Source organism: Adonisia turfae CCMR0081, assembly GCF_011009555.1.
Taxonomy (GTDB): domain Bacteria; phylum Cyanobacteriota; class Cyanobacteriia; order Phormidesmidales; family Phormidesmidaceae; genus Leptothoe; species Leptothoe turfae.
In genome coordinates, this window is sequence record NZ_QXHD01000001.1 from 78,451 (window position 1) to 124,238 (window position 45,788).

Here is a 45,788-nt window from a genome sequence, read left to right on the forward strand (position 1 = left end):
CGCTGCGTCGGGCCAATTTAAGAGGTGTTGATCTGAGCAGTTTTAACCTGAGTAGAGCCGACCTGAGTGGAGCTGACCTGAGTGGAGCCAACCTGAGGACAGCTCAAATGTTGGGAACTGATTTTGAGAAAGCTGTGTTAACGGGTGCTTGTCTAGAAGATTGGAATATTAACAGTGCTACCAATTTTGATGGTGCTATTTGTGACTATATTTATCTCAAACAAGGTCAAGATGAACGTCGCCCTAGAGAAGGCACCTTTAATCCAGGTGAGTTTGCAACTCTTTTCCAACAAGTTGTAGATACCGTTGATCTCATTTTCAAAGATGGCATTGACTGGCAAGCATTTTTCCAATCGTTTCAAGAGATGCGCAGTCGATATCCAGAACAAGATTTCGCGATTCAGGCAATTGAGAAAAAACAAGATAATGCTTTTGTTGTTCGTTTAGAAGTATCTCAGAAAACTTATAAAGCCTTAGTTGAGAGCCAATTCAAAGAACTCTATGAGACTAAGTTAGTGCTCATGGAACAACGCTACCGAGCTGAGCTGCAAGCGAAAGATAGCGAGATTGTTGCTTATCGTGAGCAGAGTGCGAGCTTGATAGAGATCGTTAAACTACAGGCTAGTAGACCCATCACTGTCGAGGCAACTGCCGTGGCAGAGAATAGTAATCGTAAAACTGACCTTCGTGGCGCTCAATTTGGCGGCGGCTTCGCCGAAACCGTCGAGGGCGACCAAATCGGTGGCACCATCAACAATTATGGCCCCAACGCCGAAGACATCACCCGTCTACTCACCGCTCTCCGCGACCAGGCCCAAACCTTCCCCACCGAACAAAAAGACGACGCCAACGACGTCCTCGACGACCTGGAGCGCGACCTCGCAGAAGAGCAGCACGACCAAGGCCGCATCGGTCGCCGTCTGAAAAAGCTCGTTGCCCTGGGCGCTGCCATCGGTACGATCGCCAGCGGAGCCGCCGCCGTCTCGGGCGATGTTTCTACGTTTACCGGCAACGTCATCGAGCTAACCGAGCAGCTGGGGATTCCTATCGAGCAAGTGCAGCTGCCAGCGTCTGACACCCCATAAGTTGCAGTAGCAACCGTTCTCACTATTACCTATCGGCTATTCTGTAGGCTCTAAGTTAGCAGCAACTACCCTACGTGAGTAGCCTAAATTCTGTCTGTCTACTTAAACAAAACCGCAAGCATTCTGATAGTTTCCTACCGTAGAAGATAGGGATATAAACAATATTTCAACAAAAGTGGTTTTCTGGCGTTTACGCAAACTTCACCCGAAAACCAGAAAAACCCCGTAAAATTTTTTACTCAGTATTTCCCATAATATGGGTGCTGAGTTTTGAAAAAATTTTCGATGACCGACCAGAAGTCTACCGTTGAGCAGCAGATTCGCCCGAATGTCTTGCAGGACCAATTAGGTATAAAAAAGGACGCTTACTACGCCTACCTAAAGCATTTGGGAATCACCGCTGAGAAGGATTCAAATGGTAAGGCATTTCTCACAGAAGCTCAGGCAAAATCGATTCGGTTGCTGCGTGAGCATGTGGTAGCGGGTGGAAAAATCGACGAGTTTGATATTCATGAGGCGATTCAGTCAGCGCTGGCTATTGCGGGTGAGACGGCGCTCGGTGATGTGGCTGAGCAACCGATTGAAGTTGACCCAGCTCAAAACTTGAATATGGAAGCGCTGTATTTAGAGGCATCTGAGCTGGCAGGTCAGCGTCTAACAGCGAGTCAGCAGGTGGTGATGGCGATGGCCAACCAGATGAGCTACGAGGATCTGCATCCGACGACAAAGGCGAAGGTAGACCAAGTACGGGCAGCATCTGCCCCAAAGTTCAATGCTCAGAAGATAGCCGCCGATCTTCTCAACCAATGCCGTCAACAGATGCAGGTTGCCTAGATAATCACTCCGAAGACTTCCAAAAGGTGTGCGCTGCTATCGAGTCGGGTAGCAGCGTTTTGGTGTTGGCGGAAACTGGAATGGTGGGGGAGATGCCCCGGCAGCTGGTGAAGCGGTTTAGTGATGAGTTTGCGATCTCAATCGCCATCTACAAAGGCAGCGGCAAACGGTTCTTTGTGCGCCTGGCCGAGCAGCTGGATATCCCCACTGAGGAAACCAAGTACGACAAGAACGGTGAGCCCTGTGGTGAACGCGCACTGACGATGGATCAGCTAAAGGATGAGATTGCCGAAAACGTGGGACCGCAAACGCTGCTTATCCTGCCTGAGGCGAAACGGCTCTCTACGGGTATTCGTTACTGGCTGGAAGACTTGATTAATGCTGGTGTTCGCGTCTGCTGCTTTGCGGCGGCGAACCCAGGGAAGGACATCTTTCTAGAGATGTTAGAAATAGAGCTGGAGCTACCTACGGATCAGATTATTCGCGAGACGATGCAGGCCGAGGCGGAGCGGATGGGACTACAGCTGAGTAAGTCGCGATTGGCGGCGTTGCAACCGTTGGCGGGACGTAATCCGATGTTGGCGCGGAAGGTAGTACGCAATGAGCGGTTGGGGCTGAATCGGTCGGCGAGTCCGCAGCATACGCAATATGTGGTGGTGATGCCGATTGTGATCGCCTGTTTGATGGCGTTTGGCATCGTGCGGTTTATTGGCATGGGTACGCGTAATAAAAGTCTATATATCTTTGGTGGTACGGCTCTTGTCGCTGGGATGACGATGAAGCAGTTGGGGCAGGTGCGTGGGGCGAGGAAGCGGTTGGGGCAGTGAGGACTGCCCTGGGGGTATTACTCTTCATCATCGTCAACCTGAAATAGGTCTGTGGCTTTGCTGCCCAGTAGTCCGAAGATTGCACCCACTCCCATTTGCCATGTGGTGGTGGCACTTTCAAAGATACGATCTTGATAGAGGGATAGTTTCTCTTGAGCGGCGAGGGTGAGGGAGGTGCCACCGGACAATAGGGTGAGGAATACGACGGTGAAGAAGACTTGCTGGAACGCGGATGTAATGTTTAGGTTTTTCATGGGTTAGCCTTTGGCTGTGGTGTACTGTATCCACTGTGCCAAGGGGCGTTTGGAGGTTACTCTCAAGCAGTGCCTGATATAGGCTTACATTGCCTGATTTCTCTCTAAAGCTTGCGGAGGAATCAGTTTTTCGTGGGTTACGCTAGCGTTAATCCACTCTTTACTACCATCGTGTTGATGAGTTCCTTATCCCGTGAATTTTTGACGATGATTGCCCGTGGGTATGGACTTTCTGAAGAGCAAGAGGAAGTCTTTGTTGCACTCTACGGTAGTGATGGAAATAAGGTTAAGGTTGCTGAATCGCTTCACATTTCACCGAAAGCGCTTCAAGCTCGAATGACGGGGGTGTATCGTAAATTCAGTGTTTCTGGGAAAGGTTCTGGGAAGTTTCGTCAGCTTCAGGTATGGCTACTAGAGAAGCAGCAAGCAACATCAGGAAAAGCAACTACTGCCTCTACCAACGTTGATATTGAAACGTTAGTAGAGGGCTGTCGGGAGAATGTTAAGACCTTCATCCAGCAGCGCTGTGGCACTATGCGGGTGCTGGGAATGGAACAGCCGATTGGTATTGGAGACATTTATATCAATGTCAATATTCTAGAAAAACTGACTGGACGACGACGGTTGGATATGGCCGACCTGTTGGAGAACTTTAATCCAGATGATTTTGATCGGTTTGGCTTGGGTCAAGTTGTACAGAAACGAGTGTCCGGGCTAGAGGCTGTGCAGCGGTACAACAAACTGATGGTGTTGGGAAAACCTGGAGCTGGAAAAACCACCTTTCTAAAATATTTAGCAATTCAGTGTATTGGAGGCGCATTTCAGCAGACTTGTGTTCCTATTACTATTACGCTTAAAAACTTTGCTGAAAACCGAGGTCAGCCAGATTTGCTGACATTTATCCTCGGAATGTTAACCGATGTGAGTCATGCTGATTTGTTGACCATTCTTCAAGCTGGCAGAGCTTTACTGTTGTTGGATGGCCTGGATGAGGTACGAGAAGAAGATAGTAGTCGTGTTCTACTAGATATTCAAACGGTTGCGGAGCGATATCCAGATAATCAATTTGTGATGACCTGCCGTATTGCTGCTCAAGACTATACATTCCAGCAATTTACTGAAGTCGAAATAGCTGATTTTGATGAGAAGCAAATTGCTGTGTTTGCTACTAAGTGGTTCTGTCCTCAGCACCCCATTAAAGCAGAGAGATTCATCGCCAAAATTAATGCAAATAAACGCATTCAAGAACTTGGGACAAATCCCTTGCTGTTGACACTTCTGTGTCTCATTTTTGAGGAGAAAGGGAATTTCAAAGATAATCGAGCTGAGCTCTATGAAGAGGGGATTGAACTCTTGCTAGAGAAATGGGACAGTAGTCGAGATATTGAACGAGACTCGGTATATAAAAAACTGTCTCCTAAACGCAAGGAGGATCTACTTGGCCAAATTGCCTTTACCACATTTATCAAAAGCGAATATTTCTTCAAACGAAAAACCCTGGAGAAACCAATTTCTGATTACATTCAAAATTTGCCTGATGTCCAGGCTGATCCAGAGGCTTTACTGGTTAGTAGTCGTAAAGTACTGCGCTCGATTGAAGCTCAGCACGGTCTACTAGTGGCGAGGGCACAGGGCATTTACTCGTTCTCTCACTTAACCTTCCAAGAATATTTCACTGCCAGAAACGTTATTTTTGCCGCTAGTCATAATCCTCAGTATCTTGAACAGGTATTACATGAGCTAGTAGTTCATATTACAGAGAAGAGATGGCGAGAGGTCTTTCTTCTAGCAGCAGAGATGTTGCCATCGGCTGATTACCTGTTAGAGCTCATGAAAATCCAGGTTGATACCTTATTAGTTGAAGATGAGAAGCTACAAAAGTTTCTCTCTTGGGGGAAGGAAAAGTCTATCTCTGTTGATGTTCCCTATAGGTTTTCTGCTGTTCGTGCTTTCTGTTTCGATTTATCCTTTGCCTTATCCCTTGCTCGCTCTCTCGATCACGCCCTCTCCCTCGACCGTACTTTGTCCCTTGCTCTAGATCTCGACCTATCCCTTGCACGAGTGCTTGACCCATCCCTTGCACGAGCCCTTGTCCGAGCTTTATCTCTTGACCGAGCTCTTGATCAAGATCTATCCCTTGCCCTCTCTCTAGACCTTTCTATCGATTTATCCCTCTCCCTTGCCTTATCCCTTGCCCTCTCTTTAGCGCTTGACCATACTCGCGCCCTCTCCCTTGCTCTTTCTCTAGACTTCTCCCTTGCTCTATCCTTTGACCTTGCCCTTGCTCTCGATCTCAATCGCGCTCTTGACCGCACCGTTGCTCTAACTAGTGATCCCGAATTAAAACAAGCTGTACATAACCTCAAAGCTCAATTATCTGATCCAGAGGACAATGTAGAAGTAGAAGTATTTAAACAGTGGTGGCAGTCAAACGGTAAGGCATGGATTAAAGGATTGCGAACTGTAATGATCAAATATCGCAATATTGGCCATGATTGGCAGTTTAGTGATGCACAAATAGAGAAACTAGGACAATACTACGAAGCTAATCAGCTGCTGTTGGACTGTCTTAATGGTGACTGCTACGTTACCCGTAAAGTGCGAGAAAAAATTGAAGATACACTTCTATTGCCAATATCTTCCTGACCATGGGCAACTTAGGGCAGTCAATTTTCCAATGTTTGGGTCAATGACGACTATTTATACCGCGATCGCAACTCCCCCAATCCCAACCTAACCCCCATCCCTGGGCAACTTAGAGCTGTCCAACACTGACAGCGACGATGGAGCAGCCCACGACGATTAAGCTCGAATATCCCGAATGGATGAGCGACGCGGAAAAGCAGGCAATGGACGATAAGCTCAACGCTCTGTTCGAGAATCGTGCCTTCACCAGTGAAGCTGAGATGGAGCAGGCGATTCAGGAAGCGGTGAAAACGCATCTGGGAATGGAGATGCAGTTTACGTCGTCCCCAGCGCAGCTATGGCTAGAGCGAGTACCGTTAATTCTTAGTGTGGTGATTTTGGTCTTAGGGCTCTACCGCCGCTATGGTTTGGGCCAATGATGGCGATTACCCACGCCGCGATCGCAACCGCAGGCGCATCCTTACTCCTCGGCACTGCTCAACCACTCCCGTTAGCGCTTGCCGTCCTGGGTAGCCAGCTGCCGGACATCGATACTACGACGAGCATCATCGGCCAGGTCTTTTACCCCATCAGCTCATGGATTGAAGACCGCTTTCCCCATCGCAGCGTTACCCATTCGCTGGTGGCGACGGTGTCTATTGCAGCGGTATCCCTGGGCATTGGTGCAGCGCTGGGGGATATCAAGACAGCGGCGGCGGTGCCGTTGGGCCATGTGCTGAGCTGCTTTGCTGATTGTTTTACGCGCCAGGGTGTTCAACTGTTTTGGCCTGACCCGGCTTGGGCCATCAGTGTGTCTAACCCAAAGCGACGGATACGGACGGGGGGACCGGCGGAGTATTGGGTGTTGTCGGTGGCTGTGGCGTTGTTGCTGCTGGGTATCTGGTTAGCTGGTGCTGGTGGTGTGCAGACTCAGGTCAGTCAAGGCCTGGGCCTGCGAGATGGGGCGTTGGCGACGTATAACACCCATGCGGCCAGCGCTGAGGTCTACGCGGAGATAACCGGCGTGTGGGCTGATGACCGCACCCGAGCGGATGGGCGCTATCTGATTTTGGATGCGGTGGGTAGTGAGTTTGTGGTGACCGATGGTCAGGGTGTTTACCAGACGGGTAAGCAGCTGCTGGTGGAGAAGCTGACGACGGAGACCGGCGCGGCGATGACGCGGACGACGCAGACGCTTACGTTGAATGATGAGGATGTAGTATCTCGGCTGCAGGCGCTGCGAATGGCGAATCCGTCAGCACGGATCTATTTGAGTGGTTCGATTACGGTGGATTTCCCGGAGGATGTGCAGCCTACGATGCTGCCGAGGCAGTTGCCAGCGGTGACGGTGACGGGTGAGTCGGTGGAGTTACAGTATTGTGAGTTGAAAGTTGCGATCTCGGTGTTGGATGACCAGTGGGCAACGGGGTTAGTATCAGTGCTTATTTTCAGATGAGCAAATTAATCGTTAATTTGACGATTGATTTGCTGTTTGATTGTATCTAGCTCTTTCTGTAATTTTCTGTTGAGTGCAACATTGTCAGAGTATTGCTGAATTAATAAACGATAATTTTGTTTTATTTCTAAATCAGAAATCCCCTTCCGCTTAGCTATTTGTATTAATTTAAATGCTCTCTCAGCATCTGGAGAAATGCCAGAATTACGTTGAATTAGAAATTGAAAATTAAACAAAAATATGCTCAACGTTATCCAGCCTATAATGCTAACGCTGGAAATATCTACATTGAGTAAACTACTGATAATTGGAGATAGGAGGACACTAAACTCTTTCAAGATAACTCCAAATAAGAAACCCATACTAGTTCTAAATGGGTTACTTAGAAATACAGTGTCTATGGCTTGGTATAAGAGCTTGGTTATTGAGTCTGAGAATTGATTCATGACAGTTCTCCTAGCTCTTTGTTTTGAGTCCAAATAGCTTTCTCTTGGTTATCCAGACTTATTTCACTGAAGACTCTACGCCCTGGACCTCCATCTGAATCATCAAACATATCTGCGTTTCTTTCGATGAATCTTATTAAACTCCTAGCTTCATATGATGTCGTACCATATAAACCCTTAGTTATTCGATATTCAAATATTTTATTTCTTATGAAGAGCAAGATGACAGGAATACTTAAGATAAAAAATACATGTGTCCCTTTTATCGGCAAATCAACAAATAGATTGATAATTACTTTGAAAATGAAAGACAAGCAATATATAACAAAAACATTGATGAATTTCTTGTGTTCTGTTTGAAGAAGAGCTTCTGTGACAGCTAAATGACTAACCTTTGATTTCACGCTCCGTGATTCTTTAGCCGAATTAAAATCCTCGTTTTTAATTATTTCTATTTCTCCGGAATCACCAGATAAAATAACTGTTGCAATTGTCTTTTTATATCTTTTATACTTTTCTCTCTCTTTTGTCTGGGGATTTTGAAAAAACAAGAGGATTAAAGATCCAGAGAGAATGAGGCCAATAAGCATGTCTAGTGGCATTTCTAAAAGCTCGTTAATTGTATTTAGATAGGGGAATTTTACGCATGTATTACAGTTTAATTTCTGCGTGTGAAGTCAGGTGTCTTTTACATACTTTCTTTAGTCGTCCTAGGAGGCGTTGCCATCGCCCAACAGCCTAGCTTCGTCACGCCAACTTCTCCCCCAGAACAACCCACTCAACCTAACGAAGCCCCCCGCCGCCTCACCATCAACGTCTCCGTCACCGACCCCGCTGATCTCAAAGTCACCGAAGGCGATCGCATCTCCGTGGGCCAACTGATCGCCGACCGCACCCGCGATCGCAACCGCCTAGAAGCCCAAGCTCGACAGCTAGACCTCACGCTGCAACGCCTGGAGCATTCCACCATCACCCCGCCGCTATCACCAGCTACTCCTCCACCCATTGCAACGCCCACCTACCTCGAAGAAACCGCCGCCATCGACCGCGCTAAGGCCGACGTAGACCAGGCCGAAGCGCTGATAACGGCGAAGCATCAAGAAATAGACTACCTGGGCCAGCTGCCCCACCTTGAACCGCTGGTGATGGAGCACGAAACCGCAAAGCTAGCGGAGCTGCAACGTGACCACACTGCCGCTGTGCGTGACTATCAGTTGGCCTTGGGGAAACGGTCCACCGCTGAGTATGACCATTCCGTCACCATGGCTGCCGATGTTAGTAGCCGCACCCATGCCATGCTCAGTTACCAACAGCAGTGGGCTAACTATGAACAGCGTTTGCGGGACCGAGACTTTCAACAGGCCCAAACGCAGCTCAGGGTAGATGAGGTAGAAAATGCGATCGCAAACTTGGCAGTGGTTAGGAGTCCCTACGCGGGTCGTATCCGGCGTATCAAGTGGCTGGGGCAGGATGCTAGCGGTATGCTCAACGCTGAGATTACTCTTATGGTGCGCTCCAGTGCTGATTCAGGTGATGATGCTTTCTTTCCTGAATAGCACTGGTATGCTGACTAACTTTTTATGGAGGCAGGTAGCTTTACCTTATTTTCCATTGTTGACAACCCAGGGATTGCCGTCTTCATCAACTGCTATGCGTACGGCACCACCATCTTTAACATCCCAGTTACTACCGTTCCACTGGTAAATGCCATATCCACCAGTAACTTCGTTGGTGCCAACAATCCAGACAGAACCATCTCCACCAATGTCGATATCTTTGGCCCGACCAGGGAGTAGTTGCCATGCATCGTTGACTCTGCGGTAAATATAGCCTTCATTGTTGACAATCCAGGGACTGCCGGAAGGATCAACTGCTATGCGTACAGCACCACCGTCAATGGGCGTCCAGTCAGTGCCATGCCAATACCAAATGGGATAACCACCGTTTACCTCGTTAGCACCAATAATCCAAACATGACCATTTTCACTGATGTCAATGTCTTTGGCTCGACCAGGAAGTTGTTGCCAAGTATTGTTTTCTCGACGGTAAATATAATCTTCGTTATTAATAACCCAAGGTTTACCGGAGGGACTGACAGCTATACCAACGGCTCCCCCATCGGTGACATTCCAATCATTGCCATTCCACTGATAAATTCCATAGCCACCATGAACAGAATTTGCACCTATGAGCCAGTGATGCCCGTTGCTACTGGCAATGTCATGACCTATTCCAGGACGTAATGACCAGCCATTGTTGACACGTTGGAAAATCTTACCGCCAGCTGTGTTTGTTGATCTAAAAGTACCTGAGGGATACGGGTTATCTGTGGTGAAAGTATATCCATCAAGGGTGAAGGGGACACTCGGTAATCCCATATGCAAGTGTGGCCCTGTGGATGTTGCACAACCATGCGACGGTCTATCAGAGGCCACTATACCAATCTGTTGTCCTTGACGATAGATTTTCCCTCTTTGAACCGCATTATTATCTGCAAATACATGAATTAAAGAATATATTTGGTTGCTAGAAAGGGCCTGCAATTTAATTGCCCAGTGATTGTTGCCAGCATTACACTGATCCATAATTTGGGAGTCTACAGGTGCTAAAACAGGTGTGCCTGCGGGGATATCAAAATCTATAGATTGTCCATTACCAACATAGCCATCGTAATGGTTGCTGAGTGCTCCACGTTCTACCGTCCCAGGTACAGATGCAGGCCATGGTAATTTCCAGTTTTGGTTGGCTAAAGCGTGATTTGTCTGATTGCTCCAAACGCTGAATGCTAAAGTCAGCGCTATGCTGCTTGCTGCAATGGCTAGGATTTTAAGTTTCCTTGGTAATTTCATTGATTTTTGTATTACAACGGTAGAGCTAAAGAACAGAGCTTAGACACTTGTCATATATGCCTATTGACGCTAATGTTCCCGCCGAAAATTTTGATATATCGGGAATACAGTTCCTTTTAGTGAGGGTGCTAGCGGTCTGCTCAATGCTGAAATTACTTTGCTGGTGCGCTCCAGTGCTGGCGCTGCCGTGTCTGAACAGTTCGATGGATTGCCTGGAGACGTTGACGCAACGGGCAATCAACCGTTCATCGGAGATTAAGGCGATTAATGAGCAGTTGGAGCTAACGGCCCAGCGGCAGGACTATGCCGAGGCGCGGCAGTGGACGAACTATTTGACCCTGGACCCGATCAGGCTGGTGCAAAACGTATTGGGCGGTGGCGATGTGCAACGTAGGGGACTTGAGATCGCATCCCTGGAACTGGACGAAGCGGACCTGATCCGCCAGCGGGAAAATCAGGCTCAGCAGATCGCTGATGATGTCGTGGGCCTGGTGCTCAGTTATGAGAAATTAGGCCGAGAGTATGAACTGCTGCATTCACGATTGCAAACCCATTTGCTTCAGGTTCAGGTGATGGAAGCTCAGTACCGCACCGGCCAGGGCAGTACTTCCAGGATGCTGACCATGTGGCAGCGAACCGATGACATGAAAGCTCGATGTGACGAGAAGCGAATCGGGCAAGCTCAGGATAGACGCGAGTTGGAAATTTTGACGGGTGCCGACGCTGAGACGCAGATCTATCCCGCGCTTATTGGTGTCTGCGGTCATGGCGACACATCGACTATTCCCAGGGCGACGAGAGATAGCGCATAAATAGAAACAACCTTCAACAGATTGAAGCCGAGCTGAGTCAGTTGGTAGGCTATGGGGCATCTGTGCCGCTGCCGTCTCCATGAATCGCTTTGTCCAGCTTCCAAAATTTCCCAATGGGCGGATTACGGCCACCATCTGTTCACTAACCCAGGACCATGTAGAGCAGATTGACGTCATCTGGCGAGACATTCTTCTAGAGGCAGACCAGGCCGATATCGGTTGGGACTGGGGCTATAAACTGCGCTTAGCCCTGGGGGATAGCCGTTACGAAACCTATGGCCTTGAGTTCGATGGACTGCTGCAAGGTGTGACACTGCTCGATATCCAGGGCCACCGCTCCTGGTTACCCCAGCGGTTTTCCCTGGTCTATGTAGAGTATGTCGCCTCGGCCCCATGGAATCGGCGTTTGATTGAAGATCCACCCTATTTGCGTCAGGTGGGGCGGACGCTCCTGGCGGTAGCACGGCAGCGAAGTGTCGAACTGGGCTATCAGGGCCGTGTGGGACTGCACTCACTGCCTGAAGTAGAGGGCTTTTACCATCACATGAAGATGCCAGACTATGGCCCTGACCCGGATAAAGATGGATTGGTATACTTCGAGTACCCAGCGTTGCAATCCTAATGTGACCCCTATGGATGATCAGCTTCTGACCCAGCAACTCAAAAAAACGGGCAACTTATTAGACCTGCTCACCGAAGATAACTGGTGGGAGGGCGATGACTGGGATGGCCCGGTCGAAGCGGGCTCTATGGCGCAGCCCTATTTGGATGCACTTAAGGCAGCGTCACCGGAAGCTTTAAAGCGGCAGCGTCGATATATGCGACTGTTTTCTATATTGTTGCCAGAGCTGAAGGGATGGCTGCAGACCTGGGAACTGGGTCGCAGCTATGACGCCGTCTACACGGCAGCGTGGCGACGGATCTATGAGCACCTAAAGCAACCTACTCCAGAGCAGACTGAGTGGATTGCGGCATTGATTGCAGAGGATGATCAGAATTTGCCCAAGTCGGAGCGACCATTGAGAGCCCAGGTAATTCCTATGCTGTCAGCGCTGTTAACCCAGGAAGACCGGCAAGCTTTAGCGGATAAGGCAGCCCAGGGAATGGCCCAGGGCGTATTGCAGATGGTCCAGGTGGATACTGGTTCACCAGTGGCGGTATAAATCTGTTTTTATTGTTGTTTTCTATGGGCTATAAACCTTTTGATATGGTCGCTTTAGCCGTTGTCTGGGATCTCTAGAAACGACAGCAATCAGAGAGTAGGACATGGGAGAACGGCTAAGGATTTGGCAGCGGCGGGGAGTCATGCCAATAGTGGCGGTACTGGGATTTAGTGGTCTAGGTGTTGTGGCCCATTATTTGCCAGAGGCTACCGTAAACGCCGTTGAGTTAGTTCTTGCCAATGCCGTTCTAAGAGAGAAGCATCTGAGTCAGCATTTATGGTTAGTCCCTGGCAGCATCTACGATGGCGATACGCTGCGCGTAACGGATGGTACGACAGAAATTAAGCTGCGCCTCTGCGGCGTTGACGCTCCTGAAATCGTTCAGCCTATGGGCGTTGCGGCGCGTGACCACTTACGGGCGCTGGTCGATCAAGGTGAAGGTGGACAGATCATTGTAGTGCCGATTGAGAAGGACCGCTATGGGCGAACGGTGGCGGATTTGTTTGTTCCTGTTGGTGGGGAAGAAGAGATCCATGTGAACTCTCAAATGGTAATGGATGGGATGGCCTATCACTATGAGAAGTATTCGGGCAGATGCCCACAGCCGCAGGTGTTGGCGATGGCTGAGGAGAGGGCTAAGGCGCAATCAGCGGGGGTGTGGGCGAATCCTAATGCAGAAAAGCCTTGGGAATATCGGGAACGACAGCTACTGGACAGAAATTGCTTGATAGCTAGAGTCAGTTCGTACCCTAGCGAGTGTTTAAGGATGAGGATACAACCCGAAACCCAATGTTACGAGTTCGGCCCATTGAACCAAAATAATTTCGGTTCGCGGACCGACACCTATCGGGACGGTACCTCCATGAGCCTCCCCGTATGACACGAATAGATATCCTTTCATTTGTATCGAGAAGCCAGGCACTACCATCGATAGGGGCGTTTTCATAGTTCTCGTGCCAATCATCCTGACACCATTCATAAACGTTGCCATGCATATCACTAAGACCAAAACTGTTGGTTACATCAAAGTGATCTACTGAAGTCGTTCCTGGAGGATATTGAGCTTTTGGACCATATGGATATTTTTTTGGAGCCCGATAGTTTACTAGATCGGGAGTTATCTGATCACCAAAACAAAAAGGAGTTGTTGTACCAGCTCGGCAGGCATATTCCCATTCAGATTCAGTTGGCAGTCGATAAGGATGACCTGTATAAGTAGAGAGGCGAGTACAGAATTCTAATGCGTCCTGCCAGGAAACCATTTCAACAGGGCGATTATCTCCATCAAAATCAGAGGGTTGCGGATTTAACTGCCAACCGTTATCAGGCATAGTTGCTACTAATTTCCATTGAGCCTGAGTTATGGGATATCTGGACATAAAAAAGTTAGAAATCATAACTTCGTGCTGAGGGCCTTCAAATGCAGTACGCCCTAACTCTTCATCTGGAGAGCCCATAAGGAATTTCCCAGAAGGAATTAGCACCATTTCGATCGCAACCTGGCTTTCTTCATTGAGAATTTCTCTATATTGTTGCATTGTTATCTACTATCCCATGAATTTTTTTGACAGAGAATTTTTACATCAATGACGGCTTTCGTAAGCTTTACGACAGTTGAGTATGCTTTGAACAGTTTTTTGGGGATGTAGAGGATAATTTGACAAGAAGTGATTTCTATTGTGATTTTTATTCCGCTACATTGAATCAATCCTGATGCTTTGATAGCAGTTTTGTCGACTAAGAGCAACCAAACGCAAATGGAATAAACTGTGCTATTTGTTTTACCTTTATCATCTATGGTTTTGGGTAATTACGTTGTTCAGGAGGGAGCTCACTTTTTAGCTGTTATCTTGTCGCATCCTAAACTGGGGCAGCTGATTTTTCTCCAAATAGAGTTTAGCTCTTGAGTCTTTTATCTATAGTCAGCGTCTTCATAGATCTATGGTCAAAGCTCAGTCAAAAAAATGTTAATGAATTAACATTTGGATGTTGAGAATTTGAAAAAGATTTATGGGGTTCGATTCCAAGGCCAAGAATTGTAGTCTCTAAGATCTGTTCGGAATATCTCTTGATTCTTTAAAGGTTATGGGTAAATCTCTTTTTAACTCGGCTAAGCTCTTTAAAGCTTGTCTGATTTTCTCAAGTTTGTGTTTAGTGCATGTAGAATCATCGAGAAGGTTTGGCGATTTGTCAGCTCAGCCCGTAGCTACTGCATCTGGTCTCCTTGAACCTGGCTGTAGTGGGCCTGGCCTTGATAGGAATGGTGTCTTTGGGACAATCTATAGAAACCCTTTTGCCACTGCTAGTACGAGTTGGACAAGTTCTGACATAGCTCGTACGGGTCAAGTTATAGTAGCACTGGATCTTTTGATAAGTGGAAGAACTATTCCCTGGGGCTTTGATGATCACTCTTCTGGCCCTTCCTTTGCTGAAGTTATAGGGGCTGTGGCCTTTCCTAACTTTAGAGAAGCTGGTTTCTATCAAGCGAACTCATCTCATTCTGTTTTCGGGTTCGATGACATATTTTTATTCTCAGAAGGATTTTGCTCTAATAGCGATATGTCAGCGTTTGGGTAGTAGGTATTTCTAGCTTTGTACTTTGAGTGCAAGGTGAAACTTTGAAAGAGTGATTTTTGCGCAATCGGGTATGGCTAATCTGGATATAGAAAGCTTTATCCTTAGAGATCTCTCTCGATTCACTGACTAAATGCTACACGTAACCTGACAACGATTTTGGGGTTTTTGCTCTATGCGCTTTAACAATTTTTTCTCTTTGCCGTTGAAGACGATCTTATGTATTCTTCTTCTCTCTATTCCTATTGTTCTGAGAGCATATATAGTCCAAGCTAATAGAATCGAAGAAGCGAGGGGTGTCAATGTTCCTTTGACTGCCAATCCTGAAGATACGATGGAAGAATTTTCTCGTCGTACTACTCTAATCAGGAACCGCGCTAGTATGGTTGCCTCTGGAAGAGGAATTGGAGTGAGTCCTTTTCCAGTCTTGCCTGATTCTTTAGGGGAGTACAGAGTAATCGGAACGACTTCTCCTAATCGCCGTATTCGTGTCCGAGCACAAGACAATTCAGCCTTAGCGAGATTGTCTTCACTTCCTCAGGAAATAGATACGCAGATATCTACATGGATTCCTGCTACTAGGAGAGAAAGAGCGACATCCCTTCCTCAGGGAATTCAAAGTAGACCAGAATTACTTGGGAGTATCAGATATATAAATGATGCTCAAACAATCTTTGTGCATACTGTTCAGTATGTATCTAGACTTCCGAAGGGACAAGTTGACTACTGGTTGGAAGGAAGCACTTCTAATAATCATAGGTTGAGTGATGGAACAGAGGTGATGTTGATTCCGAGTTGCCAATCTTCTCCATCTGTAATAGCTGAATATTCAGGCTGTAAGCAAAGTCTGGCCTACCCGAGTCTTAATTACGCAGTTTTCTTGAGAGAAGATTCTGCTGTAACCATCGCGAGTGATATACCTGTTTCAGATTTGTTGGATATCGCTGAAGACGTTACCTTTACAGACGATTGATCAAGCTAAATTTATTGCGTCTTTAAGGCATAGTGTATTTAAGCATTATGTCTTAAAGATAATCTTGAGTTATTCGGTAGGTGTTTTAAATTTTTGCTTTCCTAGTAAGTTCAGTTCTTAAAGGGAACATTAAATTCTGTTTGGCTTTAGTTAGTATTGTCATAGAAGCTATCAGGACCGTTGTTATATCAGCTGCACCAACTTTTTGACCTGCTTTTCTAAGGTAGTAAGCCGTCGTGCCATGGATGCTACACCATTGGGGTCTGTTTTCTCTAGATACAGTCCAATGGCTTCTTTAACCACCTCGCTGGGAGTACGTCCGGTTTCGGTTGCGATCGCACGTATTTGCTCATCCCAACTATGGGGAATGCGGGCGGCGGCGATGGGCTTGCTCATGGTCGTAAACAGTGTAAACAGCGTTAACCCATGGCGGATACGTCATGGACTTCTTTGTTATGTCCGAAAGCTGTAAACAGCGTTAACCGTGTAAACGCTTACGAACATTGAGTTAAGCCACATGTGACAGTTGGTTTTTACCTATGGCTATTCTCAATAAGAAATGACGAGTTTTGGACGTTTCAGCCAACCAGTTGCAAATTGGGTATTCTAAAGTTGCTAATTTCTATAAAAGAGCAACTTTAGACTGTGGCTAAGTGCGATCGCAACGGACAAGCCGAAATTTTTACCGATGAGCAGTTGGACCAGGTGCTCGGTGAAATGAGTTTGCGGATGCGGGCGTTATTTTCGATTTGTCGTTATACCGGCTGTCGAGTTAGTGAAGCGCGACAGCTGCGAGCGGAAGATTTGGTGAATAATGCCATTGTGTTTCGTCGTGGAAATACAAAGACAAAGAAGACTCGCGAAGCCCCGATACATTCGATGTTAAAGGCGACGTTGCAAATGGCAGCGTTACCGACAACGGGGTATCTCTTTCCAAGTGGTCATCGAGGTCGTGGTTCAGGACCGGTTTCGCGCCAGGCTTGCGATAAGGCATTACGGATTGCCTGTGACCGGTTGGGTTTGGAGGGCTACAGTACCCATAGTTTCCGGCGTTCGGCATTGACGAAGATGTCGAATGCGGGCATCCCACTGCGGCTAGTTCAGGAGATTTCAGGCCACAGCGATTTAGGGTCCTTACAACGATATTTGGCTGTACAACCCCAGCAGTTAGAGAATGCGATTTCTAAGCTGTAGGTTTATTGGGTCTTAGTCATTGTCCAAACTATCTATCATCGCCTGAGCCCTTTTCCGATTTGTCCGCTGCTAATGTGCTCTTTCAATCTGGAATCGCACTCCCACCCATCCCAAAGCAACCACTTCCGCCTGGTCTCCCGACTCATCTGCCGCAGCGTAATCCTTAGATTAATGGTTCACTTTTAGACATCAGCCATTCAGGGAGAGGCTAGTGGAAGATGCACTTGATGTTCTGACTTATATTCCAGATCACCACAAACTCGTTATTGAGAAGTTTCTGATTGATAAATGGATTCAGCTGGCGGCTGAATGTTACAGCAATTATCTCCAAGTAGGTCGCGGCATGATGACTGTATTTGTTGGCGATGACACCTTAACTCTAGGGTATGTGCCCTGGTCTAGGCTCCAAGCTAATTGGGATGACTGGCTCAGTGATGCTGATGCTTCTATACGCGGTTCAATTGCCTATTTGGTTCCTGCCTATGCCCCAGAGGATGAGATTGTCTTATTGTTTGAGTTTGAGGATAATTCACCATCAACGGTGATACGAGTTACTAAGTCGGTGTTTGCAAAGGTTAGTCACCGGCCTGGTTCGGCAGCGCTACGGCTACAGCGGTATGAAGGAATGACGCCGAAAGTGGCCTATGAAACTTTGGTTAGCGTTAAGGCTAAGGAAAATTGATAACGGTTGCGATCGCAACCCCAAACTCAACGTATCGCCTACCCCCTTGACTCCTCAACGCAGCATGGTAGAACTATTACTGCAATACTGCCTTACTGCATTAAGTAATGATTGTCACCCTCTGCCAATTCAAGGGGGGCGTGGGCAAAACCACCAGCGCTATTCACTTTGCAGCGCTGCTTCAGGCGAAAGCCCCCACGCTTCTGATCGACTCAGACCCGAATAAGTCAGCTTCCCTATGGGCCAGGAAAGGACTGCTGCCGTTTGACGTTTGCCTGGAAGCCGAGGCCCCAAAGCGGCTAATGAAAGGCAACTATACCCATACGGTTATCGATACCCCAGCTCGCCCGTCATCCGATGAGGTGGAAAGTATCGCCAACGGTACGGATCTCTTAATCCTGCCGACGACTCCCGATCCGCTCTCAATTTCTGCATTGATTCAAATGGCTGGGAGTCTACCCGAAGGTACTAACTATAAATGCCTGATCACTTTGGTCCCGCCACCACCGCAAAAAGATGGGGCTGAAGCTAAGGCAGCATTGGAGCGCCATGGATACCCAATATTTCAGCGAGCAGTTCGACGGTATAAGGCGTATATCCATGCGGCGAGTAATGGTCACACAGTGAAAGGTCCTGCTCAAAATGATTGGAAAGCTATCTGGGAGGAACTGAGTGATGAACTTGGATGATGTGTTTGCAGCAGCACAAAGTAAGCCCCCAGTTAAGAAGGGAAAATCTAAAGCACCTAAAGCTGAGTCAACGGATACTCCTGAGTCAAAACCTCAGGCTCAATCTAATTCAGAAATTCTGGCTGATATCCTAGCGCCGACTGATGCACCGGAACGCAATATCAGATTTACGGCTGATCTACCGGAGTCATTACATCGACGCCTAACCATGGCAGCGGCCACCAGTGGTAAGCGTAAGGTTGATATTGTAAGAGCCGTCCTTGATGCTGTACTTCCTCAAGTAAATGAGTAATTATTTACTGCAGTAATGCAGTAATGCAGTGCTGTTTTAAGTGTTTGATGCATTGAAAGGAGTCTGAATTATGTGGGCCTGGGCTTTCAGGCGTTTAGGAACCTCAGAGAGGCAATATTTGATTGTCTGTTTGTATGAGTATGCAATTATTCGTCATTAGATACTGGCTCCCTTGTCTCAAGATAACGGATCTCGCCAAAGACTCGCTTACTGTTGTCGATACCGTTTGTGCTGACATAAATGTACAAAGCGGCTATGAGTACTATTGGGGCTAGGAGCAGGGATATGATTTTCATGGGTGTGACGACTGAGACGGTTTTTTCTAAATAGGATGAGATCGCAAGTTTTAAACCTTCTCTACTTTCCAAGCCGATTCCGTTCCATTTTTACCCTGGCGAGTGAATCGGAACCCATAACGTTCAAACTCATTGCCACTAATGGTCGATAGCTCCAATATTTCGCACAGTTGACTAGTGCTTGGCCGCCAATCATGATCAGCAATTGCCTGAAGATCTCTAAAGACAGCTAACCGATCTGGCTGAACCACTGGTCGCTGTACACTAGCTAGCAATAACCCAATCAAGTCACGAGTCGATAGATCTGAGCTGTCCTGTCTGGCCAGACTGTCCGGCCAGACGTCTGGTTGGGTCATGGCTTTTGAGCGTGCTCCTAATGCTTGCTCAGCGGCTTCATCGGTTGTGAGCCCCTGCTGTAGTAATGCTGCAATGCTATCTAGGTGGCCCAGTAGCTCACTACTAACAAATGATCTGCGCCCACGTCTGACAGGAACCAAGGACGGATCGATTTTCTTGATAGCATCCAGCCTTACATAAATTTGAGACCGATTTACTCCATACCGCTCCATCAAGGATGCAACCGGTAGCCCATCAAGTTCACTCATCATCCAACCAATGCAACAGGGATAGTTTATCGACTAGGGCAATGAAACGAGATGTCCTTTTTGTTGTCTGGCTTTACAGTGCTTGGTATATAGATGTTGTAGAAAATGTCTTGTGAGGTGTCTGGAGTTTTGTTATAAGATATTTGTGCGTGAGCCGCACACCTATTCGCACGGTCAAGCACAGTAGGCGTGCATCTGGCTCACACTCTCAAACCCTTGTAGTCATAGGATTCAACTTATGAATAGCACAAATCCGCGCACCGTTGCGGACATCCAGTCGCACATGTCTGCACACTACACCGCACAGGAAATCGCAAAATCGCACAATGTAGCGGAGTCCACTGTGCGAACTCGTTGGTTTGACTGGATTCGTCAGGTGGCTCCGGCTGAATTACTAAAGGATGGGCGGGGATATTCTGAGCTGGCTCGGACTCTCTTCGGTGAGTTTGCTGTGGTGAAACTTTGCGATCGCAACCAATGGGTCATCGATACCAAAGCCCGCTACGCCCATGAATGGGAAAGCGCAGGCGTCATCGAAGGCGAGCTAATGCCCGAGGAAGTCGGCAACGTGTTGGCCCTGCGTGAATCCCAGACCAATGAGCTAGAGCTATCCGTTGCTCAGCAGCTGCAGAGTCTTGAGGCATTAATTGACCAGGCCAATACTGCGGAAACCAATCTATCTGAAGCCGACTTAAAAGCTGCCGTTACGCGGGGGCAGCAGCGAGCGGTGATGCTCTATCAGGCAGAGCTACAGGCAGAATTGCAGACCATTAACTCCCTGAAGCAGCGGCGCATGGGGGGCGGCCAGTGACGCGAAATATTGTGGGACTGTTGTGGATTGCGATCGCAACAACCAGCTGCCCAGAAGATCTAAACCAGATTCTACAGCCGCCAGCCGTTGAAGCCGTAGAACCCTCCGCCGTGCCGCCCGCTGGTATTCAACCTTACGGTGTAGACGGTGAGCTGAGCGAGGCAGACATAAAAGCATTGCTATATCTCCAGTTCCCTCAGTCCTATGAGGCTATCTCTGACCGATTTGGCTTCCCAGCCTATCGGGATAGTACGTCTGACTATTACGGATTGCCCAATGGTCGATGGGTGGCGATCCAGTATGCGGGTAAAACTGCAACAGGTCTTAAATTCAGTGATTCAGGCGACTAGGAGCGCGTTAATCTATGGGTAATGCCAAACTATTGGTCGTCATGAAACTGCCAGAGCTAAAGAAGCGAGTGAGACGCACCTGGGACATTCTTAATCGATGTCATGGGATAGTTTTACAACCTGAGAATTTCAATAAGGAAATGGCTACCTTTGGTGATCGCAGGTACAAAAAAACCTGGGTCAACGCTCTGTGCAAGTTCGAGGCCATGTTTGCCTACAAGAGCTGCTTGGACTCTTGGATGTTACTCACTAATACTTTCGCCTTTCGGCCAGAGCGTTGGGATTACGAATATCGTCATCAAATTTTTGAAGAATTCCTTATGTATCCTGACGCTTTGGAGCTAATTAAAAGCGGTCTGGAAGACTTGTTTGATAAGGACTTTGACATCAAAGAGAGAGAAAAAGCAGATGATTTTTTCGGACTTTTGGAAGAACGAGAAGGAGAGGCTGGAGCCCTCGGATTCTCAACTAGACTTGTTGGGCAACTCGAAGGAGCTGCTGCCGCAGCGTAAGCGCTTTGATGGCGCTATGGCGTTTAGACGGTTTACCGATACCATCAAAGCCAATGGTGGTGACGATGAAGCGTATAGACAAGCCGTTATTACTGAAACGGAAGAGCTGTTTGATTGTGAAGTGCGTGAGTTGTATCGGCTTACTGGAGGTAAACCGAATAAACGCCATACTCTTCCCCATGAGGTTCAGCAAGCTTATATGGTAAATGAAACCCTATCAGCGTATGAGCTAGAGCGTATGGAAGGGACCATCGGTGGTGAATCTCAGCAGGAGGTGAACGACCAGATTGATGCTGTGGTTAGGGAGCAGTCTAAGCAGACGCGGAAGTGGTTGCCTTGGGCGAAATGATGGGCGTTGCGATCTCACAACCGCTCTAACGAAGCACTGCAACCTCGTTGTTACCCTAGTTCTAATAAAATAGTACTAACTTGGCCCTGGCATTGCTGGGGCTTTTTCGTGGGTTGCCGATCTCAATTCAAAATAGCTCCTATTGTCGATATCGTTTGACGTTTATTATTTTGGGCATTCTTGACGCTGAAATTCATTCGAGACACTATCGTGCTTAATGTTTGCCATTTGACTGATGATTTCTGTATAGGGAGTTATCTGCAAAAGGATTACTGGTCAGATGACGACTATCCCGACGACAGATATACTGCTTTCATCTTAGAAATCAAGAATTGTCATCAAGAGTCAATTCAAGAAGCGATTAAGCTATTCAGCGATTGTCTGAGCGGTTTTGATGCGGTTGCTGTAGTACCTTCGCATCATGTCAACGGGCAGTTATCTGGCATACGTCAGATTGCGTTGGGATTAGCTCACCGCAGTCAGAAGCAAGATGCGACTGCTTGTCTGCGACGTCATCGCCCTATTCATAAGCTTTCAGAGGATGGTGAGCGCTCAATAGGAGTGCATCTTCAGTCTATTGAGCTAGATCATGCGAATCTCATCAAAGGCAAGCGAGTGCTGCTGCTAGATGATGTTAGGTCTACAGGTCATTCTTTGGCAGCTTGTCAGCAAATATTAAAAGCTGCCAAGCCAAAATCGGTACATCCTTTAGCTCTAGGACAGTCTTATGGCCCTAGTGGTTCTGATCCAGAGAAAAATTACTGCCATGTAGATATCGCTATTCAAGATGAATATCAACAGCAAATTGACGCATGTGATTCTCCAGGTACAGATGATGAAGCCGCTATAGAAGCTCATTTAGAGCGTGTTGAAAACATCGAAATTGCTGCCGATCTAGAGAGAAAAACTCTTGATCAATTACGGTTATTTGCTGGTGTGTGATAGTTCATGCTAGCGAAGCTAGCCTTCGGCCATTGAGCCTCGGCCTAGCCCTGGCAACTGCTAGGCCTTTTTGCTGGGCTGCTGCGCTCTAAAGCGCAGTGATTGTAGCATGGGCCTTTGAATTGGGTTGCATTCTCGTTACAACGTTGTATGTGCATCGTCTATAGGCCTGCGCATTGCCAACAGAATTACCACCACCACAGCCGCTCAAGGTTACCCGTCATCGCGCTGTTCAAGCCAAGCTGCCAGCCTCCGTTATCAAGGCGTTGGAACATTGCGATCTCTATCGTACTCCGTCTGTCAGTGCGCTTGACATGAGTCAGCGGTAGCAATGCAAAGCATTGGGTGAATGGATCGCGTTGTGTTGGTTTTAGCGTTATGCGTTCTGTTCCATTTGAGTTTGTGTCTGGTTTAGCCGCTGAGTTTGGCGCGGTCGAGTGCTGCTGGCGCGAGTCTGAGCGGTCCTTTACGGGCTACGTGGCCGAGTGCTGGTTTGCGCAGCTGCCGTCAGCGTTTGCTACCAAGTGGGCTGCGGTGGTTGGTTACCAGGTGCGGGTGCGTTGTGTGTCGGCTGGGCCTGCGCGGTTTGCGGTGTCGGTGCCGGTGGTGGTGCCTGAGGGGCAGGTGTTGCTACGCGGTGGTCAGCGTGGGGGGCGAGTGCGGGTGCGGTTGGTGCGTTAGTTGGGTTGGGGTTGTGGTCGTGGTTGTAAATTGAGAGCGCAACCCCAATTACCCCAGCTTCTAGCAGTGATTGTGGAAGTCAGGGTATTCTTAATCGCCTATTTTCAATTCTTGTTCTGAGTCAAGACTAGAAGACTTTGGATGAGTGGTTTTATCGGTGCCCCATCGCTTACGTAACTCTTGTACATCCTCTAGGGAGAAGCTACCAGCCTTAGGCTGCTCAGCTTCCGGATCATCTACTTGTTGGATTAGATCTTTGAGTTCACAGTTAAGGATGGCACATAATTTCAAAAATTTAATGATTTGTTCTACCCCTGATTTGCCACTTTCCCAGTTCTGAATAGTGTTTGTCGTAACTCCCACCAAGACGGCAAGTTGGGCTTGTGTCAAACCTGTTAACTCTCTCAGGTCTGCAATCCTTGAAACAGCTTTAGTAGGGTGCGACATACTGCTGACTCCATTGAATGTCCATGCACGGGTAATTAGATTACAGTTATCATGATAAGCGCACCCAAAAAAATAGGTGTGTTTATTGAGTATAGATATTGATGCTTAAGCTGGCAAGCTTTATTAGTTACGCCAGTTCCAATATTCGTCCATCTCACCCTGCTGTAAATACTTGTAATAGGTATTGGGATGAATGCCAGCAGGTACTACCAAGGTGCAACTACTAAAGGGGATAAAACTCTTCTCGGCTTGTGGTTGTGTTAACGAGACAACAGAATCTAGATAGTTTTCTTGTGAATTAGGAAGCTGATAAAGTTCCTCAAAATAATGAGCTGCAAACTGTTGGATGGTTAAGATTGGTCCATCAAAGTTTATATATTTGCTGGGGGAATTGCTGATAATAATGTCAATTCCATCTTTCTGGGCGCAAAATGATTCAATTGCTCCTTCAAAGCTCTGATAATCAGAAGCTATCGCTTGATGAATACAATCAGAAGTAACTTGAATTACTCGATCAAATATAGTGTGAGCTTGTGTGACTAGTTCAGCACCGTCTGTATTGTCATTCAGCTTGGCTCCCAAGAAACGTATGTTCCGGAGAAACACATCTGAAACACATCGTTCTACCTGAGAAAAATTTCCGGGCTGCAACAAGCTGTGAATAGAGCCAATACCGACATTGTCTGCTGGATAAAGGAAAAATTCTAAGCCCAGTTCTGAGTCAATCAACACTTTCATCATTTCTACTTTCTCTCACACCAAAGCGTTTATTAAGACTCATCCCATATCCACTGATCTTAGCACTGCAATCGAAAAACGACATCAAATATAAAACCAATGCTCAACACCTAATTTTTTTGGTATTATTATTAAACGTAAGCGTTTTGGTGATTTATGAAAATATCACTCCTTGGAGCTGTTTTGGTTTTTCTAGTTACGTTCGCTATCGTTGGAACATATTGCTGGAAAGCGCTGAGTCTAGATGACGGAAGTATCCGATTTCGATTGGCAGGCCCTGCTGGTATTGGTTTGGAAGCAGAGCTTGATAAGCGTACTTCTGATGAGGATTAAATGTGTGCAGAGTTCAATGTCAGCAGCTTGATTCAGTTAGCTCAACTCCCAACCCCACAAAAAAGCCCCCACCATATCGGCAGGAGCTCTGGAGAGTGTGTTGTAGGGAAGAGTCTGAGTGGGAAAAGGGTGCCCTGAAAATGAAGCTTTCACAGATTACGGAGTCTGCACCGGGCACCCAATCTTGGGTACCGCAACAGCTCAGTAATCTGTTAGCGGATGGACTTGGTACGAGCATCCAGTGCATCTAGGCGAGTCTCTTGGATGTTGTCAACGGCTTTAGTTTGGTTATTGAGGTGCTCAAGACGTAGCTTGTGAACGCTGTTCTTAGTGCGAGCATCCAACGCATCTAGGCGAGCTTCTTGAATGTTGTCGATAGCCTTAGTGCGAGCGTCTAGGGCGTCTAGGCGAGCAGCTTGGATATCTTCGATAGCCTTGGTTTGGTTGTTGAGGTGCTCAAGGCGTAGTTTGTGGACAGTGTTCTTAGTGCGGGCGTCTAGCGCTTCGAGGCGAGCGGACTGAATGTTGAAGCTAGCAGGCTCAGCGGCGGATGCGATGGGTGCGATCGCAGCGGAGGCAACGAGAACGGTTAAGGCGGAAAGCAGTGTGCGTTTCATGGTTAAAGCTCCTTGGGGCATCAGTGGTTGACTTCATTGATTACAAGAATGCCGGGGGTAGCTGAACGCTATGTGACGGGTAACTGAAAGTTGCTTAAAGGGTTTCTGAGATTGGCTGAGGAATGTTGGTGATGGGGGTCACAAGGTGAATTACGGGTTGCGATCTCAACTCCATTTATTTCGTTGATCCAGTGAATAGATGCAAGATAAAAAACGAATAAGTGTTCAGCTCTTAGTGAAGACCTTCACTAAGAGCTGAACACTAGTTAAGGCAAATCAGCGTACATAGGGATTCACCTGTAGTCGGTGTTTATTGGTTTAAGGCATTCCGATAGGTGCTACCCAGATTGTGGTTACCGGCCACCGTACCCGTTTGCTTTGTAAAGCCTACAGGTACGCCAACATGCTGATAAGTCATATCAGTTAAGCCACCAGTGAATTCTTCAATGGTTTCACGTGCTAGGCCGACAAACTTCTGGAGGGGGCTATTATCTTTGAGCATCTCATCATCCAAAATTAAGGTAGTTGGCAGCGGCACAGCCTGGATTAAGTCTTCGCTATTGATAATTCGGTAAGCCTCTTGAAGTTGTGCGATGGATTGGGAAAAGGCTTCATCACCAACACGGGGGCTAGCAAAGGTATAAAGAATGGGATTTATGCCTACTTTCTTGACAAGGTGAGCGGCTGCGAGGATTGCTAGTCCGGCTCCTAAGCTATGACCAGTAATAAATATGCGTGTTTTTTCGAGTTTGTCCTTGGGATATTGATTGAAATAGGTCTCAATGGTTGTGCGAATTGTTTCCCGGTCACCTTTACCCCTCTTTTTGTTATAGATGCGATAAAAACCATTCCGCACTTGGCCATATTGGTCATTTTCTAGGAATGTCAAAGGGCCAACTCGAAAGTTATTAAACCATTCTGCATTTTCACGTGTTCCACGGAAGACAAGAAATAAGCCATGTGTTCCGCCTTCTAGTTCTCGTTCTGCAATAAATCCGAAAACCTGATCGCGCATGCCCAATCTAGGGAGAGCCCATCTCTCATCAGCACCTTTGTTCATTCGTTCGGATAATTTTTCCCAAACCTTCAGAACATCAGTTTGCAAGACATCGTTAACGTCTTCGAAAAAGTCCTCACCAGATGTTTGAGAGTACCAAAAGTTAGTAACTCGCTTATATGCAAGTCTTGTATCATCAGAGGCTTGATCCCAGGAGGCATTAATCCTTCCATAGTCCTCATCTCGATTATCTCGATATTTATCTAAATTGACTAATGCTGATGACCCTAAAATGGTTTCCTCGTCAGGTGCCCCCAGTTTCTTTCCTTCTGCTCCATGCTTATCCCAAATCTCATATTCGTCGTAAGCAACCATAATGAGATTTGCTAATTCGATGGCACGTTTGCAGTCGAAGTTCGAGTCAGCAGGAGGATGCACCTTTGAAAAATCTAACATGATGTTTAACCTTATTATGTTTGTAAGAAAGCACATCTCGTTTTTGTCTGAACAAAGAAAAAATTTGTTTGAATCAATTCCAATGTGATCTTTGTTCTTCTTGCGTGTGTTCTTGCTCTCGCATAATTGCCATACGATTTCGTCTCATTAGGTGAGATCTGATTTTGTAGCTACCTCAATCTCAGTTTCATATTTGAAATTTTCTGATTTTTTTAGTGACTTGAGAACGATACCCACCAGAACTACAGTATTATTTGATCACTCTGTACTACTAGTTTGATCATCAATAGGGGCTACGTCGTCATCCTTAGCTCTAACTGTTAAAGTCCTGGAAATAATGTTAGGAACAAACTTTTCAGAAAATCCTGCTACAAAGCTCCAGACGAGTAGTTTAGCTAAATCTTTATTTGTATCAGGGTTAACAGATTTTACATAGGCAATCGCGTTTTCGTAATCCTCACCTGCAGCTCGAAATTTTGGAAACAAGTCTCCAGTAAGAATCTCAGCAGTAAAAATCAGGGTCAATAGTATTGCAAAAATGATAGCTACTAGGGATTTCCAGATGATATAAGACATCAGAGAAAAGACATCTTCTTCGGATGTTTCCTGAGCATTTCTGAATGGCTGATTAACGAGTGATCCCGCAAGTGCAGCAGCGATAACAAAGGTTGCTTGTGGATATCTCTGGCCGTCAACTTCATTCACCATGGCAGGTGAAGCCAGAAATGCAATCATACTTACAATAAGCGATGTAAGAAAGAATAGAAGTAAAAACCTTGGAGCATTTCTCCTAAGAAGCTTTGTTAATTGAATTCTCATTGATTTATCTTATCTGAACCTAAGATTAATGTAGGTTTCACTTGTCACTTGATATAGCTATCGCGCTAGTCTGTCTGAACCTACTGAAATTCTGGGTCGTTAACTTCTTTATGCATAGTGACTCTCTCCTAATTTTGTTCAACGTTCTCCTCAAATTGGTTGCCTTAATTTATTAAACGCGATCAACCAATAGCTGCTCCTTATTGGAAAAGGATTTCAGAACTTTCAAGCTATGCGACACTAAGCAAAAGTTTCTCCAGAGCTAGACCGATTAACCTAATCTAGCTTTCCATTTCTTATATGCGTTGGCTAGTTTTCTGTGATATCCGAGCCTTTCATATGCTCTTCCGTTATATCCTCTGGAAAAGTCTCTCCATGCATCAGGGTTAATGGATGGTCTCTGGAGAGCGGGTATGAGTCTATTAGAACGGATATAGTTGAGCATATGGTTCATTTGTTGGGATTCACCCTGATGAGCTTCTATCACAAGCTGTTGAACACTGTCACACCCTGCCGCTTTAAAGTTAAAGCCCATAACCTGACCTAGTCCCCAAGAAGCAGATCTCAATGCTGGAGTAGGATCCCATTTCATTGCATCTAATAGACGTTCCCATTCAGCACTACCACCTCTGTAATACCTACTCGTGTAAGACGGAGTTGCTAGATCTGGGCGATGTCTACTTACAGGCTCTGGCGTTTCCCTGTAGAAAATATGAGCTTCGAACAGAATTTTTGGTCTTGCTGGTGGAGGTTCATGAAGTAAAAAGCCGCTGTTACTTGCTTCGACTTCTAAAACAGCACGTAGGACAGCCACTTCAATTCCAAAGTCTGATGCTGCTTTTTCGATGTCTTTGTCCGAGACGGCTTCTTGCACAAAATCTTTGGGAATCGTGACTATAAACTGCCGATTAGCATACTGAATGGGTGGATATACATACTTGAATTCTGAAATAGGAATTCCTGTAGTAGGGGCTTGGGCTCGTTGATACTCTTTCTCCAGCCAAAGACTCATTTCTTCGCGGGTTGATAAATCGGCTTCCCCCGTTACTTGTCCTGAAAAAGTTCTTGTCACCCTGATCACGTTTCCATTCTGATGACGGTGGTCTCCCATCGACGCCTGTTGAAATAGCCTCAGGGCTGTTCGTGTCGTATCCCCAAACCATCCATCTGTTTCACCGGCAAGAAACCCTAGAGCTGTTAGGTGAGTTTGGAGCTCTACTACATATTTGCCAGGTACATTGGCCTGTTTCCCAAAACGACTAGCCCCTGCAGTATCGATATCGCCGTATTTAAGATTAAGGCGATTGTCATGCAGATAGGAATCAAATAAAGGAGGCAGAGGCGGTGGATTATCTTCTCCATCAGGGATAGGTATTACAGGTGGAGAGACTACAGGAGGAGGAGCATTGGGCGTTGTATCTATACTATCTCCTGAAACAGAGTCTATACTGTCTTCATCGAGAATATGACCAACATTGCCTAAAGCTGAGAGACTAAGCGGCACTGCAAACTTTCCCAGTGAGACGTGCTGAGGTAGGCCTTTCTTGAAATGTACATAAAATGTCAGCCTTGGTTTTGGAGGTAAAAAACCCGTAAAATCTACGCCAAATCCCTCAAAGCGATAGTCTGGATTACCTTTTATATTTCCATTACTCAAGTCAAACGCTGGAGGAAGACTTTTTTCTGAGGCCTTAGAATTGATTGAGTTTACTGCTTTAGTTGAACCTGCTAGTACAGATGTCAAAAATATTATGCCGTTCATATTGAGATCTCTTTTCAATCAATAAAAACATTGAGCAATGGGGAAATGAGCCTACCTCTCCATCCCATCTACTAATACTATTCAAACTCTCTCTTCAATTAAGCAGATTGACATACGAAAATACGCCAATCATTAGTTGCAGAAAAGAGTGTAGTGAATATTGAAAGTGGATATCTGATATGTAGATTTTGTAGTATTTCCGGGAGAATCAACTACATCTTTAGTATATTTTCCAAATTGCTGGGTCATACTTTTGAATTCCTCCCGTTTCAACACCTAAATACCCAAAACCTCACCCCGTGGAGTACCACCGGCTGCTACCTCATTCAGATCTAACCGCTTCAAGAAAAGCCGTTGTGCCCGTGTACTCACACCGGCATGTCTCAGTTTCGCTCGTCCCTCGCTAGTGGCCACCCTCCGCCCTCTACGCCACAGGCTACCACAGCGCATCTATGGCCTGACGTACACTTGAGATCGCATCGACAAAGGCTATCAATGCTTATTGTGGCTATGACGATAATCCAGCATATGGAACCCTATAGCCTTTCTTCTATTCAAGCAGCCCCAATTCTTCCGCATTCTCAATATCGACTTCAATGAAACAGTAGTACATATCGGCTTCAGAATCCGCATAGCTCAATAGCAAATCAATTTGCCGTCTGAGGTCGTCTAGGTCGCTATGGGTGAACCTCAGCAGGTAATCATTGCCACCAAGGTCTTGTTCTCGTAGGCCGTAGTTCTGAAGGCAGTACTGTTCGATGGTTTGCCTCACCTGCTTTGCGTAACGAGCAACAAACTTACTATGGCCTTGTACATGAAGGTAGAGAGCCACTTCAGTGACGATCAAAGGCTGGGTATCGTTGGCTGTGTCGTCCATCCAGGGAAGTGCCTATATCTTTTGGGTCAATACGGTTTAAGGATATCGAGGTTTGGCAGCGGTGGGGGGCGATGGCGAAGCCGCTCCAGCAAAGCATCGCAACCTGGCAGCTAGGTTACCTACTTAGCTGCATCGCCCCGAGTAATGTTTTAGGCTGGATGAATAGTACTAACTTGGCCCTGGCCGTCGCTGGGGCTTTTTGCTGGGCCGCTGCGCCCTAATGCGCAGTGATTGTAGCATGGGCCTTTGAATTGGGTTGCGATCGCAAATTTGGTCTCCCAATCATCTTTTCTAAAGCTCCCCACATTTTAAGTGTTCAACGCTAGAATCGCTTTAAGTTATGCGGGTATGGCAGGTGCCATCCTAAAAGCTTGGGTATAAAGATTCTACGGGAAGGTTTCAGTGACTGCTTAACAGTACGCAATGGGTTCCTGTCTTTTGTCAGTATGAAGGAATGGAATTGGTCCTTGTTCTTCGTCAACATTAAGGAGGCGCTTATGAACGCATCTGTTAATCATTTGATTTTTGGTATGTGTGGGTTGGCATTACTGCAGGGAAGGATTACCCAGGCGTACTGAGAGCAGTGCTGAAGTTGGAACATGAGTCTTCCAAGAGCTAATGCCAAGAGGGTTCGATTCCCTCTACCTGCACTATTTGATCAAAGGGTGTTTGTATTGCTGGTATTCCCATAGATCTACTCCCACCCAAAGGAATTACCCCCACCACAGCTGCCCAATTTTACCCGTCCAGGCAGCGCGTCAAGCCAAGCTGCCATCCTCCGTTATCAAGGCGTTGGAACGTTGAGATCGCAATCGTACTCCGTCTGTCAGTGCGCTTGACATGAGTCAGCGGTAGCAATGCAAAGCATTGGGTGAATGGATCGCGTTGCGTTGGTTTTAGCGTTATGCGTTCTGTTCCATTTGAGTTTGTGTCTGGTTTAGCGGCTGAGTTTGGCGCGGTCGAGTGCTGCTGGCGCGAGTCTGAGCGCTCGTTTACTGGCTACGTGGCCGAGTGCTGGTTTGGCTTTTTGCCTAGCTTTTTCGCTCAGCGTTGGGCGGCGGTGGTTGGTTACTCGGTCCTGGTGCGGTCAGTGTCCAGTGGGCCTGGCCGCTTCATGGTTTCGGTGCCGGTCACGGTGCCTCAGGGGTCCATTCGGTTGTCTGGCGGCCAGCGGGGTGGGCGTGTTCGGGTGGTTGTTCATCCGCCGTCTAGTTACTAGCGGTGTGGGGCTTCGGCCCCTTTTTTTGAGGTCTGAATTTATAAGACAGGTGTTGCTACGGGGGGCAGCTTGCGGGGGCGGTTGGTGCGTTAGTTGGGGAGTACTATTTCTGATTCTTACTTTTAAGAGTCTGTCGAGTTTTCTCAAGTGCAGCACTATCAATCCATTCCTCCATGGGTCTGAGTCTGTATTTTGTCGTGCTACCTTGTCGTTTTTCTTCGCTAATCAATCCTGCTTCGCACAGAAATCTTAAAGAGTATCTGACTTTTCGAGGGCTCATTTTACAGACAGTGGCCATGTCGCTCACTTTTGAAAAACAGACACGGTGCCGTCCTGCTCTGCGAGCTACGTGACTATAAACTCTAAATTCATAGGGATCAAGTCCATAATCATCTAGCTCCCTGTGCAGGTTCATAGGAGAACGATACTTATTCTCCGTAGTCTTAGCTTCTGATGAAGCCTGATTTTCTTTGAGAATATCTTCCATTTTTCTTGGTCTAATAAGCCTTTTGCCTACTATGTTTCTTCGATCACCCTGGTAATTTCTCCTCACTTAAAAGCTTAATTATCTTATTTGAGCTTTACATTAAGGGGATACATTAGGTAATTTACATGATTCCTGAAACTCTTTTGTATAAATGCTTTTGCTTGTGATTAATCCTGTATTTAAACTGCACACAGTGCATTCCCCTTGGCACTAGAAGACCACCAATACTAGAATAGCAAACATATCAGGATCAGGCATACAGGGGAGCAAAAAAAGCAGCGCTGATGCTCCAACACCAGCGCTGCTTCTATGGCAACCAGTTTCCCTCGATTAGAAACTAGGTTGCACCTGATATTTGGCCCACAGTTATCGATGAACAAATGGACACTGAATTATGACTATTCTAACAGAACCACCTTCTTCAGAGGCTCAGCCCAGCTCCTTGATTGGGCGCAAGATCGTTTCTACTGTTTTGGGGATTGGTATCACTCTTGGATCAGGACTATATTTAGGCATTACACAAGGTCTATCGACGAGCATTAATAACCAAGCACGGACTCAACCTAAGGTTAGTCGAGCTGATTATGAAAGAATCAAACTTGACATGACACAGGCCGAAGTTGAAGCAATCTTAAATCCTGGTATTGAAGTTCGGCGTTCGAAAGATTCCAATTGGCTTATATGGGAGAATTCTGACCAATCAAAAATTGAGGCAGAGTTCCATGATGGAGTTCTTGTTTACAAGGAGCAGTCGGGCTTGAAATAAAGACACTCACCTTAGGATCATGTATTGTTCAGTTGAAACCCTACAAAAAAGCCCCCACCATATTGGCAGAGGCTTAGAGTGTGTTTAGGGAGAGTCTGAGTGGGAAAAGGGTGCCCTGGGAATGAAGCATTTCACAGATTAACGGAGTCTGCACCGGGCACCCAAGCTTGGGTACCGCAACAGCTCAGCAATCTGTTAGCGGATTGACTTAGTACGAGCATCCAATGCGTCCAAACGAGCGGCTTGAATATCCTCAATGGCTTTAGTTTGGTTATTGAGGTGCTCCAGACGTAGCTTGTGAACGCTGTTCTTAGTGCGAGCATCGAGGGCGTCTAAGCGAGCCGCTTGAATGTTGTCGACAGCTTTAGTGCGGGCGTCTAGAGCATCTAAGCGAGTGGCTTGGATATCTTCGATGGCCTTGGTTTGGTTATTGAGGTGCTCAAGGCGTAGTTTGTGGACGGAATTCTTAGTACGAGCGTCAAGCGCTTCGAGGCGAGCGGATTGAATATTGAAGCTAGCGGGCTCAGCGGCGGATGCGATGGGTGCAATGGCAGCGGAAGCAACGAGAACAGTTAAAGCGGAAAGAAGTGTGCGTTTCATGGTTAAAGCTCCTTGGGGCATCAGTGATTGACTTCATTGATTACAAGAATGCGGGAGCTACCTGAATGCTATCTGACGGGTAACTGAGGGTTGCTTAAGGGGTTTCTGAATTTGGCTGAGTAAGTTGGGTGATGAGGGTCACAGGGGTTGTTAATCTAAACAGTTTAGTATCTCTCAAGTATGGCGGAGATTCTAGAGCAATGTGAGCAAAAATCTCCAATTATGAACTCTACAATCGAATCGGGTTGGTGATTAGGCTTGTTTACACTAATAACAAAAATGTGTTCTCCTTTATTACCAACTCTAAAATTCGACAAATCAGAAATTCGATGCTTGATCTTATTAAGAAGTCTTTCCATCTTTAATGGTTGACCCTTGAAAGGAAGTGAGCCATTTCCTGGACCGACGGTAACGAGTGCCTCTTGCTGAGCTCGTGTAACTGATGAAGAAGCTAGACCACAGAACTTTCGTAGCTCTTGAGCCAAATCTGAACCCTTAAAATTGCCTATAGTCTTTGCATCATCTCTAGCGCGTAGAATGTCATTTACAATGTGATCAAGATGTACCATCGCTTCCATGCTCGCATCTGAGGCTTGATCTAATTCTGGAGGATTTCTTTGCCAAGCATCGAGGAAAACGGCAGAGGAATCCTCCAGTTGCTGAATAGACGTACGAATTGCTGTCAAACGATTTGTAATCTTTCCTGAAAGGGCAGAATTACGTGAAAGAAAAATTTTTTTACCCATATCTTCGCTACTTTACCTAATTCCTTATAGCTACTACTTAACTTCTCAGTAAACTACTCATAGCTATGAGATACATCTACCTTGACGCAACACCAACTTTCAAAGCCGCATTCCGTGGATTACCACCGAATACTACTCAATCTACATTTAGCACGTTAGGAAAAAAGCTGTTGTGCCCTTGTACTCACATCGGCACGTTTCAGTTTCGCTCGTTCCTCACTAGTGGGCCACAGCCAAGACATTGAGTGGTTGCCCGCTTGTTTGTTTGTGCGTCCGCTCCGCTCCCCGCACTATTGGTGTCGTTGGGCTCTTTTTTGTTTGCCGCCCTGCGACCCTTTACGCCACCGCCGAATAGGCTACCGCACCGCGCCCATTGATCAAGGGCCGCTGCGCTCTCCGCATTCGCTACGCCCTTGACAACGGGTCCCCACGCTGGTGCGGTTCCATGTGGCTGCGTGGCGTGCGGTGCTCGGGCGGGTCTTGGCTGTGGCCGTTGGTAGGGCTTCTCCTAAAAAACAATTTGGTGCCCTGTGATAAACTTGCTGACCCTATGGGGAGGGGCACCCACGAGCATACAATCGAGTGGGGCGGAGACCCGCGTAGGGTCAGCGAAGCGATTCTACGTGGGTCTCTGCCGCTAGTGGCTACCAGGGTAGATAGTTTCCAGCTGTTAGACTCCCATGGCTCTCCGGTCTGGGCACCCACCCCAGCAGCTCCACCGCGCACCCACCGACCAGCAACGCCGCATACTGCCCCCGATCGCTAGCTACTGCCTTACACCGCCATCCCTGTGCCCGTAGCCACGTAGCCAGCCCATAGGGCAGCGGTGCAGGTACGGCGAGCACTACGCCGCAGGCGACACCGTCGCGGTGTGGGCGTGCCCATGGGCACGCGTTGAGGATGTCAGGTTTGGGCGTTAGTTCTAGTTGTTGCATTGCTTCTGTTGTTGTTGGTCAGCCTATGAGGGGAACCGTTTAAGATTGTTTCCCCTCTTCTTCAGGTTGCTGTTCTCTCCCAGTGGCTTTTCTATAGCGTGGGTCGTGTCCTGTTTCCCTGGGCTGTGTGCGCCCCTAGCTGTGGCCTTTGGCTAGGGTGGGTTTTCAGTTCGCCGTTGCGTCTGCTGCCGTTGTTTGGTTACTGCCTGCTAGCAAGGCTCTGGCCGTTTCTCCGGTCGGTTTCCTGGTGTCTTCTGTGCTTAGTTATCGCTGCTCCGTCTTTGTAGGGTTTCCGCCCTAGCTCGCCGGTTTCTGTTTAGGTCCGCCTTATGGCTGCGTTTCTGTTTAGCGCCCCGAGTCTCACGCGATGTTCTAAGTCCCCTGCGTTAATACTATTGTACCATTTTTAGCGCTAAAAATGGTACAATAAAAGAGTTAAAGGAGAGTTTTAGAGATGTCTGTGATTATTGTATATCAATGGTTTTAGATGTTTCTTGAGTTTGATAAAAACTCTCTTTGGGTGAGTTGTGTATAGGTGGAATGATCTGGTTGCACCCAGATCATTCCGTGCACATCTTGCCTACCAATCTACGAAAAGGAAACAAGATGCACGAGTTAGATTTTAGTACCTGCCAGGAACGGCGGGAAAAACAGGATGTGGCAGAAGCTGAAGAATGGGGCTTTGCCATGCTGGAGCTGGCGGAGCTGGTGAAGCGCTGGGGAAAGCAAGCCATCGCAAACGAACTAGCTAAGTTACCAGACACCTCACCGATGCAGCATCAGCCTCTATGCGCTCAGTGCGTCAACTGGCGGCCACCGCGACCTATTCCACTATCCAATGGCACCACCCATATGAGCTTGGGGTTATGTGAGCTACGAGCGGCTAGCGACCTGGCGCAGCTGCCTCAACACTACGCGGGTAAGTGCAGTTTTTACGAACCTGATACGCCGTTTTAGAAGCCTTTGCACCTACGCGGGAGTGGTGCCCCGCTGTTCGCCACATCAACTACAAGACTATGACTGCATTAGCAACAACCTCAGCAACCGTCTGGCAATGGGCCAAGTTAAAATTCGATCCATCTGAACCGCGTACGTCTAACCCTGAGTGGCAGGCGCAGCATGGGGTGTTAGTGGTGTTTACCGATGGTCAGGAACACCGCATCTACTACAATCCTGGCGTGCTATCGCTGTTGAAGCGAGGGGATACGGTGCTTTGTCATTACCGTCGTGGTAAATGGCGGATGGCGGCGGAGCAACCACCAGAACTTATCCAAAAATTGGAGCAGCGCCGGATTGACTCGCCTGCTCATAGTGAGTTTGATCCGGTACCGCAGGCTCCCAGCGTTTCAGCGGTGCCCTCAGCGCCGCCAGCTGCTCCCGCACCGGCTAAGCAGCCGACGAGTCGTGATGTGGCCGAAATCGTGGATATCTTTCAGGAGTTGAAGGCAGCGTTGCCAGAGGCGCAGGAAACGACGATACGGGCGTTTTCGAGCACGTTGTTTATGCAGCGGCGGAAGGAGGAGCCGGAGTTTTAAGAATCGTTTGCGGCCTTGACAATGGCTCAGGGCTGCGCCATCAGATACCCTTACCCTTCGCTCTCTTCTCTCTTCTCCTGCAAGCATGAATGGTGAAGTCAACCGACCAATCCCCCACTAGTGCATTGAATCCCAAGGCAGAGCGGCTCACAACCCCTTGTGATAGAGTGTTGCCTTGAATTCAATGCACGGAACTGAAACGTGAGCTTTGCGAACAACAACTCACGTCACGAGAACAGAAAGTTGGGATATGAAAGATTAAGTTTTAGCCCAGGTTTCGCACTTTATCTGCAATCAACTCCAGGGTTTGACAGAGTTCTAGATAATCCATGTTTTTAACTGCCTCTTCCACTGCAGTGCAGCTAGTCGCAACGACTTTGATGTCTTTTGTATTCAGCAAGTATTGTGCCAGCGCAGCTTTTTCGAGTAGCGAAAGCTGGTCAATGCGTTGGTAAATCTCTGTGATAGATTGTTCGCGATTTTCTCCAGTAACGTTCTGAATCCTCTTTCTAGCCAAATCACCCATGAAAACTTTGCACCCTACAAATACATATGGGTAAATATGCGGAATTATGCAGAAATGGGGGATTGAGAGATTACGGATTCTTGACTGTGTTCTGGAACACCTTGAGTTTCTTTCAGACGACCTGCTAGGAGTCCCAACATGGTCGCAATGGCGGGAGGGTTTAAGTCATCAACAAAGACTTTCAGGAATAGAAACTGCTTTGCATCTGGTGGTAAAGCTTTGATTAGCTTTTCTAGGCTGTCAGTTCGAATATCACTACCATTCCGAAAGTTGCTAACCGTAGCTTCTCGAACACCTGCGTTGACAGCAACGGCCTTGCCAGTTAAGCCGAATTCTTTCAACGTCAAATCAAATGCTTTTGAAAAATTCATACGGTTACGCTTTAAAGTAATCGACTAGTGTATGATTACTATCAACTTTTAGAATAGGACTATAAATTACTGTAGAAAGTAATTTATGACTCTATTATGCCATCTTTGTCAAATAGGCTTCCTCATTTTTCAAGGATCTGGTCCAAAAGTTAAAACCCCACCTCCGGCCAGAGATGGGGCAAATGCTTGGATGCATTACTGCGGTCAAGCACCAATTAAATTACCTGTGCATATTCTATGGCAAAAATACGTAATTCTTCCAGTCCCCCGGAAGAAAGTTCGCGCTATGTGCTTTTTGATGAAGCAACGGTTAACCGTTTGATCGATGCAAAGTTAACCGCTGCTCAGTACCGTACAGTCCTTTATTTCTCCCTAGTAGATCCCTTTGGCAATCGGTTTGTAGATACCGGCGGCAAAATGGCCAGGCAACGCTTAGGGATTAGCAAGTCAACTTACTACGAGGCTCTAGCCGTTCTAGAACGTGAGCAGCTCTTTGAATTTGAGGACGTATCTTTACGAGTCAGAAGCAGAATTGGCAGTAAAGCGCCCGAAAAATGCTTCAGCGAAAAAATAGTCCGAAAAATTAAACCTAAGTCCGAAATTTCGGAAAATCGTCCAGAAAATCAAACTTTAGTTCAAGAAATCGGAACGCAGTCCGAAATTTCGGAAAACCAATCGCTGAAACCTTCTGACATCAAGGACTCTAAGCCTTCTCAATATCATTCAATAGATCTCAATCAAAGTCAGAATAATTCAGTAAGAGAGAGAAACAGTCAAATTCCAATTTTTGAAATAGAGCCAGATTACAAAGATTGGTTGCTTGCTAAGGCCAGTCGATTTCCAGACCCGCCAGCACTTCGGGAACTGTGGTTAGAGAAACAGAGCGTAAATCCTGCTAATTTGCGTGAATACGATGCATGGCAATCGGTACAGCAGCAAATAGATCCCCTTCCGCCGCCGTGTTCCCCAGAGCAGTCTGAGTCGGAAGACGAAAGCATCGCCGCGCGGCTAGCACGCTATCAGCGTCAGTGGGCTGTAGTGCCCATGCGTAAAGGGATGCAAAATGCGATCGCAAATCATCCCGAATGGCACATCGACATTGGCCCCGATGGCCCCCGCTGGAAACCTACTCCCCCAGAACAGATTGCTGCGCCAGATCCGGAGCCCGAACCCTCAGCAGACCAGGTATTGCATCGTCTAAAAAACGCCATTGAAACGCAAGGGTCCATTACGCCGCAGCTGCAGGCCGACGCTGAACGCTGCCATATCGATATTCCGCAGCTCCAGGCAGAATGGGAGTTAGCAGCCAGCCCACCGGGCCATGCTGACGACCAAATGCGGCAAGCGGGGTGATGGTATGAATCTATCTCCAGACAATGTGAAACAGCTATGGGAAGCAGAGCATTACACCCCCAAGGGCTATCTGTATCATTTGCTGTTGGCCCATCGCCCCCCAGGCGAGCCGTGGAAAATCGAGAGTGTGCCTGAGTTCTGCCAACGCTGGAATTTCCCCGAGCGCCAGTTTTATAAAGCCAAAGCAGCGCTGATCGCCGACGACTTGATCGATGAAACGATCACCGACTGTGTTGAGCTAACCGTTCTTTCTCTCGATATCTCGGAGTTGTCCATGCCTGCGTTAGGCGAGTTAATCGCTGAAACGCTGGATGCTCATCCAGGGCCGACGACCGGCAACAGTGAATGGGCGACCTGGTACGACGAAGCGCGGCGGCGGGGCTTAGTGCTAGCGTCTCAACGTCAGGGTGACACGACGCTTGTATGTCTGGTGGATGAACGGTGGGCACCGTTTGAGCAGTTGCGATCGCAATCGTGGGACGAGCTAGAAGCCCAGCTACAGCCAATGATGGTGGAATCTGTTGCCGAAGCGACGGAGCTAACGCCAGAGCAACAAAAGATTCTAGCGGCGATGTCTCGGTTAACAGGAGGATAGAACGATGCCGATGGATCGCAGTCTCTATCCTGACAACTGGGATGAGCTAGCCCTAGCCATCAAAACCGAAGCCCACTGGTGCTGTACCGAATGCGGGCGGCCCTGCCGCCGCCCTGGCGAAACGCGAGAGGCGGCTATCTTTCGGCTAACGTTGACCGAGCATCCTACGGTGGCAGAGCTGTGGGAGCCGAGCGGCGCTGATGCGGTGGTGTCTAAGCTGGGGCGATTTACGTTGACGGTGGCGCATCTCGATCATCAGCCTGGAAATTGCGATCGCACCAACCTAAAAGCTCTCTGTGCTCCTTGCCATGGTACGTATGACCTCAAGCAAATGGGTCGTAAGCGTGTGCTCAAGGCAGAACGAGCGGGGCAGCTGCGGATCGATGATGCTCTGAACGGTACGCAGCTGGCGTTGTTACCGGAGCCGGTGGTCTATCAGCGTCTAGATCCACGTTCTGGGGGACGGCGGACGGTGGTGCGGAAGCCGCTAGATGCGGTGGGGAGTAAGCGGAAGCATCGGGCTCCCGGTAACGCCTCAGGCTGGATTGAGGAGCGGATGGGTAACCGGAAGCGGGCGAACCCGAGTGTGAGTTATTACTACCGGTGGGATAGCCATAAAGGCCGGGTGAGCGAGTATATACGGGCGAGTCAGGTGACGCGGGTGGCGGGGCTGATTGAGGCGGAGCGGCCTGCGTTGGAAATTTTGCGGGTAGTGGTGGACGGAAAACGAAAACTTTCAGCGGTTTCAGCGGAATTGCTGGGTAAATAACCCAAAATCCTATCAGGAGAAGCATCAATTAGACTTGATGGCCTAATCCATTGTGTGCGAATGGTGTGGATATGGAGTGAGCATGTGAAAGCTGCTGAAGTATTGCGGCTTTATAAAGCCGGTGAGAGAAACTTCAAGGGGGTCAACCTTAAAGGTCAAAATTTTAAAGGCAAAGACTTATCAGGAGTAGATTTTAGCGGGGCTGATATCCGTAGTACGAACTTCACCAATGCAAATTTAACCAATGCTAACTTTACCCAAGCTAAAGCAGGGTTGCAGGGGTGTCGAGCTATTGGATTAGTGGTTTTATCCTGGGCTGCATCAGGGATTTCCGCCCCTTTTATCGCTTCTGCAAGCTATTTTTTAATGAGAATTTTCTCTGGTTATGATTTTGTTGAAGTCCAAGTAATGAGATTGGTTCTTCTGGTAGCTTTGTTTGTATATCTCTTTGTGACTGTTCGTCAGGGGATAGTTATAGGTGCTTTCTTGTTTGCATTTTTAGTTACGCCTGCAGTTGCCGTCATCACTGGAATTGTAACTACAATCCAGGTCGGAAATCCGGCTGGCTATATGACTGAAATCGTAAACATAGCTATATTGATGCTTGCTGTTGTAGTTGGAGTTTTAAATGTTGTCACAGCTACAATCGCAATCTCGATCGCAAATGCCATCGCAGGTATAGGTGCGGTTGTAATAGGATCTCTATCGGCATGTGTAGGCATAGGAATGGCTATACGCGTGGCTGTAGGCATAGATGTTCCCTTGTACGAAATTATAGTTGTGGTCTCAGTCTCAGTCATGGCTACGTTGCTAAGCACGTACTTTGGTTGGCAAGCTTTGAACAGCAATCAGCGAGATGCTTGGATACCGTCTTTTGCAATTGCATTTGCTGCTATTGGGGGTACTAGTTTTCGAGAGGCGACGCTAACCAATGCTAATTTCTCTCAGGCATGCCTTAAAAGCACTGACTTCAGGCGATCAGTCTTACTTCGTACTCGTTGGCGAGAAGCCATAAAACTAGACCGTGTGCGTCCAGGAGAGACCTATCTCAACAACTCTAAAATTCGTGAGTTAGTCCTAACGGGGAATGGCCAGGGGCAGTCCTACGAAAATCTCCTCAATCTCGCAGGCATTAACTTACGAGGAGCTAACCTGGTTGATGCTGACTTCTCCGGTTCTAATCTTAAGAATGGAGCGATGCAAGGAGCCAACCTTGCCAATACCAGTTTTATTGGTACTAACCTCAACTGTGCTTATCTGCAAGATGCAGACTTATCCAATGCCAAATTAGCCCAAGCCCAGCTCGACGAGGCTGACTTAACGGGCTCCACGCTCACCGGAGCCTGTATCGAAGACTGGAACGTCACCACCCGCACCAAACTTAACGGCATTCGCTGCGACTACGTCTTTATGCGTCTGCTCTCCGACCGCAGACCCGACCAAAACCCCCACCGCAAACCCGACGACTGGAACAAGACCTTTGCCGATGGTGAGTTTGTTGACTTTATTGCTCCCATGATCGAAACCCTCGACCTGTACCACAACCAGGCCGTAGATCCCCGTGCCGTCGCCATTGCCTTTAGCGACCTACGCCAACAAAACCCCAATGCCGACCTCGAAATCATCTCCATGGAGAAACGAGGTCAGAACCTAGATAAGTTCAACCTTCGAGTCCGCACTAGTCCCCAGGCCGACCTCTCCCAACTCCACCATCAATACTTCGACCGCTATGAGCATCTATTAACCCTGCCTCCCCAGGCCCTGATAGCGCTTCTGATGGAGAAAGAGGAGAAGTCCCAGATGTTAGCCGGGATGATCGGCACCGCCATCAGTCGCCCCGGCACCCATATCAACACTTACCAAAACCAAGGAGATACTACCGTGTCTGAGCAAGGATCTAACGCCTCTAAATATAATCTCAGCAATGCCCAGTTTGCCGGAGGCTTCGCCGAAACTGTCCAAGGCAATATGGAAGGTGGCACTATCAACAACCAAGCTGCTGAAAAAACATCCCTTGCCAAAGCCGCCGCCGAAATCCAAGCCTTACTCAAACAGCTAGAGCAAACCGCCCCAGCCGAGACTATGACTGAAAAAATGACCCTGGCAACCCAAGCCATTGCCCAAATTGAATCCAACCCCACATTTAAGCAGCGTGCCGTTGTTGCCCTTTCCGCTGGTGGCATGAAAGCCTTTGAAAAGGCAATTGATCACCCCGTCGCCGCTTTCGTTGTAGGGGCGATTGAGGAGTGGAAGAAGTCGTAGGCGAGTCTGATTGAGGCGGAGCGGTCTGCGTTGGAAATTTTGAAGGTTGTTGTTGAAGGAAAGCGAAAAGTTTCGGGTGTGATGTCTGAGTTGCTGAGGTGAGGAAGGAGTGTGGAAGCTGCTGAGGTATTGAGACGTTACAAAATAGGTGAAAGAGGCTTCCAGGGCGTGAGCCTCAGGGGACAAAATTTTAAGGGGCAGAATCTAGCAGGAGCCGATTTCAGTAGAACGGATATCCGTAGTGCTAACTTTACTAACGCCAATCTCTCAGGTGCCATCTTTCAAGGAGCTAAGGCTGGCCTTCAACGTCGTTGGGTTATTGGGCTGTTGCTAGGCCTCTTACTTCTACTTCTGTTACTTTTACTTTTGTTTTCTAACGTATCCTCAATCTTTTCAGAGTTGCTAGCTTATTCTGCATTTCGTTTAACTTATTTTGAAAATCAGGTTGCTGGCTACTTTTCACTAGCCGCTTTATTGCTATTTGGATTTGTCCTATTCCGTAGAGGAATATTAGTAGGCTCCCTTGTCTTCATCGTAGCCTTTTGCTCAGCTGGAACCTTCGCTGGATTCGTATCCCTCGCTTTAGTCTTTGTATCCGACGCCGTAACTGAAGTCGTATCCGACGCCATAGTCATAGCTGTAGTCCCGTCCGTAGCCATAGTTGCAGTCATAGCCATAACTGTAGTTGCATCCGTAGCTATAGCTACAGCTATAGCCATAGTTACGGGGCTGGTCATGGCTATGGCTATGGTCATAATCATAACTGCGGTCGTAGTTGTAGCTATATCCGTAACCGTAGCTATACTCGAACCCATGGTTGTAGCTACAGCTATAGCTATGGGCATAGTCGTAGCCTTGACGTTGTTGAGTGCCTATATTGGCTGGCGCGCCCTTCGGGGCGATCCGCGAGATGCGTGGATTCGTTCGGTGGCGGTAGCGGTGGCGGCTATTGGCGGCACTAGCTTTCGTGGAGCCACGCTTATAGATGTAGATTTTTCTAGGGCTTATCTCAAAAGTACTGATTTCCGTCGTGCATTACTTCGTCATACCCGCTGGCGTGATGTAAACAAGCTTGACTGTGTTCGTCCCGGTGAGACATATCTCAGTTATGCCAGTGTTAGAGATCTAGTACTCACTGGTGCTGGTCAGGGACAATCATATCGTGAATTATCTAATCTTGTCGGTCTCAACCTTCATGGCTTTAACCTTGTTGAAGCTGATTTTTCTGGATGTAATTTAGAAGGTGCTGATCTAAGCTGGGCGAATCTCAAGGGAGTAAACCTGAGTGACGTAAACCTTAATGAAGTTAATCTGATCGGGATTGACCTGAGTTGTGCCAATCTCAGTGGATTGGACTTCAGTCGTTTTGACTTAAGTTGTGCCAGTCTGCGTGAAGCGAATTTAAGTCGGACTCAGATGCTGGGCACCAAATTTAAAGAAACTATTTTGACAGGCGCATGTTTAGAAAATTGGAATATCAACAGTGATACTAACTTTGAGAGTGTTATCTGCGACTATGTCTACCTTAAAGCCGATCAACAAGAACGTCGTCCTAGAGAAGGCAACTTCAATCCAGGTGAGTTTGCTTCTTTATTTCAAAAGGCTGTCGATACAGTAGATCTCATCTTCAAAGACGGTATTGATTGGCAAGCCTTTTTCCAATCTTTTCAAGACCTCCGCAGTCGGTACGCTGACCAAGACCTCTCTATCCAAGCTATCGAAAAGAAACGTGATGGGGCGTTTGTTGTCCGTGTAGAAGTCCCACCAGAGGTTGATAAAACTGTTATTGAGAGTCAAGCAAAAGAACTCTATGCTTCTGAGGTTAAGGCTTTGGAAGCTCAGTATGAAGAACGTTTGCGATTGCAAGGACAACATCTTGAGGATGCACGTCAGACAATTGAAGTTGAACGTCGAGATAAAGCAACATTAATGGCGGTAATGTCCACTATGGCCAGCACTCAGCAAGGGCCAAAGTACGATCTGCGAGGTTCCCGATTCGCAGGCGGCTTCGCCGAAACCGTCCAAGGTCACCAAGTCGGCGGCACCGTTAACAACGCCGCCGCTGAAGTATCCTCCCTTGCCGAAGCTGCTGCTGAAATCCAAAACCTACTCAAGCAGCTAGAAGCATCTAATCCTAATGCGACCGAGGCAGACCAAACAGCTTACTTGAATGCGTTGATTCCGCCAACGCGGCGGGATCGGTTTGTTGGGGCGTTGAAGGCGGCTAGCGGAGCTTCGATAGAGGAGGTGCCGTATGGGGCGGTGCTGAAGGCGTTGGTTGAAGGGTGGCAGAGGGCGGATGGGTAGGGTTGTTCGAGAAGAGAAAGTCTCGGGTGTGTCGGCTGAGTTGTTGAGGTGAGGGTGATTGAGTGGCGAATGAGGAGCATCTAAAACAGATTAAGCAGGGTCAGGAGCAATGGAATCAGTGGAGAGAGAAAAAAACTGATATTGAACCTAACCTGAATTCTGCTGACCTGGGGGCTGCTGATCTGAGTGGAGCTGACCTAAGTGGAGTCGACTTAGGTGAAGCCAACCTAAGTGAAGCCAACCTAAGTGAAGCCAACCTAAGTGGAGCCAACCTGTATGAAGCCAGCCTAAGTGGAGCCAACCTGTATGGAGCCAACCTGTATGGAGCCAACCTAAGTGAAGCCGACCTAAGTGAAGCCAATCTAAGTGGAGCCAACCTGCGTAGAGTCAAGCTACTTGAAGCCAGCCTGCGTAGAGCTAACTTAAGTAAAGCCGACTTCTTTAGAACCAACCTAAGTGGAGCCGATCTGCGTGGAGCTAACTTAAGTGGAGCCGACTTCTTTAGAACCAACCTAAGTGGAGCCGATCTGCGTGGAGCTAACTTAAGTGGAGCCGATCTGCGTGGAGCTAACTTAAGTGGAGCCAAACTGCATGGAGTCAACCTAAGTGGTATTGATTTGATTGACGCTGACCTAAGTGGAGCCAACCTGTATGGAGCCGACCTGAGTGGAACCGACCTGAGTGGAGTCAACTTGTGTAGAGCCAACCTAAGTAATGTTGATTTGAGTAATGTTGATTTGAGTAGTGTTGTTGATTTGCGAGAAGTCACGCTGCGTCGAGCTAATTTAAAAGGTTTTAATTGGAGTATTTTTAACCTGAGTGGAGCTGACCTGAGTGGAGCCGACCTGAGTGGAGCTGACCTGAGTGGAGCTGACCTGAGTGGAGCTGACCTGAGTTTTGTGAATCTGAGTGGAACGCATCTGGGCAAAGCTAATTTGAGTTCAGCAAATTTGAGCGGTGTTGATCTGAG

At 47.5% G+C, this 45,788-nt stretch carries 55 protein-coding genes and 2 pseudogenes; 36 read left to right on the forward strand and 21 right to left on the reverse strand.

Annotated features, from left to right (window positions below):
- The 3 genes from DXZ20_RS00385 to DXZ20_RS00395 all read left to right on the forward strand — a co-directional run.
- A partial coding sequence (locus tag DXZ20_RS00385; RefSeq protein WP_163695529.1) for a pentapeptide repeat-containing protein occupies positions 1–1,085 on the forward strand: 1,085 nt, incomplete at its 5' end.
- A 285-nt stretch (positions 1,086–1,370) separates the two neighbouring features.
- Entirely contained in the window at positions 1,371–1,919 is a 549-nt protein-coding gene (locus DXZ20_RS00390) for a hypothetical protein (RefSeq protein WP_163695531.1), read from the forward strand.
- Complete coding sequence (locus DXZ20_RS00395) at positions 1,892–2,746, forward strand: hypothetical protein (protein WP_163695534.1); 855 nt, start codon at positions 1,892–1,894, stop codon at positions 2,744–2,746. The genes DXZ20_RS00390 and DXZ20_RS00395 overlap by 28 nt, the downstream gene beginning before the upstream one ends.
- A 17-nt stretch (positions 2,747–2,763) precedes the next feature.
- Here DXZ20_RS00395 and DXZ20_RS00400 read toward each other — a convergent pair whose 3' ends face one another.
- The gene (locus DXZ20_RS00400) at positions 2,764–3,000 is read right to left on the reverse strand and encodes a hypothetical protein (RefSeq protein WP_163695537.1); all 237 of its coding nucleotides are present in this window, start codon (positions 2,998–3,000) and stop codon (positions 2,764–2,766) included.
- Positions 3,001–3,177: 177 nt separating this feature from the next.
- On the opposite strand from DXZ20_RS00400, the gene DXZ20_RS00405 reads away from it, so the two are divergent.
- The 3 genes from DXZ20_RS00405 to DXZ20_RS00415 all read left to right on the forward strand — a co-directional run bounded on the left by DXZ20_RS00405 (position 3,178) and on the right by DXZ20_RS00415 (position 7,081).
- The gene (locus DXZ20_RS00405) at positions 3,178–5,646 is read left to right on the forward strand and encodes an NACHT domain-containing protein (protein WP_163695540.1); all 2,469 of its coding nucleotides are present in this window, start codon (positions 3,178–3,180) and stop codon (positions 5,644–5,646) included.
- Positions 5,647–5,783: 137 nt separating this feature from the next.
- Positions 5,784–6,065 (forward strand): hypothetical protein, encoded by a 282-nt coding sequence (locus DXZ20_RS00410; protein WP_163695544.1) that lies wholly within the window; start codon positions 5,784–5,786, stop codon positions 6,063–6,065.
- Positions 6,062–7,081, forward strand: coding sequence for a metal-dependent hydrolase (locus tag DXZ20_RS00415; protein WP_163695546.1), 1,020 nt, complete (start codon positions 6,062–6,064; stop codon positions 7,079–7,081). The genes DXZ20_RS00410 and DXZ20_RS00415 overlap by 4 nt, the downstream gene beginning before the upstream one ends.
- Before the next feature lie 5 nt (positions 7,082–7,086).
- Here DXZ20_RS00415 and DXZ20_RS00420 read toward each other — a convergent pair whose 3' ends face one another.
- Together DXZ20_RS00420 and DXZ20_RS00425 are read right to left on the reverse strand one after the other, a co-directional pair.
- Positions 7,087–7,527, reverse strand: a complete 441-nt coding sequence (locus DXZ20_RS00420) for a hypothetical protein (RefSeq protein WP_163695549.1) — start codon at positions 7,525–7,527, stop codon at positions 7,087–7,089.
- On the reverse strand, positions 7,524–8,129 hold the full coding sequence (locus DXZ20_RS00425) for a hypothetical protein (RefSeq protein ID WP_163695552.1): 606 nt from the start codon (positions 8,127–8,129) through the stop codon (positions 7,524–7,526). Before DXZ20_RS00425 ends, DXZ20_RS00420 begins: the two co-directional genes overlap by 4 nt.
- Before the next feature lie 69 nt (positions 8,130–8,198).
- On the opposite strand from DXZ20_RS00425, the gene DXZ20_RS00430 reads away from it, so the two are divergent.
- Complete coding sequence (locus DXZ20_RS00430) at positions 8,199–9,083, forward strand: HlyD family secretion protein (RefSeq protein ID WP_163695556.1); 885 nt, start codon at positions 8,199–8,201, stop codon at positions 9,081–9,083.
- 45 nt (positions 9,084–9,128) lie between these two features.
- Here DXZ20_RS00430 and DXZ20_RS00435 read toward each other — a convergent pair whose 3' ends face one another.
- Positions 9,129–10,376, reverse strand: a complete 1,248-nt coding sequence (locus DXZ20_RS00435; protein WP_163695559.1) for a tectonin domain-containing protein — start codon at positions 10,374–10,376, stop codon at positions 9,129–9,131.
- A 143-nt stretch (positions 10,377–10,519) separates the two neighbouring features.
- Here DXZ20_RS00435 and DXZ20_RS00440 point away from each other — a divergent pair, with 143 nt between their 5' ends.
- From DXZ20_RS00440 to DXZ20_RS37125, 4 genes are all read left to right on the forward strand, one after another.
- The gene (locus DXZ20_RS00440; RefSeq protein WP_250565518.1) at positions 10,520–11,188 is read left to right on the forward strand and encodes a TolC family protein; all 669 of its coding nucleotides are present in this window, start codon (positions 10,520–10,522) and stop codon (positions 11,186–11,188) included.
- 79 nt (positions 11,189–11,267) lie between these two features.
- Positions 11,268–11,810 carry a GNAT family N-acetyltransferase gene (locus tag DXZ20_RS00445; protein WP_250565519.1) on the forward strand — a complete coding sequence of 181 codons (543 nt, stop codon included), beginning with the start codon at positions 11,268–11,270 and terminating at the stop codon, positions 11,808–11,810.
- Between the two features lie 10 nt (positions 11,811–11,820).
- The gene (locus DXZ20_RS00450; protein WP_250565520.1) at positions 11,821–12,351 is read left to right on the forward strand and encodes a hypothetical protein; all 531 of its coding nucleotides are present in this window, start codon (positions 11,821–11,823) and stop codon (positions 12,349–12,351) included.
- A gap of 142 nt (positions 12,352–12,493) precedes the next feature.
- Positions 12,494–13,231, forward strand: coding sequence for a thermonuclease family protein (locus tag DXZ20_RS37125; RefSeq protein ID WP_284681647.1), 738 nt, complete (start codon positions 12,494–12,496; stop codon positions 13,229–13,231).
- Here DXZ20_RS37125 and DXZ20_RS00460 read toward each other — a convergent pair.
- Positions 13,182–13,889, reverse strand: a pseudogene (locus DXZ20_RS00460) (formylglycine-generating enzyme family protein); the annotation flags it as partial. The gene DXZ20_RS37125 and the pseudogene DXZ20_RS00460 sit on opposite strands and share 50 nt — an antisense overlap.
- Positions 13,890–15,100: 1,211 nt before the next feature.
- Here DXZ20_RS00460 and DXZ20_RS00470 point away from each other — a divergent pair.
- Positions 15,101–15,898, forward strand: a complete 798-nt coding sequence (locus DXZ20_RS00470) for a hypothetical protein (protein ID WP_163695566.1) — start codon at positions 15,101–15,103, stop codon at positions 15,896–15,898.
- 183 nt (positions 15,899–16,081) lie between these two features.
- On the opposite strand, the gene DXZ20_RS00475 is transcribed toward DXZ20_RS00470, so the two are convergent.
- Positions 16,082–16,294, reverse strand: a complete 213-nt coding sequence (locus tag DXZ20_RS00475) for a hypothetical protein (RefSeq protein ID WP_163695569.1) — start codon at positions 16,292–16,294, stop codon at positions 16,082–16,084.
- Positions 16,295–16,543: 249 nt separating this feature from the next.
- Between DXZ20_RS00475 and DXZ20_RS00480 the strand changes: the two genes are divergently transcribed.
- The 4 genes from DXZ20_RS00480 to DXZ20_RS00495 all read left to right on the forward strand — a co-directional run bounded on the left by DXZ20_RS00480 (position 16,544) and on the right by DXZ20_RS00495 (position 18,755).
- Positions 16,544–17,092, forward strand: coding sequence for a tyrosine-type recombinase/integrase (locus DXZ20_RS00480; RefSeq protein WP_163695572.1), 549 nt, complete (start codon positions 16,544–16,546; stop codon positions 17,090–17,092).
- A gap of 211 nt (positions 17,093–17,303) precedes the next feature.
- Positions 17,304–17,774 (forward strand): hypothetical protein, encoded by a 471-nt coding sequence (locus DXZ20_RS00485; RefSeq protein WP_163695575.1) that lies wholly within the window; start codon positions 17,304–17,306, stop codon positions 17,772–17,774.
- Between the two features lie 107 nt (positions 17,775–17,881).
- Complete coding sequence (locus DXZ20_RS00490; RefSeq protein ID WP_163695578.1) at positions 17,882–18,463, forward strand: ParA family protein; 582 nt, start codon at positions 17,882–17,884, stop codon at positions 18,461–18,463.
- On the forward strand, positions 18,450–18,755 hold the full coding sequence (locus tag DXZ20_RS00495) for a CopG family transcriptional regulator (protein WP_163695313.1): 306 nt from the start codon (positions 18,450–18,452) through the stop codon (positions 18,753–18,755). The genes DXZ20_RS00490 and DXZ20_RS00495 overlap by 14 nt, the downstream gene beginning before the upstream one ends.
- Before the next feature lie 346 nt (positions 18,756–19,101).
- On the opposite strand, the gene DXZ20_RS00500 is transcribed toward DXZ20_RS00495, so the two are convergent.
- Complete coding sequence (locus tag DXZ20_RS00500; RefSeq protein WP_163695580.1) at positions 19,102–19,659, reverse strand: hypothetical protein; 558 nt, start codon at positions 19,657–19,659, stop codon at positions 19,102–19,104.
- Positions 19,660–19,894: 235 nt separating this feature from the next.
- Here DXZ20_RS00500 and DXZ20_RS00505 point away from each other — a divergent pair, with 235 nt between their 5' ends.
- The 7 genes from DXZ20_RS00505 to DXZ20_RS00535 all read left to right on the forward strand — a co-directional run bounded on the left by DXZ20_RS00505 (position 19,895) and on the right by DXZ20_RS00535 (position 23,301).
- Positions 19,895–20,467 (forward strand): hypothetical protein, encoded by a 573-nt coding sequence (locus DXZ20_RS00505; protein ID WP_163695583.1) that lies wholly within the window; start codon positions 19,895–19,897, stop codon positions 20,465–20,467.
- On the forward strand, positions 20,464–20,817 hold the full coding sequence (locus DXZ20_RS00510; protein WP_163695586.1) for a hypothetical protein: 354 nt from the start codon (positions 20,464–20,466) through the stop codon (positions 20,815–20,817). Before DXZ20_RS00505 ends, DXZ20_RS00510 begins: the two co-directional genes overlap by 4 nt.
- Before the next feature lie 14 nt (positions 20,818–20,831).
- Complete coding sequence (locus tag DXZ20_RS00515) at positions 20,832–21,329, forward strand: hypothetical protein (protein WP_163695316.1); 498 nt, start codon at positions 20,832–20,834, stop codon at positions 21,327–21,329.
- Complete coding sequence (locus tag DXZ20_RS00520) at positions 21,295–21,678, forward strand: hypothetical protein (protein ID WP_250565521.1); 384 nt, start codon at positions 21,295–21,297, stop codon at positions 21,676–21,678. The genes DXZ20_RS00515 and DXZ20_RS00520 overlap by 35 nt, the downstream gene beginning before the upstream one ends.
- A gap of 210 nt (positions 21,679–21,888) precedes the next feature.
- Positions 21,889–22,620: a phosphoribosyltransferase family protein gene (locus tag DXZ20_RS00525; RefSeq protein WP_163695592.1), complete on the forward strand. Its 732-nt coding sequence runs from the start codon at positions 21,889–21,891 to the stop codon at positions 22,618–22,620.
- 176 nt (positions 22,621–22,796) lie between these two features.
- Complete coding sequence (locus tag DXZ20_RS00530) at positions 22,797–22,949, forward strand: hypothetical protein (protein ID WP_163695594.1); 153 nt, start codon at positions 22,797–22,799, stop codon at positions 22,947–22,949.
- Between the two features lie 49 nt (positions 22,950–22,998).
- Positions 22,999–23,301, forward strand: coding sequence for a hypothetical protein (locus DXZ20_RS00535; RefSeq protein WP_163695598.1), 303 nt, complete (start codon positions 22,999–23,001; stop codon positions 23,299–23,301).
- 90 nt (positions 23,302–23,391) lie between these two features.
- On the opposite strand, the gene DXZ20_RS00540 is transcribed toward DXZ20_RS00535, so the two are convergent.
- Both DXZ20_RS00540 and DXZ20_RS00545 read right to left on the reverse strand, forming a co-directional pair.
- Entirely contained in the window at positions 23,392–23,748 is a 357-nt protein-coding gene (locus DXZ20_RS00540) for a helix-turn-helix domain-containing protein (protein ID WP_163695601.1), read from the reverse strand.
- A gap of 123 nt (positions 23,749–23,871) precedes the next feature.
- A complete protein-coding gene (locus DXZ20_RS00545; protein WP_163695603.1) occupies positions 23,872–24,489 on the reverse strand; it encodes a hypothetical protein in 618 nt (205 codons plus the stop codon).
- Between the two features lie 153 nt (positions 24,490–24,642).
- Here DXZ20_RS00545 and DXZ20_RS00550 point away from each other — a divergent pair, with 153 nt between their 5' ends.
- On the forward strand, positions 24,643–24,819 hold the full coding sequence (locus tag DXZ20_RS00550) for a hypothetical protein (RefSeq protein ID WP_163695605.1): 177 nt from the start codon (positions 24,643–24,645) through the stop codon (positions 24,817–24,819).
- 212 nt (positions 24,820–25,031) lie between these two features.
- Here DXZ20_RS00550 and DXZ20_RS00555 read toward each other — a convergent pair whose 3' ends face one another.
- The 6 genes from DXZ20_RS00555 to DXZ20_RS00580 all read right to left on the reverse strand — a co-directional run bounded on the left by DXZ20_RS00555 (position 25,032) and on the right by DXZ20_RS00580 (position 30,347).
- Positions 25,032–25,436 (reverse strand): hypothetical protein, encoded by a 405-nt coding sequence (locus DXZ20_RS00555; protein WP_163695608.1) that lies wholly within the window; start codon positions 25,434–25,436, stop codon positions 25,032–25,034.
- Between the two features lie 310 nt (positions 25,437–25,746).
- Complete coding sequence (locus tag DXZ20_RS00560; RefSeq protein WP_163695611.1) at positions 25,747–26,889, reverse strand: lipase family protein; 1,143 nt, start codon at positions 26,887–26,889, stop codon at positions 25,747–25,749.
- Positions 26,890–27,147: 258 nt separating this feature from the next.
- Positions 27,148–27,624, reverse strand: coding sequence for a hypothetical protein (locus DXZ20_RS00565; protein ID WP_163695615.1), 477 nt, complete (start codon positions 27,622–27,624; stop codon positions 27,148–27,150).
- A 355-nt stretch (positions 27,625–27,979) separates the two neighbouring features.
- Positions 27,980–29,470, reverse strand: a complete 1,491-nt coding sequence (locus DXZ20_RS00570; protein WP_163695618.1) for an N-acetylmuramidase family protein — start codon at positions 29,468–29,470, stop codon at positions 27,980–27,982.
- Positions 29,471–29,746: 276 nt separating this feature from the next.
- Complete coding sequence (locus DXZ20_RS00575; protein WP_163695621.1) at positions 29,747–29,884, reverse strand: hypothetical protein; 138 nt, start codon at positions 29,882–29,884, stop codon at positions 29,747–29,749.
- A gap of 136 nt (positions 29,885–30,020) precedes the next feature.
- Positions 30,021–30,347 carry a hypothetical protein gene (locus DXZ20_RS00580; RefSeq protein ID WP_163695624.1) on the reverse strand — a complete coding sequence of 109 codons (327 nt, stop codon included), beginning with the start codon at positions 30,345–30,347 and terminating at the stop codon, positions 30,021–30,023.
- Between the two features lie 8 nt (positions 30,348–30,355).
- Between DXZ20_RS00580 and DXZ20_RS00585 the strand changes: the two genes are divergently transcribed.
- Positions 30,356–30,568, forward strand: a complete 213-nt coding sequence (locus tag DXZ20_RS00585) for a hypothetical protein (RefSeq protein ID WP_163695627.1) — start codon at positions 30,356–30,358, stop codon at positions 30,566–30,568.
- Between the two features lie 683 nt (positions 30,569–31,251).
- A complete protein-coding gene (locus DXZ20_RS00590) occupies positions 31,252–31,566 on the forward strand; it encodes a hypothetical protein (protein ID WP_163695629.1) in 315 nt (104 codons plus the stop codon).
- Between the two features lie 103 nt (positions 31,567–31,669).
- Here DXZ20_RS00590 and DXZ20_RS00595 read toward each other — a convergent pair whose 3' ends face one another.
- Positions 31,670–32,053, reverse strand: coding sequence for a helix-turn-helix domain-containing protein (locus DXZ20_RS00595; RefSeq protein ID WP_163695632.1), 384 nt, complete (start codon positions 32,051–32,053; stop codon positions 31,670–31,672).
- A gap of 394 nt (positions 32,054–32,447) precedes the next feature.
- Between DXZ20_RS00595 and DXZ20_RS00600 the strand changes: the two genes are divergently transcribed.
- Positions 32,448–32,819, forward strand: coding sequence for a hypothetical protein (locus DXZ20_RS00600; RefSeq protein ID WP_163695634.1), 372 nt, complete (start codon positions 32,448–32,450; stop codon positions 32,817–32,819).
- Positions 32,820–33,014: 195 nt separating this feature from the next.
- Here DXZ20_RS00600 and DXZ20_RS00605 read toward each other — a convergent pair whose 3' ends face one another.
- The 3 genes from DXZ20_RS00605 to DXZ20_RS00615 all read right to left on the reverse strand — a co-directional run bounded on the left by DXZ20_RS00605 (position 33,015) and on the right by DXZ20_RS00615 (position 35,100).
- On the reverse strand, positions 33,015–33,419 hold the full coding sequence (locus DXZ20_RS00605) for a hypothetical protein (protein ID WP_163695638.1): 405 nt from the start codon (positions 33,417–33,419) through the stop codon (positions 33,015–33,017).
- A gap of 164 nt (positions 33,420–33,583) precedes the next feature.
- A complete protein-coding gene (locus DXZ20_RS00610; RefSeq protein ID WP_250565522.1) occupies positions 33,584–34,165 on the reverse strand; it encodes a hypothetical protein in 582 nt (193 codons plus the stop codon).
- A gap of 644 nt (positions 34,166–34,809) precedes the next feature.
- On the reverse strand, positions 34,810–35,100 hold the full coding sequence (locus DXZ20_RS00615) for a hypothetical protein (protein WP_163695641.1): 291 nt from the start codon (positions 35,098–35,100) through the stop codon (positions 34,810–34,812).
- A 606-nt stretch (positions 35,101–35,706) separates the two neighbouring features.
- On the opposite strand from DXZ20_RS00615, the gene DXZ20_RS00620 reads away from it, so the two are divergent.
- Both DXZ20_RS00620 and DXZ20_RS00625 read left to right on the forward strand, forming a co-directional pair.
- Positions 35,707–36,057, forward strand: a complete 351-nt coding sequence (locus DXZ20_RS00620) for a hypothetical protein (RefSeq protein ID WP_163695646.1) — start codon at positions 35,707–35,709, stop codon at positions 36,055–36,057.
- A 59-nt stretch (positions 36,058–36,116) separates the two neighbouring features.
- Positions 36,117–36,635: a hypothetical protein gene (locus tag DXZ20_RS00625; protein WP_163695649.1), complete on the forward strand. Its 519-nt coding sequence runs from the start codon at positions 36,117–36,119 to the stop codon at positions 36,633–36,635.
- 265 nt (positions 36,636–36,900) lie between these two features.
- Here DXZ20_RS00625 and DXZ20_RS00630 read toward each other — a convergent pair whose 3' ends face one another.
- Together DXZ20_RS00630 and DXZ20_RS00635 are read right to left on the reverse strand one after the other, a co-directional pair.
- A complete protein-coding gene (locus DXZ20_RS00630; protein ID WP_006513463.1) occupies positions 36,901–37,161 on the reverse strand; it encodes a hypothetical protein in 261 nt (86 codons plus the stop codon).
- Positions 37,162–37,205: 44 nt separating this feature from the next.
- Positions 37,206–37,532 carry a helix-turn-helix domain-containing protein gene (locus DXZ20_RS00635; RefSeq protein WP_006513462.1) on the reverse strand — a complete coding sequence of 109 codons (327 nt, stop codon included), beginning with the start codon at positions 37,530–37,532 and terminating at the stop codon, positions 37,206–37,208.
- Positions 37,533–37,769: 237 nt separating this feature from the next.
- On the opposite strand from DXZ20_RS00635, the gene DXZ20_RS00640 reads away from it, so the two are divergent.
- The 7 genes and pseudogenes from DXZ20_RS00640 to DXZ20_RS00665 all read left to right on the forward strand — a co-directional run.
- Entirely contained in the window at positions 37,770–38,885 is a 1,116-nt protein-coding gene (locus DXZ20_RS00640) for a hypothetical protein (RefSeq protein WP_163695651.1), read from the forward strand.
- Positions 38,854–39,480 carry a hypothetical protein gene (locus DXZ20_RS00645; protein WP_163695653.1) on the forward strand — a complete coding sequence of 209 codons (627 nt, stop codon included), beginning with the start codon at positions 38,854–38,856 and terminating at the stop codon, positions 39,478–39,480. The genes DXZ20_RS00640 and DXZ20_RS00645 overlap by 32 nt, the downstream gene beginning before the upstream one ends.
- A 4-nt stretch (positions 39,481–39,484) precedes the next feature.
- Positions 39,485–40,249, forward strand: a complete 765-nt coding sequence (locus DXZ20_RS00650) for a hypothetical protein (RefSeq protein WP_163695656.1) — start codon at positions 39,485–39,487, stop codon at positions 40,247–40,249.
- Positions 40,250–40,309: 60 nt separating this feature from the next.
- Complete coding sequence (locus DXZ20_RS00655) at positions 40,310–42,511, forward strand: pentapeptide repeat-containing protein (RefSeq protein ID WP_250565523.1); 2,202 nt, start codon at positions 40,310–40,312, stop codon at positions 42,509–42,511.
- 168 nt (positions 42,512–42,679) lie between these two features.
- Positions 42,680–42,787: pseudogene (locus tag DXZ20_RS38655) on the forward strand (pentapeptide repeat-containing protein); the annotation flags it as partial.
- Between the two features lie 561 nt (positions 42,788–43,348).
- Positions 43,349–44,818, forward strand: a complete 1,470-nt coding sequence (locus DXZ20_RS00660; protein WP_250565524.1) for a pentapeptide repeat-containing protein — start codon at positions 43,349–43,351, stop codon at positions 44,816–44,818.
- A 62-nt stretch (positions 44,819–44,880) separates the two neighbouring features.
- Positions 44,881–45,788, forward strand: a 908-nt coding sequence (locus tag DXZ20_RS00665) for a pentapeptide repeat-containing protein (RefSeq protein ID WP_348918529.1), incomplete at its 3' end; no start/stop codon positions are given.

Coding starts and splice junctions, on each gene's coding strand:
- DXZ20_RS00495 (WP_163695313.1), top strand. CDS start 18,450: ATGAACTTGGATGATGTGTTTGCAGCAGCACAAAGTAAGCCCCCAGTT.
- DXZ20_RS00445 (WP_250565519.1), top strand. CDS start 11,268: ATGAATCGCTTTGTCCAGCTTCCAAAATTTCCCAATGGGCGGATTACG.
- DXZ20_RS00610 (WP_250565522.1), bottom strand. CDS start 34,165: ATGGGTAAAAAAATTTTTCTTTCACGTAATTCTGCCCTTTCAGGAAAG.
- DXZ20_RS00405 (WP_163695540.1), top strand. CDS start 3,178: ATGAGTTCCTTATCCCGTGAATTTTTGACGATGATTGCCCGTGGGTAT.
- DXZ20_RS00555 (WP_163695608.1), bottom strand. CDS start 25,436: ATGAAACGCACACTGCTTTCCGCCTTAACCGTTCTCGTTGCCTCCGCT.
- DXZ20_RS00400 (WP_163695537.1), bottom strand. CDS start 3,000: ATGAAAAACCTAAACATTACATCCGCGTTCCAGCAAGTCTTCTTCACC.
- DXZ20_RS00655 (WP_250565523.1), top strand. CDS start 40,310: ATGGTGTGGATATGGAGTGAGCATGTGAAAGCTGCTGAAGTATTGCGG.
- DXZ20_RS00505 (WP_163695583.1), top strand. CDS start 19,895: ATGAATAGCACAAATCCGCGCACCGTTGCGGACATCCAGTCGCACATG.
- DXZ20_RS00425 (WP_163695552.1), bottom strand. CDS start 8,129: ATGCCACTAGACATGCTTATTGGCCTCATTCTCTCTGGATCTTTAATC.
- DXZ20_RS00475 (WP_163695569.1), bottom strand. CDS start 16,294: ATGAGCAAGCCCATCGCCGCCGCCCGCATTCCCCATAGTTGGGATGAG.
- DXZ20_RS00630 (WP_006513463.1), bottom strand. CDS start 37,161: ATGGGTGATTTGGCTAGAAAGAGGATTCAGAACGTTACTGGAGAAAAT.
- DXZ20_RS00435 (WP_163695559.1), bottom strand. CDS start 10,376: ATGAAATTACCAAGGAAACTTAAAATCCTAGCCATTGCAGCAAGCAGC.
- DXZ20_RS00440 (WP_250565518.1), top strand. CDS start 10,520: ATGCTGAAATTACTTTGCTGGTGCGCTCCAGTGCTGGCGCTGCCGTGT.
- DXZ20_RS00550 (WP_163695605.1), top strand. CDS start 24,643: ATGAAAATATCACTCCTTGGAGCTGTTTTGGTTTTTCTAGTTACGTTC.
- DXZ20_RS37125 (WP_284681647.1), top strand. CDS start 12,494: ATGCCAATAGTGGCGGTACTGGGATTTAGTGGTCTAGGTGTTGTGGCC.
- DXZ20_RS00470 (WP_163695566.1), top strand. CDS start 15,101: ATGCGCTTTAACAATTTTTTCTCTTTGCCGTTGAAGACGATCTTATGT.
- DXZ20_RS00580 (WP_163695624.1), bottom strand. CDS start 30,347: ATGGACGACACAGCCAACGATACCCAGCCTTTGATCGTCACTGAAGTG.
- DXZ20_RS00390 (WP_163695531.1), top strand. CDS start 1,371: ATGACCGACCAGAAGTCTACCGTTGAGCAGCAGATTCGCCCGAATGTC.
- DXZ20_RS00595 (WP_163695632.1), bottom strand. CDS start 32,053: ATGGAAGATATTCTCAAAGAAAATCAGGCTTCATCAGAAGCTAAGACT.
- DXZ20_RS00615 (WP_163695641.1), bottom strand. CDS start 35,100: ATGCAACAACTAGAACTAACGCCCAAACCTGACATCCTCAACGCGTGC.
- DXZ20_RS00600 (WP_163695634.1), top strand. CDS start 32,448: ATGACTATTCTAACAGAACCACCTTCTTCAGAGGCTCAGCCCAGCTCC.
- DXZ20_RS00535 (WP_163695598.1), top strand. CDS start 22,999: ATGCGTTCTGTTCCATTTGAGTTTGTGTCTGGTTTAGCCGCTGAGTTT.
- DXZ20_RS00605 (WP_163695638.1), bottom strand. CDS start 33,419: ATGAAACGCACACTTCTTTCCGCTTTAACTGTTCTCGTTGCTTCCGCT.
- DXZ20_RS00500 (WP_163695580.1), bottom strand. CDS start 19,659: ATGATGAGTGAACTTGATGGGCTACCGGTTGCATCCTTGATGGAGCGG.
- DXZ20_RS00415 (WP_163695546.1), top strand. CDS start 6,062: ATGATGGCGATTACCCACGCCGCGATCGCAACCGCAGGCGCATCCTTA.
- DXZ20_RS00515 (WP_163695316.1), top strand. CDS start 20,832: ATGGGTAATGCCAAACTATTGGTCGTCATGAAACTGCCAGAGCTAAAG.
- DXZ20_RS00640 (WP_163695651.1), top strand. CDS start 37,770: ATGGCAAAAATACGTAATTCTTCCAGTCCCCCGGAAGAAAGTTCGCGC.
- DXZ20_RS00645 (WP_163695653.1), top strand. CDS start 38,854: ATGCTGACGACCAAATGCGGCAAGCGGGGTGATGGTATGAATCTATCT.
- DXZ20_RS00620 (WP_163695646.1), top strand. CDS start 35,707: ATGCACGAGTTAGATTTTAGTACCTGCCAGGAACGGCGGGAAAAACAG.
- DXZ20_RS00450 (WP_250565520.1), top strand. CDS start 11,821: ATGGATGATCAGCTTCTGACCCAGCAACTCAAAAAAACGGGCAACTTA.
- DXZ20_RS00650 (WP_163695656.1), top strand. CDS start 39,485: ATGCCGATGGATCGCAGTCTCTATCCTGACAACTGGGATGAGCTAGCC.
- DXZ20_RS00565 (WP_163695615.1), bottom strand. CDS start 27,624: ATGATTGCATTTCTGGCTTCACCTGCCATGGTGAATGAAGTTGACGGC.
- DXZ20_RS00625 (WP_163695649.1), top strand. CDS start 36,117: ATGACTGCATTAGCAACAACCTCAGCAACCGTCTGGCAATGGGCCAAG.
- DXZ20_RS00590 (WP_163695629.1), top strand. CDS start 31,252: ATGCGTTCTGTTCCATTTGAGTTTGTGTCTGGTTTAGCGGCTGAGTTT.
- DXZ20_RS00420 (WP_163695549.1), bottom strand. CDS start 7,527: ATGAATCAATTCTCAGACTCAATAACCAAGCTCTTATACCAAGCCATA.
- DXZ20_RS00560 (WP_163695611.1), bottom strand. CDS start 26,889: ATGTTAGATTTTTCAAAGGTGCATCCTCCTGCTGACTCGAACTTCGAC.
- DXZ20_RS00395 (WP_163695534.1), top strand. CDS start 1,892: ATGCCGTCAACAGATGCAGGTTGCCTAGATAATCACTCCGAAGACTTC.
- DXZ20_RS00660 (WP_250565524.1), top strand. CDS start 43,349: ATGGGCATAGTCGTAGCCTTGACGTTGTTGAGTGCCTATATTGGCTGG.
- DXZ20_RS00570 (WP_163695618.1), bottom strand. CDS start 29,470: ATGAACGGCATAATATTTTTGACATCTGTACTAGCAGGTTCAACTAAA.
- DXZ20_RS00545 (WP_163695603.1), bottom strand. CDS start 24,489: ATGATGAAAGTGTTGATTGACTCAGAACTGGGCTTAGAATTTTTCCTT.
- DXZ20_RS00635 (WP_006513462.1), bottom strand. CDS start 37,532: ATGAATTTTTCAAAAGCATTTGATTTGACGTTGAAAGAATTCGGCTTA.
- DXZ20_RS00410 (WP_163695544.1), top strand. CDS start 5,784: ATGGAGCAGCCCACGACGATTAAGCTCGAATATCCCGAATGGATGAGC.
- DXZ20_RS00540 (WP_163695601.1), bottom strand. CDS start 23,748: ATGTCGCACCCTACTAAAGCTGTTTCAAGGATTGCAGACCTGAGAGAG.
- DXZ20_RS00490 (WP_163695578.1), top strand. CDS start 17,882: ATGATTGTCACCCTCTGCCAATTCAAGGGGGGCGTGGGCAAAACCACC.